The sequence below is a fragment of the Achromobacter sp. MYb9 genome (assembly GCF_002975275.1).
Lineage (GTDB): Bacteria > Pseudomonadota > Gammaproteobacteria > Burkholderiales > Burkholderiaceae_B > Achromobacter.
Genome location: NZ_PCOQ01000016.1, coordinates 1 through 54,789, shown reverse-complemented (window position 1 = coordinate 54,789; position 54,789 = coordinate 1). Strand labels below are relative to the sequence as shown.

At 66.3% G+C, this 54,789-nt stretch carries 56 protein-coding genes, 2 tRNA genes and 1 riboswitch (1 of these 59 only partly in view); of the genes, 15 read left to right on the top strand and 43 right to left on the bottom strand.

All coding sequences use genetic code 11. The annotated features are described in order from the left end of the window. The 6 genes in view from CQ050_RS20895 to CQ050_RS20870 are tightly spaced (at most 20 nt apart) and all read right to left on the bottom strand, a layout consistent with a single transcriptional unit that may run on beyond the window. Positions 1–278 carry the beginning of a 3-oxoacyl-ACP reductase gene (locus CQ050_RS20895; RefSeq protein ID WP_105558746.1) on the bottom strand. 502 nt of this gene lie to the left of the window's left edge, so the window shows 278 of its 780 coding nt (coding positions 1–278); its start codon is at positions 276–278; the stop codon falls past the left edge of the window. Between the two features lies 1 nt (position 279). Further along, positions 280–1,290: an ABC transporter substrate-binding protein gene (locus tag CQ050_RS20890; protein ID WP_105558745.1), complete on the bottom strand. Its 1,011-nt coding sequence runs from the start codon at positions 1,288–1,290 to the stop codon at positions 280–282. Positions 1,291–1,310: 20 nt separating this feature from the next. After that, on the bottom strand, positions 1,311–2,075 hold the full coding sequence (locus tag CQ050_RS20885; protein ID WP_105558744.1) for an ABC transporter permease: 765 nt from the start codon (positions 2,073–2,075) through the stop codon (positions 1,311–1,313). Further along, complete coding sequence (locus CQ050_RS20880; protein WP_105558743.1) at positions 2,072–2,836, bottom strand: ABC transporter ATP-binding protein; 765 nt, start codon at positions 2,834–2,836, stop codon at positions 2,072–2,074. Before CQ050_RS20880 ends, CQ050_RS20885 begins: the two co-directional genes overlap by 4 nt. Next, positions 2,833–4,293, bottom strand: coding sequence for an acyl-CoA reductase (locus CQ050_RS20875; RefSeq protein WP_105558742.1), 1,461 nt, complete (start codon positions 4,291–4,293; stop codon positions 2,833–2,835). Before CQ050_RS20875 ends, CQ050_RS20880 begins: the two co-directional genes overlap by 4 nt. Next, entirely contained in the window at positions 4,290–5,372 is a 1,083-nt protein-coding gene (locus CQ050_RS20870) for a long-chain fatty acid--CoA ligase (protein WP_105558741.1), read from the bottom strand. The genes CQ050_RS20875 and CQ050_RS20870 overlap by 4 nt, the downstream gene beginning before the upstream one ends. Positions 5,373–5,441: 69 nt before the next feature. Beyond that, positions 5,442–5,533, bottom strand: a riboswitch (TPP riboswitch). 162 nt (positions 5,534–5,695) lie between these two features. Between CQ050_RS20870 and CQ050_RS20865 the strand changes: the two genes are divergently transcribed. Continuing rightward, complete coding sequence (locus CQ050_RS20865; protein WP_105558740.1) at positions 5,696–6,001, top strand: type II toxin-antitoxin system RelB/DinJ family antitoxin; 306 nt, start codon at positions 5,696–5,698, stop codon at positions 5,999–6,001. 156 nt (positions 6,002–6,157) lie between these two features. On the opposite strand, the gene CQ050_RS20860 is transcribed toward CQ050_RS20865, so the two are convergent. Further along, positions 6,158–6,233 (bottom strand) — tRNA-Phe (locus tag CQ050_RS20860). 105 nt (positions 6,234–6,338) lie between these two features. Next, positions 6,339–6,414: transfer RNA gene (locus CQ050_RS20855), tRNA-Phe, on the bottom strand. A gap of 307 nt (positions 6,415–6,721) precedes the next feature. On the opposite strand from CQ050_RS20855, the gene hemA reads away from it, so the two are divergent. From hemA to CQ050_RS20830, 5 genes are all read left to right on the top strand, one after another. Next, a complete protein-coding gene (gene hemA, locus CQ050_RS20850) occupies positions 6,722–7,996 on the top strand; it encodes a glutamyl-tRNA reductase (protein WP_006216078.1) in 1,275 nt (424 codons plus the stop codon). 84 nt (positions 7,997–8,080) lie between these two features. Further along, positions 8,081–9,163 (top strand): peptide chain release factor 1, encoded by a 1,083-nt coding sequence (prfA, locus tag CQ050_RS20845; RefSeq protein WP_105558739.1) that lies wholly within the window; start codon positions 8,081–8,083, stop codon positions 9,161–9,163. A 10-nt stretch (positions 9,164–9,173) separates the two neighbouring features. Further along, positions 9,174–10,007, top strand: a complete 834-nt coding sequence (gene prmC, locus CQ050_RS20840; protein WP_105558738.1) for a peptide chain release factor N(5)-glutamine methyltransferase — start codon at positions 9,174–9,176, stop codon at positions 10,005–10,007. 132 nt (positions 10,008–10,139) lie between these two features. Continuing rightward, entirely contained in the window at positions 10,140–10,466 is a 327-nt protein-coding gene (gene grxD / locus CQ050_RS20835) for a Grx4 family monothiol glutaredoxin (RefSeq protein WP_006227137.1), read from the top strand. A gap of 7 nt (positions 10,467–10,473) precedes the next feature. Then, the gene (locus tag CQ050_RS20830; protein WP_105558737.1) at positions 10,474–11,037 is read left to right on the top strand and encodes a UbiX family flavin prenyltransferase; all 564 of its coding nucleotides are present in this window, start codon (positions 10,474–10,476) and stop codon (positions 11,035–11,037) included. A gap of 85 nt (positions 11,038–11,122) precedes the next feature. Here the strand turns inward: CQ050_RS20830 and CQ050_RS20825 are convergent, their stop codons facing one another. Then, a complete protein-coding gene (locus CQ050_RS20825) occupies positions 11,123–12,196 on the bottom strand; it encodes a tetratricopeptide repeat protein (protein WP_105558736.1) in 1,074 nt (357 codons plus the stop codon). Between the two features lie 173 nt (positions 12,197–12,369). On the opposite strand from CQ050_RS20825, the gene CQ050_RS20820 reads away from it, so the two are divergent. Beyond that, a complete protein-coding gene (locus CQ050_RS20820; protein WP_105558735.1) occupies positions 12,370–13,164 on the top strand; it encodes a MetQ/NlpA family ABC transporter substrate-binding protein in 795 nt (264 codons plus the stop codon). Between the two features lie 27 nt (positions 13,165–13,191). On the opposite strand, the gene CQ050_RS20815 is transcribed toward CQ050_RS20820, so the two are convergent. From CQ050_RS20815 to CQ050_RS20800, 4 genes are read right to left on the bottom strand one after another with little or no spacing between them, the layout of a single operon-like run. Next, complete coding sequence (locus CQ050_RS20815; protein WP_105558734.1) at positions 13,192–14,007, bottom strand: SDR family NAD(P)-dependent oxidoreductase; 816 nt, start codon at positions 14,005–14,007, stop codon at positions 13,192–13,194. Continuing rightward, positions 14,004–14,795, bottom strand: coding sequence for a citryl-CoA lyase (locus tag CQ050_RS20810; RefSeq protein ID WP_105558733.1), 792 nt, complete (start codon positions 14,793–14,795; stop codon positions 14,004–14,006). The genes CQ050_RS20815 and CQ050_RS20810 overlap by 4 nt, the downstream gene beginning before the upstream one ends. Continuing rightward, complete coding sequence (locus tag CQ050_RS20805) at positions 14,792–16,330, bottom strand: class I adenylate-forming enzyme family protein (RefSeq protein WP_105558732.1); 1,539 nt, start codon at positions 16,328–16,330, stop codon at positions 14,792–14,794. The genes CQ050_RS20810 and CQ050_RS20805 overlap by 4 nt, the downstream gene beginning before the upstream one ends. 26 nt (positions 16,331–16,356) lie before the next feature. Further along, on the bottom strand, positions 16,357–17,346 hold the full coding sequence (locus CQ050_RS20800) for a tripartite tricarboxylate transporter substrate binding protein (protein WP_105558731.1): 990 nt from the start codon (positions 17,344–17,346) through the stop codon (positions 16,357–16,359). 102 nt (positions 17,347–17,448) lie between these two features. Here CQ050_RS20800 and CQ050_RS20795 point away from each other — a divergent pair, with 102 nt between their 5' ends. After that, the gene (locus tag CQ050_RS20795; protein ID WP_105558730.1) at positions 17,449–18,255 is read left to right on the top strand and encodes an IclR family transcriptional regulator; all 807 of its coding nucleotides are present in this window, start codon (positions 17,449–17,451) and stop codon (positions 18,253–18,255) included. Here the strand turns inward: CQ050_RS20795 and CQ050_RS20790 are convergent. From CQ050_RS20790 to CQ050_RS20775, 4 genes are all read right to left on the bottom strand, one after another. After that, positions 18,203–18,748 carry a DUF934 domain-containing protein gene (locus CQ050_RS20790; RefSeq protein WP_105558729.1) on the bottom strand — a complete coding sequence of 182 codons (546 nt, stop codon included), beginning with the start codon at positions 18,746–18,748 and terminating at the stop codon, positions 18,203–18,205. The genes CQ050_RS20795 and CQ050_RS20790 overlap by 53 nt on opposite strands. Further along, a complete protein-coding gene (locus tag CQ050_RS20785) occupies positions 18,741–20,483 on the bottom strand; it encodes a nitrite/sulfite reductase (RefSeq protein WP_105558728.1) in 1,743 nt (580 codons plus the stop codon). The genes CQ050_RS20790 and CQ050_RS20785 overlap by 8 nt, the downstream gene beginning before the upstream one ends. Before the next feature lie 238 nt (positions 20,484–20,721). Further along, positions 20,722–20,913 (bottom strand): DUF2970 domain-containing protein, encoded by a 192-nt coding sequence (locus CQ050_RS20780; RefSeq protein ID WP_105558727.1) that lies wholly within the window; start codon positions 20,911–20,913, stop codon positions 20,722–20,724. Between the two features lie 75 nt (positions 20,914–20,988). After that, positions 20,989–21,924, bottom strand: coding sequence for a LysR family transcriptional regulator (locus CQ050_RS20775; protein WP_105558726.1), 936 nt, complete (start codon positions 21,922–21,924; stop codon positions 20,989–20,991). A 256-nt stretch (positions 21,925–22,180) separates the two neighbouring features. On the opposite strand from CQ050_RS20775, the gene CQ050_RS20770 reads away from it, so the two are divergent. Further along, a complete protein-coding gene (locus tag CQ050_RS20770; RefSeq protein WP_105558725.1) occupies positions 22,181–23,518 on the top strand; it encodes a DUF3100 domain-containing protein in 1,338 nt (445 codons plus the stop codon). Between the two features lie 110 nt (positions 23,519–23,628). Here CQ050_RS20770 and CQ050_RS20765 read toward each other — a convergent pair whose 3' ends face one another. The 11 genes from CQ050_RS20765 to CQ050_RS20715 form a co-directional block, all read right to left on the bottom strand. Beyond that, positions 23,629–24,216 (bottom strand): hypothetical protein, encoded by a 588-nt coding sequence (locus tag CQ050_RS20765; protein WP_105558724.1) that lies wholly within the window; start codon positions 24,214–24,216, stop codon positions 23,629–23,631. Between the two features lie 256 nt (positions 24,217–24,472). Beyond that, positions 24,473–25,072, bottom strand: a complete 600-nt coding sequence (locus tag CQ050_RS20760) for a glutathione S-transferase (RefSeq protein WP_105558723.1) — start codon at positions 25,070–25,072, stop codon at positions 24,473–24,475. A gap of 26 nt (positions 25,073–25,098) precedes the next feature. Then, positions 25,099–26,805: an FAD-binding protein gene (locus CQ050_RS20755; protein ID WP_105558722.1), complete on the bottom strand. Its 1,707-nt coding sequence runs from the start codon at positions 26,803–26,805 to the stop codon at positions 25,099–25,101. A 5-nt stretch (positions 26,806–26,810) separates the two neighbouring features. Then, positions 26,811–27,539, bottom strand: a complete 729-nt coding sequence (locus CQ050_RS20750) for an SDR family NAD(P)-dependent oxidoreductase (protein ID WP_105558721.1) — start codon at positions 27,537–27,539, stop codon at positions 26,811–26,813. A gap of 9 nt (positions 27,540–27,548) precedes the next feature. Beyond that, on the bottom strand, positions 27,549–28,304 hold the full coding sequence (locus CQ050_RS20745; RefSeq protein WP_105558720.1) for an SDR family NAD(P)-dependent oxidoreductase: 756 nt from the start codon (positions 28,302–28,304) through the stop codon (positions 27,549–27,551). 20 nt (positions 28,305–28,324) lie between these two features. Continuing rightward, a complete protein-coding gene (locus tag CQ050_RS20740) occupies positions 28,325–29,044 on the bottom strand; it encodes an ABC transporter ATP-binding protein (protein WP_105558719.1) in 720 nt (239 codons plus the stop codon). Beyond that, a complete protein-coding gene (locus tag CQ050_RS20735; RefSeq protein WP_105558718.1) occupies positions 29,037–29,801 on the bottom strand; it encodes an ABC transporter ATP-binding protein in 765 nt (254 codons plus the stop codon). The genes CQ050_RS20740 and CQ050_RS20735 overlap by 8 nt, the downstream gene beginning before the upstream one ends. Continuing rightward, positions 29,798–30,802: a branched-chain amino acid ABC transporter permease gene (locus tag CQ050_RS20730; protein WP_105558717.1), complete on the bottom strand. Its 1,005-nt coding sequence runs from the start codon at positions 30,800–30,802 to the stop codon at positions 29,798–29,800. Before CQ050_RS20730 ends, CQ050_RS20735 begins: the two co-directional genes overlap by 4 nt. After that, positions 30,799–31,701, bottom strand: coding sequence for a branched-chain amino acid ABC transporter permease (locus tag CQ050_RS20725; RefSeq protein ID WP_105558716.1), 903 nt, complete (start codon positions 31,699–31,701; stop codon positions 30,799–30,801). Before CQ050_RS20725 ends, CQ050_RS20730 begins: the two co-directional genes overlap by 4 nt. A gap of 67 nt (positions 31,702–31,768) precedes the next feature. Beyond that, entirely contained in the window at positions 31,769–32,983 is a 1,215-nt protein-coding gene (locus CQ050_RS20720) for an ABC transporter substrate-binding protein (protein ID WP_105558715.1), read from the bottom strand. Between the two features lie 81 nt (positions 32,984–33,064). After that, entirely contained in the window at positions 33,065–33,859 is a 795-nt protein-coding gene (locus CQ050_RS20715; RefSeq protein WP_105558714.1) for an SDR family NAD(P)-dependent oxidoreductase, read from the bottom strand. Positions 33,860–34,062: 203 nt separating this feature from the next. On the opposite strand from CQ050_RS20715, the gene CQ050_RS20710 reads away from it, so the two are divergent. Beyond that, a complete protein-coding gene (locus tag CQ050_RS20710; RefSeq protein ID WP_105558713.1) occupies positions 34,063–34,740 on the top strand; it encodes a GntR family transcriptional regulator in 678 nt (225 codons plus the stop codon). A 24-nt stretch (positions 34,741–34,764) separates the two neighbouring features. Here CQ050_RS20710 and CQ050_RS20705 read toward each other — a convergent pair whose 3' ends face one another. Both CQ050_RS20705 and CQ050_RS20700 read right to left on the bottom strand, forming a co-directional pair. Next, positions 34,765–35,415 carry a carbonic anhydrase gene (locus tag CQ050_RS20705; protein ID WP_105558712.1) on the bottom strand — a complete coding sequence of 217 codons (651 nt, stop codon included), beginning with the start codon at positions 35,413–35,415 and terminating at the stop codon, positions 34,765–34,767. A gap of 293 nt (positions 35,416–35,708) precedes the next feature. Beyond that, the gene (locus CQ050_RS20700) at positions 35,709–36,047 is read right to left on the bottom strand and encodes an FxLYD domain-containing protein (RefSeq protein ID WP_105558711.1); all 339 of its coding nucleotides are present in this window, start codon (positions 36,045–36,047) and stop codon (positions 35,709–35,711) included. A 396-nt stretch (positions 36,048–36,443) separates the two neighbouring features. Between CQ050_RS20700 and CQ050_RS20695 the strand changes: the two genes are divergently transcribed. Then, on the top strand, positions 36,444–36,776 hold the full coding sequence (locus CQ050_RS20695) for a PsiF family protein (RefSeq protein WP_105558710.1): 333 nt from the start codon (positions 36,444–36,446) through the stop codon (positions 36,774–36,776). 74 nt (positions 36,777–36,850) lie between these two features. Here the strand turns inward: CQ050_RS20695 and CQ050_RS20690 are convergent, their stop codons facing one another. Genes CQ050_RS20690 through CQ050_RS20665 form a run of 6 tightly spaced genes read right to left on the bottom strand, consistent with a single transcriptional unit; the run spans position 36,851 to position 40,658 of the window. Then, complete coding sequence (locus tag CQ050_RS20690; protein WP_105558709.1) at positions 36,851–37,891, bottom strand: cyclase family protein; 1,041 nt, start codon at positions 37,889–37,891, stop codon at positions 36,851–36,853. Between the two features lie 4 nt (positions 37,892–37,895). Further along, positions 37,896–38,675 (bottom strand): 3-oxoadipate enol-lactonase, encoded by a 780-nt coding sequence (gene pcaD / locus CQ050_RS20685; protein WP_105558708.1) that lies wholly within the window; start codon positions 38,673–38,675, stop codon positions 37,896–37,898. A gap of 52 nt (positions 38,676–38,727) precedes the next feature. Next, positions 38,728–39,024: a YciI family protein gene (locus tag CQ050_RS20680; RefSeq protein WP_006216052.1), complete on the bottom strand. Its 297-nt coding sequence runs from the start codon at positions 39,022–39,024 to the stop codon at positions 38,728–38,730. Positions 39,025–39,036: 12 nt separating this feature from the next. Next, the gene (catC, locus tag CQ050_RS20675) at positions 39,037–39,312 is read right to left on the bottom strand and encodes a muconolactone Delta-isomerase (protein WP_006227165.1); all 276 of its coding nucleotides are present in this window, start codon (positions 39,310–39,312) and stop codon (positions 39,037–39,039) included. Between the two features lie 15 nt (positions 39,313–39,327). Next, a complete protein-coding gene (locus CQ050_RS20670) occupies positions 39,328–39,972 on the bottom strand; it encodes a 3-oxoacid CoA-transferase subunit B (RefSeq protein ID WP_105558707.1) in 645 nt (214 codons plus the stop codon). After that, complete coding sequence (locus tag CQ050_RS20665; protein WP_105558706.1) at positions 39,969–40,658, bottom strand: 3-oxoacid CoA-transferase subunit A; 690 nt, start codon at positions 40,656–40,658, stop codon at positions 39,969–39,971. Before CQ050_RS20665 ends, CQ050_RS20670 begins: the two co-directional genes overlap by 4 nt. Before the next feature lie 194 nt (positions 40,659–40,852). Here CQ050_RS20665 and CQ050_RS20660 point away from each other — a divergent pair, with 194 nt between their 5' ends. Then, positions 40,853–41,635: an IclR family transcriptional regulator gene (locus CQ050_RS20660; protein ID WP_105558705.1), complete on the top strand. Its 783-nt coding sequence runs from the start codon at positions 40,853–40,855 to the stop codon at positions 41,633–41,635. Between the two features lie 53 nt (positions 41,636–41,688). Here CQ050_RS20660 and CQ050_RS20655 read toward each other — a convergent pair whose 3' ends face one another. From CQ050_RS20655 to ppc, 4 genes are all read right to left on the bottom strand, one after another. Beyond that, on the bottom strand, positions 41,689–42,417 hold the full coding sequence (locus tag CQ050_RS20655) for an SDR family NAD(P)-dependent oxidoreductase (RefSeq protein ID WP_105558704.1): 729 nt from the start codon (positions 42,415–42,417) through the stop codon (positions 41,689–41,691). Between the two features lie 79 nt (positions 42,418–42,496). After that, a complete protein-coding gene (locus CQ050_RS20650) occupies positions 42,497–43,837 on the bottom strand; it encodes a short-chain fatty acid transporter (RefSeq protein ID WP_105558703.1) in 1,341 nt (446 codons plus the stop codon). 175 nt (positions 43,838–44,012) lie between these two features. Next, positions 44,013–44,948 (bottom strand): 3-hydroxyacyl-CoA dehydrogenase family protein, encoded by a 936-nt coding sequence (locus CQ050_RS20645; protein ID WP_105558702.1) that lies wholly within the window; start codon positions 44,946–44,948, stop codon positions 44,013–44,015. Between the two features lie 344 nt (positions 44,949–45,292). After that, a complete protein-coding gene (gene ppc, locus CQ050_RS20640; RefSeq protein WP_105558701.1) occupies positions 45,293–48,142 on the bottom strand; it encodes a phosphoenolpyruvate carboxylase in 2,850 nt (949 codons plus the stop codon). Between the two features lie 168 nt (positions 48,143–48,310). Between ppc and queC the strand changes: the two genes are divergently transcribed. Next, on the top strand, positions 48,311–49,021 hold the full coding sequence (gene queC / locus CQ050_RS20635; protein WP_105558700.1) for a 7-cyano-7-deazaguanine synthase QueC: 711 nt from the start codon (positions 48,311–48,313) through the stop codon (positions 49,019–49,021). Between the two features lie 161 nt (positions 49,022–49,182). Then, positions 49,183–50,862: an EAL domain-containing protein gene (locus tag CQ050_RS20630; protein WP_233214200.1), complete on the top strand. Its 1,680-nt coding sequence runs from the start codon at positions 49,183–49,185 to the stop codon at positions 50,860–50,862. Here the strand turns inward: CQ050_RS20630 and CQ050_RS20625 are convergent. Beyond that, positions 50,840–52,021, bottom strand: a complete 1,182-nt coding sequence (locus CQ050_RS20625; RefSeq protein WP_105558698.1) for an MFS transporter — start codon at positions 52,019–52,021, stop codon at positions 50,840–50,842. The genes CQ050_RS20630 and CQ050_RS20625 overlap by 23 nt on opposite strands. Continuing rightward, positions 52,018–52,563: a GNAT family N-acetyltransferase gene (locus tag CQ050_RS20620; RefSeq protein ID WP_105558697.1), complete on the bottom strand. Its 546-nt coding sequence runs from the start codon at positions 52,561–52,563 to the stop codon at positions 52,018–52,020. Before CQ050_RS20620 ends, CQ050_RS20625 begins: the two co-directional genes overlap by 4 nt. A 114-nt stretch (positions 52,564–52,677) precedes the next feature. On the opposite strand from CQ050_RS20620, the gene CQ050_RS20615 reads away from it, so the two are divergent. After that, on the top strand, positions 52,678–53,568 hold the full coding sequence (locus tag CQ050_RS20615; protein WP_105558696.1) for a LysR family transcriptional regulator: 891 nt from the start codon (positions 52,678–52,680) through the stop codon (positions 53,566–53,568). On the opposite strand, the gene CQ050_RS20610 is transcribed toward CQ050_RS20615, so the two are convergent. Continuing rightward, positions 53,516–54,553, bottom strand: coding sequence for a 2-isopropylmalate synthase (locus CQ050_RS20610; RefSeq protein ID WP_105558695.1), 1,038 nt, complete (start codon positions 54,551–54,553; stop codon positions 53,516–53,518). The genes CQ050_RS20615 and CQ050_RS20610 overlap by 53 nt on opposite strands. Positions 54,554–54,789: the final 236 nt, after the last annotated feature.

The following is a 54,789-nucleotide window of genomic DNA, read 5'->3' as shown; positions in this document are numbered from 1 at the left end:
TTGACGACCACATCCAGCCGGCCGGCGTCCTGCACGATGCCGTCGACCATGCCGCGCACCGCTTCCGGTGAACCGACGTCAGCCTGCACGGCCCAGGCGTCGCCGCCGGCGGCCTGGCATTGCGCCACCACGGCCTGGGCCGCGTCGGCATTGCTCAGGTAATTGACGACCACCGTCGCGCCTTCCCGCGCAAAGCCGCGCGCGATCTCGGCGCCAATGCCGCGGCTGGCGCCGGTCACCAGCACCACCTTGCCTGCGAACTTCAGGGCAGCGTTCATGTCAGGCCGCCGGCAGCAGGCTGGCGTCCACGGCGGCCGCCACGTCGATGCGCTGCTGCACCAGGCCCAGCGCTCGGTAGACATCGGCCGCCTTCTGCAGCGAGTCCAGATCGATCGTGCCCAGCGGCCGTCCGCCCGAGGCGATCGACGCGGCATTGCGCAGCTTGATCACTTCCAGGTTGATGGCGCGGTCGGTGCCGTCGATGGCGCGCTTGCCGGCCAGCGTGGCGGCTTCCTCCGGCTGGGCGATCATCCACGCGGCGCTGTCGCGGTATGCCTTCAGGAAGGATCGCAGCAGCGCCTGCTTGGGTTGGAGAATCTGCTCGCGCACCACGAACAGGTCGCTGGACACGTTAAGGGTGTCGGCCACGTTCATCACGTTGACGTCACCCAGGCCGCGCCGGCGTCCCACCAGCAGCCCGGTGTCCGTGGCCGCGGTGGCATCGACCTGGCCTTGCAGCAGGGGGGCGAAATTCAGTACGCCGGTCACCACGATTTCAACGTCCGCTTCGGTCAGGCCCGCCTGGTGCAGCAGCACCAGCAGGTTCTGGCGCGTGCCGCTGGCCAGGCTGTAGACACCGATGCGTTTGCCTTTCAAGTCCGCCGGACGCGTGATGCCGGCCGACTTCAGCGACACCACGTTGAAGACGTTCCGCGGATAGATGTCGTAGATGGCCCGCAGCTTTTCGCCCTTGTCCAAGGCCATGAAGAACGAGCCGGGGTCGGTGAACGCCACGTCGGCCTGGCCGCTGAGGATATTGCGGATGGCGTCGCCGCCACCCGCGCCCGGCAGGTAGACCAGTTCCACGCCCTGCGCCTTGAAGAAGCCCTTGTCGGGTTCGGCCAGGATGTTGGTGATTTCACTGATGGGCTTGCTCCAGCCGGCCAGCGTGATCTTGCCGGAAGCAGCGGTTCGGGCATCTTGCGCGCGCGCGGCCAGCGGCGCCAAAGACGCCGCGGCGAGGCTCGCGGCCGCAGCCAGCAGCGTGCGGCGGGTAGGGGACGGGAGCATGGGAAGAGTCCTGGAAAATGTCATGAATGATCGGCGTAGGGGCGCAGCAGCCGCCGCTCCAGCATCAGCGTGGCCTGATAGCCCAGCAATCCGATGGCAGCGATGGCGGTCAGCGCGGCGAACATGAGGGGCGTGTCCATCATGCCCTGCGCGGCGATGATGACGGCGCCCAGCCCGCGGCTGGCTCCGATGAATTCGCCCACCACGGCGCCTACCAGCGCCAGCACCAGCGCCACGCGCAAGCCGGCCAGAATGCCCGGCAGGCCCGCAGGCAGCTTCAGGCGCAGCAAGGTCTGCCCGCGCGAGGCGCCCAGCATGCGGAATAGCTGCAGGCGATTCGGATCCACCTGCCGCAGACTGGTCAACGTGTTTTCCATCAAGGGAAAGAAGCAGATCAGGGCGGTCATGACGACCGTGGGCGCCATGCCGAATCCGAACCACAGCACGAATAGGGGGGCCAGCGCCAGCTTGGGGACCACCTGGCTGACAATGACGTAGGGTTTGAGCACACGGTCCAGCAGGGCCGACTCGGCCAGCGCCACGCCCATCGCCAGGCCGGCCGCGCCACCCAGCGCCAGGCCCAGCAGCATTTCGGCAAGCGTCGCGCCGATGTGTGGCCACAGGTAGCCGGTGGCAAGGCTGGTCCACAACGTTTTGGCCACGACGGAAGGGGCGGGCAGCACCAGCGCAGAGATGCCCGCTTGCCGCACGGTCGCCTCCCAGGCGCCCACCAGCACCGCAAGCAGGGCCCACGCAAGCAGGCGGGAATTGAAAGCCTGCTTCATGGGCGCGCCCCGTTCATGAATCCGAACACCTGCGCGCAATGCGCGTTGAAGGCGGCGCCATGCCGCATCGACTGCGTGCGCGGCGCGGGCAGGTCGACATGCACGTCGGCCACCATGCGCCCCTGATGCATGACCGCGACGCGGTCGCCCAGGTACACAGCCTCGCCGATGTCATGCGTGACGAACAGCACGGTCGTCTTGCGCAGGCGGCACATTCGGATCAGGTCGTCCTGCAGCTCGCCGCGCGTGATCGCGTCGAGCGCGGCGAAGGGCTCGTCCAATAGCAGCAGGGCCGGGCGAAGGATCAACGCTCGCGCCAGCGCCACCCGGCTTTGCTGGCCGCCAGACAATTGCCGGGGGTAATGCCGCGCGTGATCGGACAGGCCCAGCATCGCCAGCAGTTCGTGCGCATGATCGATGTCGTTCGCGGATGGCCGGCGCTGCAGCGACACGGGCAGCAGCACGTTGTCGATGACGCGGCGCCATTCCAGCAGCGTGGGCGCTTGAAAAACATAGCCCAGCTGTGGGCCAGGCGCGGCAGGCGTGCCGTCCCACAGCCGGACGCGGCCGGACTGCGGCGTCAGCAGGCCCGCGGCCAGCTTGAGCAGCGTCGTTTTGCCGCAGCCGCTGCGGCCGACCAGGCAATGGAATCCGCCCGCCGCAAGCCGCCAGTCGATACCGTCGACGATGGCCGGCCTGCCGGGGTAGGTGTAGACGACCCGTTCGATGTCCAGGAAAGGCGCGGACGGATCGGCGTTCATGGCTCGTAGCGCGCGTACGGTTCGGCCGCGGCTTCGGCGGACGGCTCGATCTCGGCCATGCGAACCAGGTCCAGCAAATTGAAGCGGCCATCGTGGTGCCAGCCGGCTTCTGGCATGCTCATCGCGCCGATGGCGCTGATGCGCGTGACGCCCGCCGCGCCCAGTTGCTCGGCCAGCCGGTACAGCTCTTCCGGCGTGGCGGCAACGCCGGCGGTTTGCAGGAATTCGCGGCGAGCCTCCACCAGCGGCGCCACGTCGTCCAGCGCGTCGATGCCGGCTACCGTGATGCTGCGCTGCAGGGCCGTCGGTGTCAGCGACGCCGCATCGTCGGCGTAGGCCACGCTCCAGGGCGCGGCGGGGTCGCCGATCAGGGCATCCGCGCCGTCCGGCGACAGCGTCCATTCGATCGACTGGCGCCACTTCGCCACGGCGGCCGATTCTTCCAGTTCCAGCGCGCGGCGCGGAAAGCGCCGCTGCAGGTTCGACAGCTCGCCCGCCAGATAGCCGGCGAAGTCGCGCGGCGACACCGGGCCGCCACGCTGCACATAGAACACATGCGGGGAATAACAGCCTTGCTGGTCATAGCGCATCACGTCCCACGCGGCGCGGCGGGCTAGCGCGGGCGCCTTCTGGGCATCCAGCGCCATCGCGCTGACCACGCCGAAACCCAGCTTGTGGCCGTGGGCCAGAAAACGCGTCGTGACGGGCAGGCGGCGTTGAATGGCGTGCAGCGCGTCATTGCCGCCATACGCCACCACCGTGTCGGCCAAGGCGTAGAGCGCCGACGCGTCGTCGCCGCCGGCGCCGCGCCACCACACCACGGCCAGGCAATCGGCCAGCGGCGGATGCGTTTCCGCCAGCAGTCGCGCGAACCAGCCCGCGAACAGCGGTTCGGCGCTGGGCAGCTTGCCGATATTTCCCGCCTTCACCAGCAGGCCGCAGACCAGGCTCCATAGCGCCAGCGCGGGCACATTGCCGGCCCAGCTGTGCGCAAGCAGCTGCGGACCGTAGGCACGCACGGCGCCGCCCTTGGCCGCAGGCTGGAAACCGTCCAGCACCTTGGGGTTGGCAAAATCTTCGGCCACGAAGCGATGCAGCTGCGGGGCGCGAAAGGTCTTGAAAAAACCGGTCAGCCCTAGCCGCACCATCTCGGCGTCGTAGCCGCTGACGATCGGCAGCAGCGCGTCGGCCTGCCGCCGATACGGGTCGTCCGGATCCAGCAGGCGAGCGATGGCGCGGTCGATGACGGCGATGATTTCCGACACCGTCATCGTCTTCAGATGCTGCGCGCTGGCGTGCTTGACGCGCTGTGCCAGCGCCTGCATCTGCGGCGCGGACAACACCGGCACCGCAACGTCGACGCGCTGGCCGCCCTGCTCGAACGGCAAGACTTGCCACTGGACATCGGCCGCGGCCAGTCCCGGCAAGTATCCCGCTTCGACCCGCACGGTCTTCATGGCGTGGCCGACCGGATGAATTCTTCCACCGCCAGCGAACAACCCTTGGCCTGCGCGCCTTCGGCGCGGCCCAGCAGCAAGAAGCCGCCGTCGGCCGGCAGCCCGACGTCTTCCGTCAGGATGGTGTTGACCGAATTGAAGTTGCCCAGGTCGCAGTGCGCCAGGATGCCGCGCTCGCCGGCCGGCACCGTTTGGCCGGTGGCCGGATCCACCAGGCGCGAACGGATCCAGTGCGGGCCCGACTTGACCGACGGCACGACGGCATTGCCGTCATCGTAGAACTGCGTGCTGAGTTCCGTCATGCCGTACATGTTGATGCACAGCGCGCGCGGCACGCCCAGCAGCGCCGACAGTTCCGAATAGAAGGTGTCCAGCGGCAATTCGCGCGACTGGCCCTTGTAGCCGCCGGTATCCAGGATGCGGCTGCCCGGCGGCAGGCGGAATGAACGGCCTTCCTTGCGCAACGCGTCGATCACATGCACGAAGCTGAAGCTGGCGCCCAGCAGCGCATAGGGCTCGCCCCGGCGCTCGGCCTCTTCCAGCCGGCGCCACAGGCCGTCCAGGTCGATGCCCTGCGCCGACATGAAATAGCGGCTGTCTTCCGTGCCGAACGCGGACTTCGCCAGCGCCAGATAATGCGCCAGCGACGAATTGGGCATCTCGATTTCGTCGGGGAACAAGATGCCCATTGGCAAACGCGCCGTGCCCTGCATGACGCGCTGGGCGAAATTGCGGGTCATGGACAGGTCATAGACGTCCAGATGCGGATGAAAGTGGCGCCCGCGCATATCCGCGCGCGTCGTGCCGCTGGTCATGAACACGCGCTCGTCGGGCCGCGGCGCTTCACAACGCAGCTCCATCGCTTTGAAGGCGTCGATGGGCACCGCGGGGATATCGCTCCACGTCTTCACGTTGCGCACGGTCACGCCGCGGCGCTGGCAGAAGCTGCGATAGGGCGCGCTGGCCCCGTACTGATAGGCGAAAAGCCGCAGCGCAAGCTGATCGAACTGTTCGTCGGTGCAGCCGTCCTGGGCAATGAATTCGAGTAGGTCCGCGACCGGCGGGGCGACGTTGTTCATGGGCGTTCGTTGATTCCAGTACAAGGAAGCTCCGAAGCCCGCCTGCACAAGCGGCGCATCGGCGCGGCCTGGCAAGGCGAATGCTCTTCTTACGCCGGCATGAACCGGGTCAAGTTCGCGGGTCTGAATCTCAGCACTGGCGTGCACCCCGGAGCAGGGGAGATTTTACCCTGCAATGGGTTTACGTCCGTCTGGCCCGCAATTTCACGAGTTCGCGCCAAAAGTCCGCGAGGGCTTCGCGAAAGGCGGGCGATGATGGTTTTGTGTAATTCAATTGAATTGCAATCGAACGATCCCAAGTTCATTCCAATAGGAGGCCTGTCATGCCTGCCACTGCCCTGGTTCAAACCCGCATCGACCCGGTCCTGAAAGAACGCGCGACGGTAGTCCTCAACAACATGGGGCTCACCGTGTCGGACGCCGTGCGTATTCTCTTGACCCGCGTGGCCAACGAAGGCGCGCTGCCGTTCAATTTTGCCGTGGACCCCGCCGCGCACGACGCTTGGTTTCGTGCCAAAGTGCAGGAAGCCTTGAGCGACACGCGCCCGGCCGTGCCCAACGAAGAGGCTTCAGCCCATTTTGCCAAACGCCGCGCCGCCGCCCTGCGCAAGGCTGAGGGCAAGGCGTGAGGGTTGAGTGGTCAGCGTTCGCGATGGAAGACCGCGACAGGATTTTCGACTACATCGAATGTAAAGGGACGCGTTGAGGCCTCGACGAGGAGGCGTCGTGTCTACGGCGCTGATTTTCAGCGTTTTGGTGCGTGGGAGTTTGCTGCAAGATGGGGTTGGTGGCCTGGGGCGGAATCGAACCACCGACACAAGGATTTTCAATCCTCTGCTCTACCGACTGAGCTACCAGGCCAATACCTGAACAGGTACGCTTTGCAAAAAGCCCAGCGCGGGGCTGGGCTTTTTTTGGGGTTTGGTATTGGCTGCCTGTTGGCTACCGCAACCCCAATAATTCTTTTGGTGGCCTGGGGCGGAATCGAACCACCGACACAAGGATTTTCAATCCTCTGCTCTACCGACTGAGCTACCAGGCCAACGAAGTCCGCAACTATACACAAATTTCTGGCCGTGCGCCAGCCAGCGCGGAAAAATCCTCCATCCCTTTTGGCAGGCGCACTTGCGCCAAGTGTTGGGTGAATGGCACGGATGGGTGCGGCGCAGGGTCGCGGCAGGGGGGCAGATTGGCCTGGGGATAACCCGCAGGGGTATAATCTTGAACGGTCTGCTGTTACGGGCAGGGGCATGTTGCAGGTTCGCCTTTCGCACTCTTTCGCACCTATTTGCACGTAACGCATTGTTCTTGGTGGCAGTTCTCTTGGTGGCAGTTCTTCACGCTAACTCATGTCGGTAGCTGTCCTTGCCTTCGGTCTGAATCACACGTCCGCGCCGGTTTCGGTCCGCGAACGCGTGTCCATGCCCGTCGATCTGGTCAAGCCCGCGCTGGAAGGCCTGCGTTCGGCGTTTGGCGGCTCGGTCCGCGAAGCCGCCATTCTGTCCACCTGTAACCGCACCGAAATCTACTGCGCCGCTGACGGCCACGTTGCCGATCAACTGCCCGCCTGGCTGGCTGAACACAACCGCCTGGACGCCGGCACGCTGCGCCCGCACCTGTACCGCCATCATCAAGACGACGCCGTCCGTCACGCCTTCCGCGTGGCCAGCGGCCTGGATTCCATGGTGTTGGGCGAAACCCAGATCGTGGGCCAGATGAAGGACGCCGTGCGCGCCGCCGGCGAAGCCGGATCGCTGGGCACCTTGCTGCATCAGATGTTCCAGCGCACCTTCTCGGTCGCCAAGGAAGTGCGGTCGCAAACCGCCATCGGTGCGCAGTCGGTGTCCATGGCCGCCGCCGCCGTCCGCCTGGCCGAACGCGTGTTCGGCAATCTGGACCAGGCCCGCACGCTGTTCATCGGCGCGGGCGAGATGATTGAATTGTGCGCCACGCACTTTGCCGCGCAACGCCCACGCAGCATGGTCGTGGCCAACCGCACCGCCGAACGCGCCGAAATCCTGGCCAATCGCTTTTCGGCCAGCACCATGAAGCTGTCCGACCTGACCGAACGGCTGTCGGAATTCGACGTCATCGTGTCCTGTACGGCAAGCTCCTTGCCCATCCTCGGGCTGGGGATGGTGGAACGGGCCACGCGCCTGCGCCGTCACCGCCCGATGGTCATGATCGACCTGGCCGTGCCGCGCGATATCGAACCCGAAGTCGGCCGCCTGGACGACGTCTACCTGTACTCGGTGGACGACCTGGGCCGCCTGGTGCAGACCGGCACCGACGCGCGCCGCGCCGCCGTCGTGCAGGCCGAAGCCATCATCGAAACTCGCGTCCAGGGCTTCATGCACTGGATGCAATCCCGCGAAGTGGTGCCCGTCATCCGCGACCTGCACCAGGCCGCCGAAGACGTCCGCGCCGCCGAACTGGAACGCGCGCGCCGTTTGCTGGCGCGCGGCGAATCGCCCGAAGCCGTGCTGGAACAGCTGGCGCACGGGCTGACGCAAAAATACCTGCACGGCCCGCTGGCGGCGTTGAACCGCAGCGAAGGCGACGACCGCAAGCAGTTGCTTGCCTGGATGCCGCGCCTGTTCCCCGGCCGCGACTCCCGCCGTTAGCGAATCTGTCCCACGTCCCGCCTCCTGGCGGGCGTTCGTCTTGTGGGCGCCCGCTATTCCTGTCTTTTCTTTGGTCATTCCCCCATGAAATCTTCCATGCGCAGCCGGCTGGAGCATCTGTGTAACCGCCTGACCGAGGTGGACGCGTTGCTGGCCCAACCGGAAACCGCGTCCGATATGGACCGTTTCCGCAAGCTCTCGCGCGAACGCGCCGAGCTGGAACCCGTGGTTGAGGCCTTCACGGCTTTTGCCCGGACCGAGGAAGACCTGGCGACTGCCCAGGAAATGCTGTCCGATCCCGACATGAAGGCCATGGCGGAAGACGAGATCAAATCGGGTCGCGGCAAGCTGGAAGGCCTGGAAAGCGCATTGCAACTGTTGCTGCTGCCGCGCGACCCCAATGACGGCCGCAGCGTGTTCCTGGAAATCCGCGCGGGCACGGGCGGCGACGAAAGCGCCCTGTTCTCGGGCGACCTGCTGCGCATGTACACGCGCTACGCGGAAACGCGCGGCTGGCGCGTCGAACTGATGTCGGAAAGCCCCTCGGAACTGGGTGGCTACAAGGAAGTGATCGCGCGTATCGACGGCGATGGCGCCTATGGCCGCCTGAAGTTCGAATCCGGCGCGCATCGCGTGCAGCGCGTGCCCGCGACCGAAGCGCAGGGCCGGATCCACACGTCGGCCTGCACCGTGGCCATCATGGCGGAAGCCGACGAGATGTCGGAAATCGTCATCAACCCCAGCGACCTGCGCATCGACACGTTCCGCGCCAGCGGCGCCGGCGGCCAGCACATCAACAAGACCGATTCGGCCGTGCGCATCACTCACTTGCCCACGGGCCTGGTGGTGGAATGCCAGGACGACCGTTCGCAGCACCGCAACAAGGACAAGGCCATGCAGGTGCTGGCCGCGCGCCTGAAAGACAAGGAAACCCGCGAACGGCAAAGCAAGGAAGCCGCCGAGCGCAAGAGCCTGATCGGCACGGGTGACCGTTCCGAGCGCATCCGCACCTATAACTTCCCGCAGGGCCGCGTGACGGACCACCGCATCAACCTGACGCTGTACAAGCTGCAGCAGATCATGGAAGGCGATCTGGAAGAGCTGACCGGCGCGCTGATCGCCGAACACCAGGCCGAGCAGCTGGCGGCCCTGGGCGACGACATCTGAGCCGCGCGCCATGACCACGCCCCTGCTCAACAGTCTGCTGGCCGACACCCGGCTGCCGCGCCTGGAAGTGCGCATGCTGCTGGAGCACGTGCTGGGCAAACCGCGCGCGTGGCTGCTGGCGCACGACACCGATCCGCTGGATCCCGCGGTGGCGGCGGCCTACGAGGCATTGCTGGCGAGGCGCCTGGCCGGAGAGCCCATGGCCTATCTGCTGGGCCACCGCGAGTTCATGGGTCACCGGTTCCGCGTGACGCCCGATGTGCTGATCCCGCGTCCGGATACCGAGGTGCTGGTGGAGACCGCGCTGGAATGCGTGGCTGGCGTGGCGGGCCCCGCCGTGCTGGACCTGGGCACGGGCAGCGGAGCCATCGCGATATCGATCGCGCTGGCCCGCCGCGATGCGCGGGTGATGGCCTCGGACGTCAGCGCGGCCGCGCTGGCGGTGGCCGCCGGCAACGCCTGGGACCTGACCGCGTCGGTGCGTTTCGTGGAAGGCAGCTGGTACGGCGCCGTGCCGGCGGGCGAGGGCTTCGACCTGATCGTGTCGAATCCGCCCTATGTGGCCAGCGACGACCCGCACCTGGACCAGGGCGACCTGCGTTTCGAGCCGCGCGGCGCGCTGACCGACGGCGCGGGCGGGCTGGAAGACCTGGGCCGCATCGTGGCGGGGGCCGGCCGGCACCTGAAACCGGGTGGATCGTTGTGGCTGGAGCACGGCTGGGACCAGGCGCAGGCGGTGCGTGGCCTGCTGGCCGAGGCCGGCTTCGAAGAGGTGCGCAGCCGGCAAGACCTGGCCGGAATCGAACGGATTTCGGGCGGGCGCTGGCGGTCCGCCGGACGTTGATCCGCGCGCTCTGTTACAGATTCTGCCCCTGAATTCCCGGCATAGGCCGGCGCCGCATCCGGGTAATCCGGGCGGTTTCGCCGGCTGTACCTATAATTGGCGTATTCCGTTATGCCTGTCCAAGAGACCACCATGAGCGACGTTCAAGAATTCATCCGCGAAACCGTGACCCAGCACCCCGTCGTGCTGTTCATGAAGGGCACCGCCCAATTCCCGCAATGCGGCTTTTCCGGCAAGGCCATCCAGATCCTGAAGGGCTGTGGCGTGAAGAAGCTGGTTACCGTCAATGTGCTGGAAGACGACGAAGTCCGCCAGGGCATCAAGGAATTCTCCAGCTGGCCCACCATCCCGCAGCTGTACGTGGCGGGCGAGTTCATCGGCGGTTCGGACATCATGAACGAGATGAACGAATCCGGTGAACTGAAGACGCTGCTGGAGCAATCCGGCGCCACGGCCTAAGCCGCCCATGCGGCGACTGGTCGTCGGCATCACGGGCGCCACCGGCGCGCTCTACGCGGTGCGCATGCTGCAAGCGCTGCGCGGCGTGGACGATGTCGAGACGCATCTGGTGGTGTCGGCGTCCGGCGTGCTGAACATCAAGCATGAACTGGATGTTGGCCGCCACGACATCTACGCGCTGGCCGACCACGTGCACTCCGTGCGCGACGTGGGCGCCACGCTGGCCAGCGGCGCGTTCCAGACGGCGGGCATGGTGATCGTGCCCTGCTCGATGCGCACGTTGGCGGCCGTGGCCCACGGCCTGTCCGACAACCTCATCACGCGCGCCGCCGACGTCACCCTGAAGGAACGCCGGCGCCTGGTGCTGATGGTGCGGGAAACGCCCTTCAACCTGGCGCACCTGCGCAACATGACCGCCGTGACCGAAATGGGCGGCATCGTGTTTCCGCCGCTGCCCGCCTTCTACCACCGGCCGGCCTCCATCGAAGAGATGGTCGACCACACGGTGGCGCGCGTGCTGGAACTGTTCGACATCGTCGTGCCCGGTCCGCACTGGGAAGGCATGAAGTAGGGATCCCGCAGGATCCCCGTTGCGCTGGCCTATTGCAGCCCGCTCATTGCAGCCCGCTCATTGCCACCGGCTCATTGCCACCGGCTCACTGCACCAGCCCCAGCCCGTTCAGCGCCGCCAGGTTTTCCGGCCATTGGCGCGCGCGGGCGTTCTGCAGTTCGATGCGGGCCCAGGCCATCCAGCCTGCCCATTCGATGCGCTTGTCCCACGCTGTGCCCCATGCCTGCAAGGCCGCCAGGCCGGCGGCCGCATGCTGCTCGGCCGCGTCGAAATCCCCCGACGTCAGCGCCAGCTGCGCCAGCAGCAGCCGGGGTTCGCCCACCCACGGATTGTGCGCGACCGCGGCTTCCAGCAGATGGCGGGCGCTGTCCATTTCCGTCAGCGGATGCATGCGCGTGATGACCTGCCAGTACAGCGCGCTGGCGGCGGCTTCGTCGCGCGGGCTGAGCGTGGCACGGCACTGGTCGAACGCGGGCGGCACGGGGATGCCCGTGTCGGCGGGCATGCGCGGCAGCGGCGCCAGCAGGTGCGAGAGCATCGACAGGATGTTCGACGGCGGCTTCAACGGGCCGGGCCACAGCGACGACGCCCAGTTCGTCTTCAGGTCACGGCGCTGCTGCTGCGGATAGCCGGCGAAGATCTCGTCCTGCCAGCTGTGCCATTGTTCGCCGATGTCGGCGGCGGACACCACGATGAAGGCGGCGACCTGGCGCGGCGTCAGGGTGAAGACCTGGCCGTCGGCGCCTTCCAGCGTCATCCCGTCGTTGCCTGCGCCCTGGCCTTGCAGCACCGCCTGCACGAATTTCGTGCGCGGCATCGCGCAGAACAGGCTGACCCATTCTTCAGCTTCCGTGCCCAGCACGTCGCGCAAGGTAGAGCGCTCGCGTTCGCGGTCGAACAGCGTCAGGTCCACGTATTCATTGCCGTAGACGCTGTGGAACAGGCCCAGCAGGCGCACTTCGCGCGGCTGGTCCCATAGCGTCAGCGTGCGGTACACGCCCAGCAGGTGATGCTTGAAGGTGCCGGCCTTGTGCCAGTCTTCGCCGGCGCTGCGCGCGAACAGCAGGTCAAGCAACGCGGGCAGGTCCGCATCGACGGCGGCATAGTGATCGGCAAGCAGGGCGCGGGCCTGCGGGTGGAGGTCGTTGGACGTGGGCATGGCGTTGGCGTGATGAATGAATGCAGCCGCTATTGTGTCCGCATGGCGCGGGCTTGTCATGGCCGTGCGCCTTATATGGTTTTGGGCATATCAATATGAATATTCATGGCTTCCGGTTTTGAAGCGCCGTCACTAGAATCGCGGGTCATTCTTTCTTTCCGTAGAGCCCCACCATGCGCCTTCGCCATTCCCTGGCCGTTCTTGCCTCGTTGATCAGTATTGCCGCCGGCCCGGCCATGGCGCAGGACGCCGAACTGAAGGTGGGCGTGACCGTCGGTCCGCATGCGCAGATCGGCGAAGTGGTGCAGCAGGTGGCGGCCAAAGACGGCCTGAAAGTAAAGCTGATCGAGTTCAGCGACTTTATCCAGCCGAACGCGGCGCTGGACGCCAAGGAGCTGGACCTGAACATCTACCAGCACAAGCCTTTCCTGGATTCGCAGAACAAGGCGCGCGGCTACAAGCTGGTGCCGGTGGCGACCGCCGTGGTGCAGCAGATGGGCATCTATTCCAAGCGCGTGAAGTCGCTGGATGCGCTGCCGCAGGGCGGCAAGGTGGCGATTCCGAACGACCCGACCAACGGCGCCCGCGCGTTGCTGGTGTTGCAGGCCGCCAAGCTGATCAAGTTGAAGGACGGCGTGACGGTGACGGCGTCGCTGTTCGACGTGGTCGAAAATCCCAAGAACCTGAAGTTCATCGAAATCGAAGCGGCGCAGTTGCCACATTCGCTGTCCGACGTGGACGCGGCCGCCGTGAATTCGGCCTACGCCATCCCGGCCGGCCTGTCGCCCGCCAAGGATGCGCTGGCGCTGGAAAGCAAGGACGCGCCGTTCGCGGCGGTGGTGATCGCCGCGCGCGAAGACAACAAGAACGATCCGCGCATCGCGCGGTTCATCAAGGCGTACCAATCCGATGAAGTGAAGGCGTTCGTGGCCAAGCAGTTCCCCGGCGCCTACTCCACCTCCTGGTAAGCGGCGCCGCGCCTGGCGGCGGGGCCGTCAGGCGTATTTGCCCGTCAATCCGCCGTCCACGAGCAGTTCCGTGCCGGTGATATAGGACGCCTCGTCCGAGGCCAGGAACGCCACCGCTTTCGCGATCTCCCAGGGGGTGCCCATCCGGCCCATCGGCACCTGCTTGTCGCGCGCGGCCAGGGCCGCCTGAAGGTTGTCCGGGTCGAACATCCGCGCCACGTTTTTCGCCACGCGAGGCGTATCGATCAAGCCCGGGATGACGGTGTTCACGCGGATGCCGTCGGCGGCGTATTGCTGGGCCGCCATGCGCGCGAAGTGAATCACGGCGGCCTTGCTGACGCTGTAGGCCAAGTGCGGGTAACCGGTGTACCGGATGCCCGCGATGGACGACACCGTGACGATCGCGCCGCCGCCTTGCGCGCGCATCAAGGGCGCCAGCAGGCGCGTGGCGATGAGCAGGCTGGTCACGTTCACTTGCTGGATGCGGTCCCAGTCTTCCAGCGAGATCTCTTCCGGTCCGCCCACTTTGCCGATGCCGGCGTTGGCTTGCAGGATGTCGATGCGCCCGTAGCGGCGCAGCGCGGCATCCACCGCGGCCTGCATCGCGTCGGGATCGGCCACGTCCGCCTGCACCGGCAAGGCGCTGCCGCCCGCCTGCTCCACTTCATGCGCGGCGTCTTCCGCGGCGGCCAGATGGGCGTCAAGCGCCACGATGGCCGCGCCTTGCCGCGCCAGGGTCACGCAACTGGCTTTGCCGATGCTCCAGCCGGTGGCCGACGCGCCGGCTCCGGCCACCAGGGCGATCTTGCCCGCCAGGCGCGTGTCGGCGGCGGCGGCCGTCATGCGGAGTCCCCGCCGTCTTGTTGATGGGTCTTGCCCTTGCCCACGTACGGGATGGCGTGGTCGATGGTTTCCCAGATATAGCGGCCCGACGGGCTCTGCTGTTCTTCCGCCACGTGCGACACCAGCCCGGCCGCGCGCGAGATCACGGCGAATCCGCGCATCAGGTCGGTCGGCACGCCGATCTCGCTAAGCAGCGCTGCCACTGCGCCCGTGGCGTTGATGGTGATGTGTTTGCCATAGGTCTCGTCCACGGCCGCGGCCAGCAGACGCAGGGCCTTCACCGATGCGCCGTCCAGGTCCGGCTCGGCCTCGGCCAGCGCCAGCAGCTTGATCGAACGCGGGTCGTCGGGCTTGTGCAGGTGGTGCCCGAAGCCGGGCAACGCGCGGCGCTGTTCGCGGAATTCACGCGCGATGGCCAGCGCTTCCGTCCGGCCATCCGCCGCCTGCTTGATGCGGTCCAGCAGCCGCGAGCAGTTCTCCATGGTGCCGACGAACTGGCTGCCCACCGCCATCAGGCCCGAGGCCACCGCGCCTTGCAGGTTTTCCGGCGCGCTCATGTAGATCAGGCGCGTGGCGATGGCGCTGGGCGTCATGCCGTGCTCCATCAGCGTCACCAGCACGGCGTCGACGATGCGCATGTCCACCGGGCGCGCGTCGCGGCCCAGGATTTGCATGATCATGACTTCGGTAAAGGTCTTCTTGCCGATCAGGTCTTCGACCAGGTCGACGTCGCGGTACGACATCCCGGTCAGGTGATGGGCGCAAAGGCGGGTTTCGGGCGTGTTCATGGCGTCTCCTTTTGCGCGGCGTCGCGCACGGCGTTTTTCAGGACCTTGCCGACGCTGGAGCGTGGCAGGCTGTCATGGATATGGAATTGCTTGGGCGTGGCCACCGGGCCCAGCAAGGCGCGCACGTGGGCCTTGAGCGCATCGGCGTCCGCCTGCGCGCCGGGGTGGAACTGCACGGCGGCGTGGACGGCTTCGCCCCACTTGTCGTCCGGCAGCCCGAAGACCGAGCATTCATACACGGCGGGGTGCGAGGACAGCGCGTTCTCGACATCCACGGGATAGACGTTGAAACCGCCGGTGATGATGACGTCGCGCAGGCGGTCCTTCAGGAACAGGTAGCCGCGCGCGTCGATCAGGCCGGTGTCGCCGGTATGCAGCCAGCCGTCGACCAGGGTTTCGGCGGTCTTTTCCGGCAGGCGCCAATAACCCGTCATCGTCAGGTCGCCCTGCACCACGACTTCGCCGATCTCGCCGCGCGGCAGTAGCGCGCCGTCGGGGCCCATGATGGCCACGTCCGACAGCCAGGTCGCGCGGCCGACAGAGGCGCGGTTCTGCGGTGCCTCCAGGTCGGCGGGGCGCAGCACGGTGGCGATCTGGGGCGCCTCGGTCTGCCCGTAGGTGGTGCCCAGTACGGGGCCGAAGAAGTCGCGTGCGCGATCGATCTTTTCGGGTGGCATGGGCGCGCCGCCGTAGATCAGGTTGCGCAGGGCGGGAAAGTCCGCGCGCGACACGCCGTCCTGCGCCATGATCATGTAGATCAGCGTGGGCGGCATGAAGCTCAAGGTGCCGCCGCGCTCGCGAAATGCTGCCGTGATGGTCGCGGGGGTGACGGTGTCCAGCAGCAGGTGCGCGCCGCCGCAGGCCAGCACGGGCAAGAGATAGGTGCCCGTGCCGTGGGTGATGGGGGCCGACACCACGTAGCGGTCGTCGCGGGTCAGCGCCCAGCTGGCGATCTGGTTGATGATGCCGGCGTTCCAGGCGCGGTAGGGCTGCATCACGCCCTTGGGCAGGCCCGTGGTGCCGCCCGTGAATTTGATGGCTTGCGTGGCGTCGCGGGACAGCGCGTGGCGCACCGGCTCCTGGCCGGCGTATTCCCGCAGCAACGCGTCCAGGCGCAGGCCGCCGCCGTCTTCGCTGCCGCCACGCGGCGGGCTTGCCTGGCCGGCTTCCAGGTTGATCCGGGCGCTGTTCGACGGCGGCGCCAAGGGCTCGCCGGCGTGGTCGACGATGACGATGGAAGGTTCGGTGGCATCCAGGATGCGGCCGATCTCGCGCGCGGTGCTGCGATAGTTGAGCGGCACCCAGACCTTGCCGCTGGCCAACACGGCCAGCAGCGCCAGGATATGCCGCGCCGAGTTGCCGGCGCAGATGGCGACCCGGCTCTGCGGCTCGGGATCCAGGCGCTGTAGCGCGGCCGCCAACGCCCGTGTGTCGGCCGCCAGTTGCGCATAGGTGACGGCGCCTTCGGGGCCGTCCAGCGCGACGCGTTCGGGATACTGCTCGGCCGCGCGGAAAAAGAAATCGATCGGGTACACCTGTGCTCCTTGGGTATTGGCGGGCCTTAGTTGGCCTTGAGGTCGGCGCGTTTGACGACGGCGCCCCATTTGCCGATTTCGCTATCGATCTTTTTCGCGAAGGTCTCGGGCGTATTGGGCTGGGCGGGCGCATAGAAGCCGGACTGTTGATAGGAGGCCTGCAGCGCGGGGCTGGCCAGCGCCTGGTTCAGCGCTTCGTTCAGGCGCGCGATGACAGGCGCGGGCGTGCCGGCGGGCGCGACCAGGCCAAACCACGATTCCACGTCGAAGCCGGGCAAGCCGGATTCGGCCAGCGTGGGCACGTCGGGCGTGGACGGCAGCCGCTGGGGCGACGTGACGCCGATGGCGCGCAGCTTGCCGGCCTGCACGTGGGGCAGCGACGATGGCAGGTTGTCGAACATGGAATCCACCTGGCCGCCCAGCAGGTCGGCCACGGCGGGGCCGCTGCCGCGGTACGGCACATGCAGGATGTCGGCGCCCGTTTCCATCTTGAACAGTTCGCACGACAGGTGGATGGACGAGCCGCTGCCAGACGACGCGCACGTCAGCTTGCCGGGGTGCTGCTTGGCGTAGGCGATGTATTCCTGCACGGTCTTGACCGGCACCTTGGGGTTGACGACCAGGATGTTGGGGATGGTCGCCACCAGGCCGATGGGCTTGAAATCCTTGATGAAGTCGTAGTTCAGCTGGCTGTACAACGTGCGGTTGATCGTGTTGGCGATGGACCCCATGTACAGCGTGTAGCCGTCGGGCGTGGCGCGTGACACGATTTCCGCCCCGATGTTGCTGTTGGCGCCGGTCTTGTTTTCGACCACGAACGTCTGGCCCAGCGCTTCCGACAGCGACTTGGCCATCAGGCGGGCGACGATGTCGGTGGCGCCGCCTGCGGCGTAGCCCACGACAAGGGTCACGGGCCGTTCGGGATACGGCTTGGCCGCAAGGGCAGGGGCGCCGAGGGTCAGCGCGCCGCCCAGGGCCGTCGCCAGGGCCGCCAGCCGTCTGGTAAGTGTCTTCATTGTTGTCTCCGTCCTGTTTGTCTAATATTTGGACAGATCTTTGTCTGCCCGATTTCATATTGGGCTTTGATAGGGCGGTCATCAACGCAACGTGTCCAAAATATGAACAAGCCGGATCTGGAAGCATCGGGACCCGTCGTGCTGCGCCGCGGCTTGCGGGTGTTGGGCGTATTGCGCCAGGCGGGGGCTGCGGGCCTGCACGTGGTGGACATTGCGCGGGCGGCGGGCATGCAGCGGTCCACCGCCTATCGCTACCTGGATGTGCTGGTGGAGGAGGGATATGCGCTGCGCGAATCCGAGGCGCCGCGTTGGCGCATCGCGGAACTGGGCGTGATGATGGCGGGCGATCCGCACGCGCAGGCGGTGCGCGGGCTGCGCCCGGTGCTGCGCCAGATCAGCGATGTGACCGGCGATTCCGCGTTCCTCATCTGCCGGGCGGCGAACGATTCGTTATGCCTGCACCGCGAAGTGGGCAACTACCCGGTGCAGGTGCTGGCGGTGACGGTCGGGCACCGTCAACCCCTGGGCGTGGGGGCGGCGGGGCTGGCGCTGCTGGCGGCGTTGCCGCCGGCCGAAGCCGATGAGGTCGTGGCGCAAAACGAGCAGGCGCTGCGCGCCTACGGCGGCATGACCGGCGTGCAGATGCGGCGGTTGGTCGAGAACACGCGGGATCGGGGCTGGTCGGTGGTGGGCAACGCCGCGGTGCCGGGTGTGCTGGGCGTGGGCGTGGCGTTGTGCGACGCGGGCGGCTACCCGCGCCTGGCGGTCAGCGTGTCCAGCCTGATCGACCGGATGCAGGCGCCGCGCCAGCGCAGCATCGCGGAATTGATCCGCGGCCAGCTGGCGCAGGACGAGGTCAGGCGGCTGCCGGGGGCGGCGCCCGGTACGTCTTCTGGTAGTGCACGGTGAAGGTGTTGAACGCGTCCAGCGCCTTCTTCGGGTCGTGCCCGGCCTTGACCAGGAAGCTGTTGAAGCCCACGCGCGCCTGGTAGTGGATGGTGTCGATCATCACGTCGCCCACCGCGCGCAGTTCGCCCGTCCATTGGTACTGGGTGCGCAGCAGTTGGGCCAGCGAATAGCCTCGGCCGTCGGTGTAGTTGGGGAAGTCCACCGCGATGAAGGCGATGCCGGCGGGGTCCAGCGTGCCGTCGGGCTCGGCCAGTTCGCGCAGGTCGGCATCGGGTTCCAGTCGCACGGCGACGGGGTGCCGATGGCGGCGCAAGGTCGCGCGGGAGGCTTTCCAGACAGAAAGGGGCACGATCCAACCGGGTTCGTCGCTGGGCACCTGGCCTTCGGCGGCGACTTCCGGTTCGGGAACGAACGGCCGCGCCGTGTCGGCTTGCAGGCGGCCGTCAAGGATCAGGTGCGGGCCGGGAGCGTCGTGGGCGTACAGGTCAGGCATGGGCGGGCTCGGCGCTTTGTGCGGGTTTGGCGAAGGCGGGATCGGCGTATACGTCCTGCTTGAAGGGGTCGATGCCGACGCGGTCCACCACGTCGATGAAGCGTTCGATTTCGCTGTCGCGCAGGCCCAGATAGGTGCGGATCAGGCGGTCGACCACGCCGGGCACCTGGTCGCGGGCGAACGACGGGCCGATGATGCGGCCCACGGCGGCACCGCCGCCGCGCGTGGATTCCAGGTCGGGCAGGGGCTTGGCGGCGCCGTTCTGGCGGCCCCCCAGCGTGACCTGATACCACTCTTCGCCCGCCTTATCGACGCCCAGGATGCCGATGTGCCCCACATGGTGGTGGCCACAGGAATTGATGCAACCCGAGATGTTCAAGTCCAGTTCGCCGATCTCGAACAGGTAATCCAGGTCGTCGAATTGGCGCTGGATGGCTTCGGCGACAGGGATGGAAACCGCATTGGCCAGGGCGCAGAAGTCCCCGCCCGGACAGGCGATGATGTTGGTCAACAGGCCGATGTTGGGCGTGGCCAGGTTCAGCGCTTCCAGCTTCTGCCAAAGCTCGTGCAACTGCGCGCGGCGCACGTCGGCCAAGATCAGGTTCTGCTCGTGCGAGACGCGCAGTTCGCCGAAGCCATAGGCGTCGGCCAGGTCGGCCACGGCGTCCATCTGGTCGGCGGTGATGTCGCCGGGCGGCACGCCGGTGGGCTTGAGCGAAACGGTGACGGCGGCGTAGCCCGCGACTTTGTGCGCGTGCACGTTGGTGCGCAGCCAGCGCGCAAAGCGCTTGTCGTCGGCGGCAAGCGCGTCGGTGTTGTCGGCGTCGGTGGCGGCGGCAGCGTCGTATTGCGGCCAGACGAAGCGGGCCTTGATGCTGTCGACGAATTCCTGGGTGATGGTGTCGGGGCCGCCCTTGATGAGCTGCCATTGTTCATCGACCTGCTTTGCGTAGACCTCGGGCGTCAGGTCCTTGACCAGGATCTTGATGCGCGCTTTGTACTTGTTGTCGCGGCGGCCGTGCAGGTTGTAGACCCGCAACGCGGCCTGCATGTAGGTCAGCAGGTCTTGCCATTCGACGAAGGGGTTGATCAGTTTGCCGACGATGGGCGTGCGGCCCATGCCACCGCCCACCCAGACGCGGAAGCCCAGCTTGCCGTCGCGTTCAACGGCTTGCAGGCCGATGTCGTGCACGCCGACCGCCGCGCGGTCTTGCACGGCGCCGCTGACGGCGATCTTGAACTTGCGTGGCAGGAAGGCGAATTCCGGGTGCAGCGTGGACCACTGGCGAATGATCTCGCACCAGACGAGCGGGTCGACGAGTTCGTCCGGCGCGACACCGGCGAAGTGGTCGGTCGTGGTGTTGCGGATGCAGTTGCCGCTGGTCTGGATGGCGTGCATCTGGACGGTGGCGAGTTCCGCCAGGATGTCCGGCACGTCTTCCAGGCGGGGCCAGTTGAACTGGATGTTCTGGCGGGTGCTGAAGTGGCCATAGCCGCGGTCCCACTTGCGCGCGATGTGCGCCAGGGTACGCAGTTGGCGCGACGCCAGCATGCCGTAGGGGATGGCCACGCGCAGCATGGGCGCGTGGCGTTGGATGTACAGGCCGTTCTGCAGGCGCAGAACGCGGAATTCATCTTCGGTAAGCTGGCCGTCGAGGAAGCGGCGCGTCTGATCGGCGAACTGCGCCACACGCTGCTCGACAAGCTGCTGGTCGACGGGGTCATACACGTACATGTCTACTGCCCTTGAAGTCTTCTCGGTCTGAGTCCCTTCACGCCCGGCGCCGTGCGGCGGGAAAAGGGGATTCATAACCGTAACAGGCAGCAGACATCAGCGTCTAAGTCATTCTCGTAATATGGAAATAAGGCCCCCACGCTGCGCACGCTTCGCGCGCTTGCTGCCCCCCGAGGGGGCGCTTCCCCCTTGGGGCGGCCCGGCGGGGGAAGGGGCCCCCACGCTGAGTCTGGGGCGCTTACAGCGCCGCATTCACGGCCCAACGCGCCACGAAGACCAGGATAACCACCAGGCACGCGGCCAATAGCAGCCCGGTGGCGATCAGGGGGCCGGGTTTGTTGTGGGCGATGTCGGCCTGATAGCCGCGGCCGCGGCGGACGCCGAAAAAACCCCAGAGCACGGAGCGGACCGTGCGCAGGAAACTAAGCATATGCGCCTCCTGGCGGATAAAGGGGAGTGGGCACTGTAGGCCGTGCCGCCCTTCGCAGACAGAGGCAGATCCGCGTCAACCGACCATATCAGACGAGGGCGCCCCGGGCGCGCCGATGCCCCGGACGATATGGTCCAGCAATTCGCGGGCGGCGGGCGAGATATGACGCCCCGCGCGGCTCAGCACATGCAGGCTGCCCTGGTTCAGGATCGGGTTGGCCAACGGCAGGCTGGCCAGCCGCTGCGCCCGCATGTCCGCGGTGACGGCGATGGGGGGCGTCAGCGCATAGCCGATGCCGGCCGCGGCGAATTGCCATAGCGCCTTGAACGAAGACGTCGTGAGCACATTGCGCAATCGCACCTGCTCGCTGATCTCGGCGGCCTGTATATGTTGGCGCACGCCAAACCCCTCCTGCATGGACGCACCCGGATGGTCGGCCAGATCGGTCAGCAGCAGGGGGCGGTTCAGCCGGGTCAGCGGATGGTCCTGGCGCACGATGGCGCGAATGGGTTCGGGGCGCGAGTAATGGGTGCGCAGGCGGGCATCATTGGGCGGTTGGAACACCAACCCTATATAGGCGCGGTCGTCCACGATGCGCTGCACGATCTCGGAGGTGCGGGCCACGTCGATATCCAGCGTGACCTCGGGGTGGCTGCGCCAGTAGCCGGGCAGCACGCGGTCGAACATCAGTTCAACGAAGCCTTCGCCCAACACCAGGTCGATATGGCCCCGTTCGGCCTTGCGCAGGCTGTCGATCTCGGAAAAGAAGCTCTCCTGGATGTTCTGCTGGCGTTTCACGTAGCGGGCCAGGATATGGCCGGCGTCGGTGGGCACCACGCCGCGCCCGCGGCGCTCGAACAGCGCCATGCCGCAGTCGCGTTCCAGCGCGGCGATGGCGCGGCTGACGGCTGACGGGTCCATGTCCAGCACTTCGGCGGCGCCGCGCACCGATCCGCGGCTCATGACCTGCATGAAATAGTGGGTGCGGCGGGCGTCGAGTTTTTCATCCATGGCGGGGCTCTTCAAAGCGGAGTGCGGCGGGATATCCACAGCGTCGACCTGGGGTTTACCCGTAAAATATCGGATACCTTGCAAAATTTTCCCAGGAAAAGGCTGTCCGTTGCATTTTACGCAACGCTAATGCGCAGGTGGTGTCATGGTTGCCCGCAAGGCCGCCGGGCGAAAATCGCGCCTGCTGCCCGCGCCGCCGTCGTCATGCGCCGGCGCGCCGCTACGAAAACTTATTCACGTTCATCAGGGGAATTCGATGTCTCACGCCAGCGTCAGCCTGGCCGCGCCCTCCATGCCGCTATCCGCCCGCATTCGCATGCTGGCCGCCATTTTGCTGGTGGTCGGTATTTCCGAAGCGATCGGCAGCGTCACCTTCGCGGTGGGCCCGGGCAAGATCGTTCTGCAACCGATGCTTTGGGCGATCTTCATCGGCGCCATCGTGGCCGCGTTCGGCCAGCGCCTGCCGGCAGGTTCGGGCATCGACAAGGCCATGCAGACCCGCATCAGCGGCTATCTGCAATACGCCCTGCTGCCGTTCCTGGCGAAGCTGGGCCTGATGGTCGGTGGATCGCTGCCGCAGGTGCGCGAAGCCGGTTGGGCCCTGGTGTTCCAGGAATTCGGCCACTTCTTCGGCACGATGGTCATCGGCTTGCCGCTGGCCCTGCTGCTGGGCATCAAGCGCGAAGCCATCGGCGCTACCTTCTCGGTGGGCCGCGAGCCCAGCCTGGCCATCATCGGCGAACGCTACGGCATGAATTCGCCGGAAGGCCGCGGCGTGATGGCCGAGTACATCACGGGCACGGTGATCGGCGCGCTGTTCGTCGCGCTGATGGCCGGCTTCATCACCAGCCTGAACATCTTTGATCCGCGTTCGCTCGCCATGGGCGCCGGCGTGGGCTCGGGCAGCATGATGGCGGCCGGCGTGGGCGCCATCGCCTCGCAGCAGACGCCGGAAATGGCGCATCAAGTGGCCGCGCTGGCCGCTGCCGCCAACTTGCTGACGACCGTGGTCGGCGTGTACTTCACGCTGTTCATCTCGCTGCCCACGACCATCTTCCTGTACGGCAAGCTGGAACCCGTGCTGGGCCGCTTCGCGCGCGGCAAGGCCTCGGAAGCCAAGGTCGACGACAGCGTGTCCGAAGACGTGCCGGCGCATGGCGCAAAAATGGGCTTCGGTGACCGCCTGACCGCCTATATGGTTTGCGGCCTGTTCGCGCTGGTGGGCAACCGCCTGGGCTACAACGTGCCGTTCATGGACGCGCTGCCCGGCATGGGCATCATTATCCTGCTGGTGGTCCTGACCGACCTGATCCTGCGCGTGGTGCCCAAGCTGCCGGCCGTTGCCGTGTTGTCGCTGATCGCCATGACGGCGGGCTGCCCCGGCGTGCTGCCGTACTCGGACCAGATCATCGCTGCCGTCGGCAAGGTGAACTTCCTGCCGTTCACCACCGTCATCCTGGCCATGGCCGGTCTGTCGATCCTGAAAGATCTGCCTGCGTTCCGCAAGCTGGGCTGGAAGATCGTGGTTGTGTCCCTGGCCGCCAACGCCGGCACGTTCATGGGCGCGACGATGATCGCGGAATTCTTCCACTGATCGTGCGGGCCTGAACGTCGGCCGACAAAAAAAGAGCCGCCTGGAAACAGGCGGCTTTTTCTTTTGGGGCGCCGCGCCGCGATGGCGGGCGCGGTGGGCGGCAAGGGTGGTCAGCGCGTGTCGGGTGCGAAGCCGGACCGGTAGCGGGCGTTGTCGGTGACGTTCTCGGTGGCGCCGATGTTGGCCACGGCGGGCACGGCGGCGCTGGCGGCCTTCATGGCCACGGCGGCTTGCCATTCCTGCACCTGCGGATTGCCCATCGCGACCCGGTACGGTTGCAGCGGCGTCAGGCCTTCGATGGTGCCCAGGTCGTTGGCGCTGCCGGCGCGTTGCGCCAGCGGATCCGGCTGTGCCGAGAAATCGTCGACGGCGCGACGCATGCGCGCATCGGCGTACTGGTCGCGCAAGGCGTCCACGTGAGTGTGCGGTGCAGGCGGCAGGCGCGGCGCATCGGCGCCCACATGGGCATTCCGGGCGAAGACGCCGAAGGCTGCGGGCGGGTCGGCGTCGCGCAGGCGGGCGACGCGCTGGGCTTCCCAGGCCGTGGCGGCCTGCGCGGCGCGCTGGGCCTGGCGGGCAGCGGCGTTTTGCGCCACCCGTTCGGCTTCCCACGCGGGGCGGGTATCGTCCAGCATCGGGATGCGCGCCGGGTAGGGCGCGGCAACGCGAGGAATGGCGGAGATCGCAGCGACGTTCATGCGGGGCTCCCTGTCGTGGTGGGCCAGAAGTTTGGTCTGTCCAGCGGGTGACAAGTTCACTGTAACAGGACGGGAAGGCCGAAAAAAGCCCCCACGCTTCGCCCGCTGCGCGAGCTTGCTGCCCCCAAGGCAAAAAAAGCCCCAGGCCGAAGCCTGGGGCCGAGCGGCGGCGTCCCGGGGGGCGGCGCCGTACCAGGCGGGCGGCGGGACGGGACTCCGGCGGGATTTCCCGGCCATGCCGCCAGCCCAAAACCGGTCAGGGCTTGGTGGCCTGCATGGACGGGCGTTGGCTGAAGGCTTCGTACCAGGCGGCGGTGGCGGGGTGGCCGTCGCGCCAGTTCAGGTCGGGGAAGCGGAAGTCCAGGTAGCCCAGCGCGCAGCCGATGGTGATGACGCCGATGTCCAGCCGGCCTTGCAGCGACGCGGCGTGTTTTTCGATCAGGGCCAGGCCGTCGCGGACCTTGCTCAACTGGCCGTCGATCCAGCCGTCCCAGCGCAGCGCTTCGGGGCGCAGCGCGGTTTCATAGCGCGCCAGCAAGGCGGCGCCCATCATGCCGTCGGCCATCGATTGCTGAGTCAACACCTGCCAGCGGGTGCCGTCGGCGGGAAATAGCGCGCCGCCGCCCAGTGCGTTCAGGTATTCGCAGATCACGCGGCTGTCGAAGATCGACTGGTCGTCGTCGGTGATGAAGGTTGGCACCTGGCCCAGCGGATTGCTGGGAATGATCGTCTGGTCACGGGCAACAGGGCCAGCGGCGCTGGGCAGCTTTTCGATGCGGTCGGCCAGTCCAAGTTCATGCGCGACGACCATGCATTTACGGACGAACGGCGAAGCAGGCGAGTGGAAGATCTTCATGGGGGGTCCTTGGCGGTAGAGAGGCGTCAGTGTTGTGCATGGGCCAGGTGTTGTCCAGCCACCCAGCCGAACGTCAGGGCGGGGCCCAGCGTGATGCCGGGGGCGGGATAGGCGCCGCCCATTACGGAGTGCATGTCGTTGCCGGCCACATACAGGCCGGGGATGGGCGCGCCCGTGGCGTCCACGGCCTGGGCGTTGGCGTTCGCCGCGATGCCGCAGGCGGTGCCGATGTCGCCGGCGTAGACCTTGACGGCGTAGCAGGGGCCGGCGGCAAGCGGCGCCAGGCAAGGGTTGGGCTGATGGTCTGGGTCGCCCAGATAGCGGTTGTAGGCGGTGCCGCCTTTGCCGAAATCCGGGTCCTGGCCTTGCGCGGCATAGGTGTTGTAGCGCGCGACGGTGGCTTCCAGCGCGTCGGCCGGCACGCCGATCTTCGTGGCCAATGCAGCCAGCGTCGGCGCCTGGATCAGATAGCCGGCGTCGATCAGGTGCTGGCGGGGGCGGCCGCCCGGCAACGCCAGGCCCAGCCCCCAGGTATCGATGAACCGCTGGTCGCAGATAAGAAACGCCGGGATGCTGGGCACGGTCTCGTTGCTGCGTTGCATGCCCTGCACGAACTCGTGATACGACGTGGATTCGTTCACGAAGCGCTTGCCCGCGCTGTTCACGGCAATCAGGCCGGGCTTGGCGCGGTCCCACACCAGATGCGGATAATGCAGGCGCTTGCCATCGGCGGATTCCAGGATGGATATCGGCGCCCAGAACGCGGGGCTGGCGTAGCCGGCGCCCAGGGCGGCGCCCGCCTGCTCCGACAGCCGGATGCCGTCGCCGGTGTTGTCGCGTGGGGACATGGACCAGTCGCCGCTGGGTTGCGGATAGGTGCGGGCGCGGCGCTCGCGGTCCCAGGGAAAGCCGCCGGTCGCCATCACCACGCCCCGCCGCGCGCGGACGTTCAAGGTTTTTCCGTCCCGCTTGACCGATGCGCCCAGCACGCGGCCCGCGGCGTCGCGGTGCAGGACATGCACAGGCGCGTCCAGCCAGTATTCGACCCCACGCGTGATCACGCCATGGAACAGTTGCGCGGCCAATGCGTTGCCCAGCAGCAGCCGGGTGCCACGATGGTAGCCGCGCACGCGGTCCGCCACGAAGCGCAGCACCAGCTTCATGCTGTGGCGCCAGGAGGCCATGGAACGCGTGGCGCGAAGCAAGTGGCGCACATCGGTGATGTTGACCATCATGCCGCCCAGCACGGTGAATTCCTTCAACGGGTCGCGCAACGTGCGGAAGTGGCGGCCCAGTTTGCGGCCGTCGAATTCCACCGGGTCCAGCGACCGGCCGCCCAGCGCCGCGCCCGGCAGATCAGGATAGTAGTCGGGCGACGCGGTGCGCGCGGCTACGTCCAGGAAGCCGCGCGACACCAGGTAGTCCATCATGCGCGGGCCGGCGTCCAGATACGCGCGCTTCATGTCGTCGGACGCCGCGGCGCCGACGGTCTGCGCAAGATAGGTCCAGACCTTGTCGAAGTTGTCGGGGTGGCCGGCGGCGTCGGTCTGGGCGTTCAACGGTATCCAGAGCGCGCCGCCGGAAATCGCCGTCGAACCGCCAATGCGGTGGGTCTTCTCGACCAGCAAAACGTCCAGCCCTTCCGCGTGCGCGGTCAGCGCCGCCGCCATGCCGCCTGCACCGGAGCCGACCACCAGCGCGTCGACTTCCTTGTCCCACTTGATGCTGTCCATGCTGCTTATGCTCCCGACCCGCCCAGCGATTTGCCGCCATCAACGAAGAGGACCTGGCCCGTAATGAAATCCATGTGCGGCGCGGCCAGGAAGGACACGGCATTGGCGATGTCTTGCGGTTGGCCCGCGCGGCCGGTCGGCTGCAACGCCAGTTGCGCGGCCAGGCGTTCCGGCGTCAGGTTGCGCAAGAGCGGCGTGTCGATAAGCCCCGGGGCGATGGCGTTGACGAGTATCCCGCGCCCGGCCAGCTCCATCGCGGCGGCGCGGGTGTAGCCGACCAGCGCGGCCTTCGAGGCCACGTAGTGCGGATGGTTCTTCGCGCCCAGATAGGCGCGCGATGCGATGTTGACGACCTTGGCGCCCGCCGCCATGGTGCGCGCGGCTTCCTGCGTCAGCGTTGCCACCGCCAGCAGGTTGACGTCGAAGGCTCGGCGGTAATCGTCCGAATCGACTTCGAAGAACTTGCGCTCGTCGAATAGGCCGGCGTTGTTGACCAACGCGGCCAAGGGCGGAAGCGAGCGGACCAGCGCGCGCGTGGCGGCTTCGTCGGTCAGGTCCACCACGCGGTGCGTAACCGTCAGCCCCAGTGCTTGCAGCGCTTTGGATTCCTGTTCCGCCAGCGCACCGTTGCGGTCTGCCATCACGACGCTGAAGCCGTCGCGCGCCAGGCGCTCGACGATTGCCAGGCCCATGCCGCTGGCGCCTCCCGTGACCAATGCCGTACCCAGATCCATGATGTCTCCTTATACGGCCAGGTAGCCGCCGTCCACGGGCAGCACCACGCCGTTCACATAGCTGGCCATGTCCGAGGCCAGGAACAGCACGGGGCCGACGATTTCGTCCGCGCGACCGACGCGCGCCAGCGGGGCGCGGTTCATGTACCAATCGGTGCCGTGGGCTTGCGCGCGCTGGCCCGCCGTCATCTCGGTCTCCATCAGGCCGGGCGCCACCGCGTTCACGCGCACGCCATGGGGGCCGAGGTCGCGGGCCAGCACTTCGGTGAACGAGCGCACGCCGCCCTTGGACACCACGTAGCCCGCGGTCGAGATGCCGCAGCCGTAGGCCACGATGGAGCACAGGTTGACGATGACGCCGCGCGTGGCCTTGAGCTGCTCGACAAATGCATGGGTGACGTTGAACGTGCCTTGCAGGTTGACCTGCATGACGCGGTCCCAGATGGCGGGCGTTTGCGGGTCGTCAAACCGCGCGCGCGCCGAGATCCCGGCGTTGTTGACCAGGATGTCCAGATTGCCGTGGCGCGCCGCGCAGTGGGCCGCGAAAGCGCGGACGGCGTCGGCGTCGGTCACGTCCAGCACGGCGTCCGAGGCCCGGCCGCCCGCCTCGCGGATCGCCTGGGCGGTGCCTGCGGCCAGCGCCGCGTCGATATCCGCCACGATGACCGCCGCGCCCTGCCGGGCGAAGCCCTGCGCGATGGTGGCGCCCAGGCCGCGCCCGGCGCCTGTGACGAGAACCCGCTTGTCTTGCATCATCGATGTCATGGTCTGTCCTTCGCGGCGCGTCAGGCGCCCAGATAGGCGCGCTGCACGCCTTCGTCGCTGGCGAGCCGGGCGGATTCGCCTTCCAGGGCGATCTCGCCGTTTTCCAGGATGTAGGCGTAGCTGGACACCGACAGCGCCAGCTTCACGTTCTGTTCCACCAGCAGGATGGTGATGCCCTGTTCGCGGTTCAGCCGCAGCACGATGTCGAAAATCTGCTCGACCACCAGGGGCGAAAGACCCATTGATGGCTCGTCCAGCAAAATCATGCGCGGCCGCGCCATCATGGCGCGGCCCGTGGCCAGCATCTGCTGTTCGCCGCCGGACAGCGTCGCGGCCTTTTGCTCGAACCGTTCCCGCAGGCGCGGGAAGGTGTCGCAGACCATGTCCAGGTCCTGCTTCACCGCTGTGCGATCGCGGCGCAGGTAGGCGCCCATTTCCAGGTTCTCGCGCACGCTCATGTCGCGGAAGATTTCGCGGCCTTCGGGCACCTGCACGATGCCGCGGCCCACCACGGCGTCGGCCGCCAGGCGGTGGATGGCCTCGCCCGCAAAGCGCACGCTGCCCGCCGTAGGCGCGACCAGGCGCGAGACCACGTTGAGCGTGGTGGATTTGCCTGCGCCATTGGCGCCCAGCAGCGCAACGATGGCGCCTTGCGGCACTTTCAGCGACACGTCCTGCAGCGCGCGGATATTGCCGTAGGCGGCCGAGACCGCGTCGATTTCCAAAAGAATGTCAGCCACCTGCGGCTCCCTTGCCCAGATAGGCTTCGATCACGCGGGCGTTGCTGCGCACCTCCGCGGGCGTGCCTTCCGCGATTTTCTCGCCGAAGGACATGACGGTGATGCGGTCGGAAATCGACATCACCAACTGCATCACGTGTTCCACCAGCAGCACCGTGATGCCGTCGCGTTCGCACAGTTCGGTCAGCAGGCGGTCCAGCGTTTCGATCTCGCGGTTGCGCAGGCCTGCGGCCGGCTCGTCCAGCAGCAGCAGCTTGGGCGAGATTGCCAGCGCGCGGGCCAGCTCCAGCATCTTCTGGCGGCCGAAGTCCAGGCTGCACGCCGGCGTGTCCATGAAGTCCGAAAGGCCCACGCGTTCCAGCAGGTGCTCGACGCGCTCGCGCGATTCGGCCGCCGCCGGGCGCAGCAGCTTGCCTGCGCGGTTGGCGCCATGGGCATAGGTGCCCAGCAGCGCGTTTTCACGCACGCTCAACGCGCCGAACAATTCCAGGTTCTGGAACGTGCGGGCGACGCCCAGCGCGGCCATTTCGTGCGGCTTCTTTTTGGTGATGTCCGCGCCATTGAACCGGATGCTGCCGCTGCTGGGGCGGTAGTAGCGCGAAATGCAATTGAAGGTGGTGGATTTGCCGGCGCCATTGGGCCCGATCAACGCGTGGATGCGCCCGCGCTCCACCTGCATGGACAGGCCGTTGATGGCGGTCAGACCGCCAAACTTCACGGTCAGGCCTTGCACGTCCAGATAGGGGTGTTCGCTCATGCCGCGCTCCTTTGGGCGCTCTTGGCGGCGCCTGCGCCAGAACGCGCGGCGGCGGGCAGCGGCGCCGCCGGGGGCGGTGCGCGGCGGCGCGCGTCACGGCCGGCGAACAGGCCTTTGGGCGCGAACATCATGAAGCCCATCAGGATGACTCCGTAAATGATTTCCTGGAACGACAGCGCCTGGCGCAGCAGTTCCGAGATCAACCCGAACGCCAGCGCGCCCGCGATGGCCCCGCGTACCGAACCGATGCCGCCCACCACTACCATCGTGAGGATCAGGATGGTGGTCTGGAAGCCCAGGCTTTCCGGATGGATGAACGACGCGAAGGTGGTGTACATGCCGCCCGCGATGCCGGCGTAGGCCGCCGACAGCGTGAAGGCGGTGCGCTTGATGGCGTTGACGTTCACCCCCATCGCCTGCGCGGCCACATCGCTTTCCCGTACCGCGCGGAAGGCGGATCCCAGCTGCGAGCGCGACAGGGCGATGGTGGCCCACAGCAAGAGCGCGGCGATCAGTACGACGAAGGGATAAGCCTTCAGGTCCGACACCAGTTCGTAGCCGAACAGCGTGGCCGGAGATATCCGGAAACCGTTCGATCCATTGGTGACCGACTGCCAGTTCAAGAACAACCACTGCATGGCTTCGCCGAACGCAAAGGTCGACAGCGCCAGATAGATGTCGCGCATGCGCAGCGCCAGCGCGCCGATCAGATAGCCCAGCGCCGCGGCCAGCATGCCCCCCGCGATGATCGAGATGAAGAACGGCGGATGCCACAGATTGTTGATGAGGCCGGCGGTGTAGATGCCCACGCCGTAGAACGCGGCATGCGACAGCGCGAACTGCCCGGTTTCGCCGATGACCAGATGCAGGCCCAACGCCAGCACGACGAACACCATCAACAGGTTGACGACGTAGATGACATAGCCGCTGGCCACGAAGGGCAGGGCGGCAAGCGCCACGGCCATCAGCGCCAGCAAGGTGCGATCGATCTTGTTGCTCATACTTTCTTCACCTGCAATTTGCCGCCCAGCAAACCTTGCGGACGCAGCAGCAGCACGACCATGATGGCCACGAACGGGGCGACCACGATGGCATTGGTCGAAATGAACAGCCCCACCAGGTTTTCGGCCACGCCGATCACGAAGCCGCCCACCACCGCGCCGGGCAGGCTGGTGATGCCGCCCACGATGGCGGCCGCGTAGGCCAGGATGGCGATGTGGCCGATGTCCGGGGTGATGAGAATCTTGGGCGTGATCAGCAGCGCGGCCACGGCCGAGATCAGTCCCGACAGCGCCCACACCATCATGCGGATGCGCGTCAGGTTCACGCCCGTCAGCCGCGCGGCCTTGGGGTTCATGCCGACGGCGCGCATGGCACGGCCGACGCGGGTGTAGGTGAACATCGCGAACAGCAGCAGCATGACGCCCACCGCCACGGCGAAGATCACCATGTCCAGCTGCGTCAGCACGGCGTCGCCGATGATGACGGCATCGGTCGGGGCCAGCGGCGGCAGCGAGCGCGGTGTGTCGCCCAGCCCGGTCTGCCGCACCAGCCCCTTCAGGGCATAGGCAAGCCCCAGCGTGGCGATGACCATCTGCACGCCCACGCCTTTCGAGGCAATAACGCGTTCCATCACGACACGCTGGAAAAGGCCCGACACAATGGCGACGGCGGCCAGCGTCACGGGGATGACGGCCAGGTACGGCCAGCCCATCACCAGCGTCAGGAACAGGGCGATGTAGCCGCCCACCATGAAGATTTCGCCCTGGGCGAAATTGGGCACGTCGGTGGTCTTGAAAATGATGACGACGGCGACGGCCAGCAGCGCGTACACGCTGCCCGTCACCAGTCCTGACAGCACCCCTTGCTGCAGGAACAACCAGAAATCGGCAAAGCTCATGATGTTCTCCGGCGGCCCGCGCGGTGCTGCGCCACGGCGCGGGCTCGGTCTGTGACAGGCCGCAGGCCTACTTCTGGTATTGCCAGACGCTCTTGAATGCGCCGGGAACAAGCGTCATGGCGGTGCCGTCGAACTTGATGTAGATGGCGGATTCCTGCGCGGCGCGGTCGGTCGGGCCGAACTCGATGGGGCCGGCCATGACGCCCGAGTCGAACTTCATCGTTTCCAACGCCTGCAAGACCTTCTCGCGCGTGGGCTGCGGGCCGGCGGCCTTCAGCGCATTCACCACCGCCATCGCGGGCGGCAGGCCATAGGGCATGTAGGTCTGCGGATGGCCGGGCTTGGCGGCCAGGTCCGGGTAGGACTGCTTGTACATGTCGTACACCCAGGTCAGCTTGGGGCCGCCGGGCACGTCGGACAGCACGTCCTGGATGTAGACGTTCTTGAAGGCGTCCTTGTTGCCCACGTTCTCCACCAGCTGCTTCAGGTCGGCGGTGCCATTCACGGCCAGCACGATGGGCTTGTTCCAGCCCAGTTCTTGGGCCTTCTTGATGATCAGCGCGGCGGGACGAGCATAGGTGGTCAGCAGCAGCACGTCCGGGTTGCCGGCGCGTATCTTCAGCATGGGCGCCGTGACGTCGGTGATATTGGGATTGACCGATTGCACCTGCAGGCCCAGGTCGCCCAGCTGCTTGGCCTGGGCTTGCGCCGCCTCCAGGTTCCAGCCGCCGTAGGCGTCGTCGTGGTTGATGTAGCCGATCTTCTTGGCCTTCAGCTGTTCGGACGCGAACTGCACCATGGAGCCGCCCACGGCGTGCTGCGAAATCGAGAAGGCGCCATAGATGTACTTGGACGGCGGATACAGCGCGCCGTCGCCCGAGGCGTTCAGCATGACCAGCGGCACTTTCTCGCGTTCGATGTACTCGCGCGAGGCGACCACGGCCGCCGAGCACGAGCCGCCGTTCAGCAGGAATACCTTGTCCTGCTCGTTCAGCTTCTTCACGGCGGCGACCAGGTCGTTGGCGTTGCAGCGGTCGTCCTCGATGACGAGTTCAATCTGGCGGCCATGCACGCCGCCTTCCTTGTTGACCTTGGCGTACCACATCTTGGCGGCGTTCAGCACGTCGAAACCATAGGCCATGCCGCTGCCGGACAATGGCGCGAACAGGCCGATCTTGATGGTTTTGTCTGTAATGCCCGGCTCTTGCTGCGCTTGCGCGCCTGTCGAGAAGGCCCACGCGCAAAGCGCCGCGGCGGCCGCGTAGCGACTACGTTGATTCATGTCTTGTCTCCCGTTTTTTTTGAAATACGCGCCTGTGTGTGCGGCGCTTTGCTGCATAGGCCGGCGTGCCGCCGGATTGCCTTACTGCATGCGGTAGCCGCCGTTCACGTCGATGACGCTGCCGGTGATGTAGCCGGCTTCTTCAGATGCCAGGAAGCGCACCGCGGCGGCCACGTCGTCCACCGTGCCGATGCGGCCCAGCGGGATGGCCTGCGCGGCCGCGGCAAGCGCGCCGCTACTGGTGACCGTGCTGCGCAGCATGTCGGTGTCGATCAGGCCCGGCGCGATGCCGTTGACGGTGACGCCCAGGTGCGCGGATTCGCGCGCCATGGCTTTGGTCAGGCCCAGCACGGCCGACTTGGCGGCGATGTACGACGCGCTGGAGCGGTAGCCGCCAAGCTGAGCGGCGACGGACGTGAAGGTGACGATGCGGCCATGCGCCAGCGGCGTGGCTTCGCGGCGGCGCAGATAGGCGCGGCCGCACAGGAACACGCCGCGTGCGTTGACGGCGAAGCTGCGTTCCCAGATGTCCAGCGTGGTGTCCTTGATCAAGGGGCGTTCGCCGTCGGGCTGGAACAGCAGCAATCCGGCGGCGCTAACCAGCACGGCGATCGGGCCGTGCCGGGCTTCGATGGCATCGAACGCGCCTTCGACCGCGGCTTCGTCGCTGACGTCGAACGCGTGGGCCGCATGCGGCGCGCCCAGTTCATCGGCCACGCGTCTGGCACGCGCGGCATCCACATCCGACACCACGACGCGGAATCCCGCGCGCGCCAATTCCTGGCAGATGGTGGCGCCGATGCCGCCGCCGCCGCCGGTTACCAGCGCAAGACGGGAAGCCGCGCCAGGTGCCGCGGGCGTGGATACATTGGACATGCTGTCTCCTGATTGGCGTGCCGTCTGCCTGGGCAGGCTTGGCCGCTGATTTGAATTTTTTGCGATTATGTATACATGGATGGATCGCAGGTATAGGGGCTTACCCGCATCACCCTTTGATTTGGGACATAGACACTAGGGAAAGCACGGAGGTAGGGGCGTGATCTATTCCCGCATGTATTCCTCATGTATACAATGTGGGCATGGACACGCTATCTCAACACGTTACCGATACGCTGCGGGACTGGGTGCTGCACGGCCAATTCAGCCCGGGCGCCCGTCTGGAAGAAATTCCGCTGGCCGAGAAACTGGGGGTGTCGCGCACGCCGGTGCGCGCGGCGCTGGCCACCTTGGGCAACGAAGGCTTGCTGGAGCATCTGCCCAAGCGCGGCTATACGGTGCGCGCCTATGACATCGGCGAGATCGTGGCGGCCTATGAAGTGCGCGCCGCGCTGGAAGGGCTGGCCTGCCGGCAGGCGGCCTTGCGCGGGCTGACCAACGATGCGGTGGCCGTACTGAAAAACTGCCTGGACGAGGGCGATCGGATCCTGGCGAAAGGGGTGCTGCTGGCCGAAGATCACTTGCCGTACCAGAAGGTGAACATCACCTTGCACAACGGCATCCTGGAAGCGGCGGGCAACCCGTGGGTCAAGCGCTTCGCCACGCAGGCGCAGGCCATTCCCTATGCGTCGGATCGCATCATCCTGTGGGAAGACCACGGGATCATCCTGCGTTCGCACGATGACCACCACCGGATCGTCAGCGCGATCATCGCGCGCGACGGGGCCCGCGCCGAAGACCTGATGCGCGAACACGTGTACTACGCGGGGATCATCCTGAAGAACAACTACGAGCGGCTGGCGCAGGCTTATCGTGTGTAAGCGCCGCGCCGGCCGCGGCGGCGTTTAGCCGTTGGTGCCGGTTTCCAGGCAGGGCTCGAATTCACCGGTTTCCGGGTTGCGCAGGAACAGCACGCCGGTGGCCACCCCGAAGTAGGTGCCATGCAGTTCCAGGTCGCCCTTTTCCACGCGGCGGCGGATGGACGGGAACGTCATCAGGTTGTTCAGGCTGTGTTCGACCACGGCCAGTTCCAGGCGCTTGAGCTTGGTCTGGCGGTCGCCGGTGCCGGGGCCCAGGCGTTCGGCCACGGGCTCGATCTGCGACATCCACTTGCCGATGAAGTCACCCTTGGACAGGGGCTTGGCGTCGTCGAAGAACGACCGGATGCCACCGCAAGAGGCGTGGCCCAGCACGACAATGTGCTTGACGTTCAGCCCGTTGACCGCGAACTCGATCGCGGCGCTGGTGCCGTGATAAGACGATTCAGAGTCGGGCTCACAGGGCGGCACCAGGTTGGCCACGTTGCGGACCACGAACATCTCGCCGGGCCCGGCGTCGAAGATCACTTCAGGGGAGACGCGGGAATCGCAGCAGCCGATCAACAGGATTTCGGGGCTTTGGCCCAGTTCGGCCAGTTTCTGATAGCGGCTGCTTTCCGAATGGAAACGGCCGTCCAGGAACGATTGATAGCCTTCGGTGAGTCTTTTTGGGAACATGATCTTCGCTTCCTAGTAACAAGGCCAGGCCTGCTGGCACGCCGACAGACGCAATAAGGGGCTTCGTGTGGAAGCCCCTGTTATCGAGTCGACAAGCCGGATTTTCCCATACTTGTCCCCACAGACACCTGTCTAAACCCTGATTTCAGAAGGGTTTTTTTCTTCGCATGAAGGCAGAGCGAGCGGGTAGCGTGGGGGCCACAGTCACCCCCGCCGCCGGGCCGCCCCAAGGCGGGGGAGCCCCCTCGGGGGGCAGAGAGCGCGCGCAGCGCGCGAAGCGTGGGGGCCCCCCCCTATTGGGCGCGTACGTCCAACACCGTGACTCGGGTGAATTGCAGTGGCGTGATCGCTTTCACCAAGCGGATCTGGCCCGGCGCCATGGGGCCGATGACGTCGTCGTTGACCCGTCCGACTTCGCGTCCTTGCGCGTCATACAACACGAACGTCAGCACGGCGCTGGAAATGGGCCGGCCTGATTGGTTGGCGAGCGATCCCGTAATGGTCGACAGGTTCATGTTCGTGTCGCGCACCGCCTGCACGTTGCCCAGGGTGACGCCGTAAGCCAGGCTTTGGGCGCCGGCGGCGCCGGACAGGCCGGCAAGCAAGACGACAGAGGCAAGGGCGAGTTTCATGGAAGGTCTCCTGGGACGCTGGCGTCGGGGCGCCTGCTTGTCCGCGCCGCCGTCTTCGCCGCCCGCGTATCGCGCGGACAGCTGTATCTCACACCTTTCCGCCACCGTGCACAACGGGTCAAAAGGATGAATGGGTAACAGGTTGCGCGGCTTGTTCCCATATTCGACAGGGGATGGCACAAATGCATCGGAATGTCTCCGGCTTGCGCCTTTCGGCTGTCGAAAAGCTGAATGCCCGGCGCCCGATTTCCTGGCTTTTCTTAACCTTTCCGCGCTTGCGCAGCCTGGCGGTTTGTTCGATGATGGCCGGGCCGGCAACTGGCCGGCAGATCGTGCCGTTCGCTGTCATGCGCGACCCTGCGCCAGGCGGACGCTTAACGCCCAAGGGAGAAACTCATGCTTTCCCGTACTAGCCAGCTGGCCTCGGCCATTGTGTTGTCCGCATGTTTTTTCGGGGCGTATGCGCAGACCCCCGCCGCGCCCGCGCCTGCCAAGACGCCCACGCCGCAACAGCAGCGCATGGCGGACTGCAACAAGTCGGCCACCGGTAAGACGGGCGACGACCGCAAGACCTACATGAGCAGCTGCCTGAAAGGCGAAGCGCCCGCGCCCGCCAAGCAACTGACGCCGCAGCAGCAAAAGATGAAGGACTGCAACGCCACCGCTGGCGAACAGAAACTCACCGGCGATAAGCGCAAGGCCTTCATGAGCACGTGCTTGAAGGGCTGACCGGCGGTCCGTTCTGTCGGCACCAAAAAAAAAGCGCCAGACGCGAAGTCTGGCGCTTTTTGTTTACGGTTGCCCTACACCGTGGCGATTGGCGTGACCGGCGAACCGATCGCGTGCGGCAGCCGCAGCGGAGGGGCCGTCAGCATGAAGTGATGGCGGCCGCTTGCATGCAGGAAGTCCGCCAGGTCCTTCAAATACCACAGCTCGGCAAGCGGCAAGCCCAGCTTGAACAGGCAATGGTGGTGCAGCGGCAGCATGGCGCGCGGGCCGGTCTTTTCGCGGGCGGGGTAGGCTTCGACCGCGTAGTTGTCCGCGCAGATGGCGGCGATGCCGCTGTCCGTGATCCATTGCAGCAATGCGGCGTCGGTGCCGTCCAGCGCGGCGCCGTAGGTGTGCAACACGTCGGGGTCCGGCGTGCCGTTCATGGCCACGACGGCTTCGGCGTAACCGGTGCGCAGCACCAGCATGTCGCCGCTTTCGACCGTGATGCCATCCGTTTGCAGCACATGCATCAGTTCGGCGTGGCCGATCAGCGTGCGGCCGGGGCCGTAATGGCGGAACAGGTCCACCAGCACGCCGCGTCCTTGCATGCCTTTCTGCGCCAGATGTTCCACGCCCAGCTTCAGCGCGGCCGACGGGCCGCCGCTGTTGCAGCCGCAACCCGTGTGGTCGCCGTCGGCCGGCCCCACGACGTCGACGCCGGCCTGGAAGCCGTTGTAGTAGCGCAGCTCGGGCTTGCCGTCGCCGTCGGCGTCGAACAGCGCGCCCACGTGCGCCAGCGCGTCCCACTGGGTGGAGTACTGCATGGACAGCAGCACCTGGTCGTCGCTCAGCACGTCGACGGCATCCGGGTTGACGTTCTTCAGCGGGAAGTTCAGGTACGGCGTGTCCGCAAGCCTGGTAGGGCTGAGCTGCGGCGGATGGCGGCGCGGGTTCAGCACGTTGCCTCCGGGAAGGTCCAGGGGCAACGACAGGCAGAACGTCTTGCCGGCACGGATTTCTTGCGCGCCTTTCAAGACTTGCGCCTCGGTGATGAGGTTCAGGCGGCCAAGTTGGTCGTCGGGTCCGAAGTCGCCCCAGTTGGAGCCTTCGGGCCGGTGTTTCCAGCGCTGCATGCGGTTACTCCGTCAGGAAGTCGACGACCGCGCGGGTGAAGGCTTCCGGTTGCTCCCAGTTGGAGATGTGGGAGGTGTTCAGTTCGACATAACGAGCGCCCGGGATGGCGGCGGCCAGCTCCTTGCCCTGGGCGGGCGTGGCGGCCAGATCGTGCGTGCTGCTGATGACCAGCGTGGGCGCGGTGATCGCCGACACGTGCGCGCGGTAATCGGCGTCGCGCAGCGCTGCGCAGTTGGCCGAGTAACCGGCGTCGGGCGTGCGGCGCAGCATGTCGATGAGCACTTGCGTCAGGCCCGGTTCGCCCGCGCGGTAGTCATCGGTCAACCAGCGTTCGACGAGCGTGGGGGCCATCTTTTCCAGGGTCTGGTCGGCCACGGCGGCGATGCGGGTGCTCCAGCCTTCGGCCGAGCCGATGCGCGCGGCCGTGTTGCACAGGATCAGTTTGGTGACGAGCTGCGGGTGTGCCAGCGCCAGCGCGATGCCGGTGGGGCCGCCCATGGACAGGCCGCAGAAGTGGGCTTGCTTGATGTTCAGGTGCGCCAACAGTTCGGCGACGTCGCCCGCCAATTGCGCGAAGGTGTATTCGCCGTCGGGGATGGAGGACTTGCCGTGGCCGCGCGTGTCGTAGCGCAGCACGCGGAAATGCCTGGTCAGTTCGGGAATCTGGCGTGCCCACATGTCGGAGCAGGTGCCCAGCGAATTGGAGAGCACGAGCACCGGCGCGTCGGCAGGGCCATCGATGACGTAGAACAGCCGTGCCTGGCTGAGTTCGGCGTAAGCCATGTGGGATACCTCGGATGAAAACGCGGCCGCGCAAAAGGCGGCCGCGACAGGATTACAGGTGGCAGGTGCCGTCGACGTAGGCTTTGCGCCAGCGCGTGATGGTCACGCGGTCGAAGAGGTTGGCCTGCGAAAACGGATCGGCGTCGATGAACTGCTGCGCGGCTTCGCGCGTGTCCAGGTCGACGATGTACAGGCCGCCGCCTGCGTCCTTGCCGTCGTCTTGCAGCTTGGCCCCGCACGCCAGCAGCAACTGCTTGTTGGCGTCCAGGTATTCCAGGTGCGCCGCGCGATGCTGTTGGCGCACTTCCTGGTGGTTGGGCTTGTCGAACGTTTCGATGATGTAGGGCATGAAGTGCTCCTGTCAGATCGCCGAGGGATGGCGCGCCAGCGCCGTGACGTTGATGTCCATGTACGGGAACAGCGGCAGCGACGCCAGCAGCGTGTGCAGTTCGTCATTGCTTTCGACGTCGAAAATGCTGACGTTGGCGTAGCGGCCCACCACGCGCCACAGCTCTTTCCACTTGCCGTCGCGTTGCAGTTGTTGGGCCAGGGCCTTTTCGTCCGCCTTCAGCTTGTCGGCGCGTTCGGCCGGCATGTCGACGGGAAGATTGACTTGCATTTGAACCATGAACAGCATGATGGGGGCTCCTGATTAGCGGGAAAACTTCAGCGGCAGGCCGGTCAGGGCCAACAGCTCGTCGGCGGTGACGTCGCCGAACATGTCGATGACGGTCACGCCGTCGGCGCGGATGTCGAACACAGCCACGTCCGTGTACACGCGCGACACGCAGCGCACACCCGTCAACGGGTAGGTGCAGGCTTCGACCAGTTTGCTCTGGCCTTCGCGGGTCTGCAATTCCATCATCACGAAGACGTCCTTGGCGCCGATGGCCAGGTCCATCGCGCCGCCCACGGCGGGGATGGCGTCGGGCGCACCGGTGTGCCAGTTGGCCAGGTCGCCATGCTGCGACACCTGGAAGGCGCCCAGCACGCAGATGTCCAGGTGGCCGCCGCGCATCATGGCGAACGAGTCGGCGTGATGGAAGAACGAGCAACCCGGCAGCTCGGTAACGGGCTGCTTGCCGGCGTTGATCAGGTCGTAGTCTTCCTGGCCCTTGGCGGGCGCGGGGCCCATGCCAAGCATGCCGTTTTCGGTATGCAGGATGACTTCGCGGTCGGCCGGCAGGTGGTTGGCGACGAGCGTGGGCAGGCCGATGCCCAGGTTGACGTAGGCGCCTTCAGGGATGTCCTGCGCGACGCGGGCGGCGATCTGGTCGCGGGTCAGTTTGGTGCTCATTGCTGCTCCTTGGCGGCCGGCGTGGCGTCGATCTGCACGACGCGTTGCACGAAGATGCCGGGGGTGACGACGGTTTCGGGGTCCAGCGTGCCCAGCTCGACCACTTCACGCACTTGCGCCACGGCCACGCGCGCGGCGCTGGCCATGATGGGGCCGAAGTTGCGGGCGGTCTTGCGGTAGACCAGGTTGCCCCAGCGGTCGCCACGTTCGGCCTTGATCAGCGCGTAGTCGGCATGCAGGGGGTATTCCAGCACGTAGTGGCGGCCGTTGATTTCGCGGACTTCCTTGCCGTCGGCCAGCGGGGTGCCGTAGCCGGTGGGCGAGAAGAACGCGCCGATGCCGGCACCGGCGGCGCGGATGCGCTCGGCCAGGTTGCCTTGGGGCACCAGTTCCAGCTCCAGCTTGCCGCTGCGGTACAGGCCGTCGAAAATCTGCGAGTCCGCCTGGCGCGGGAACGAGCAGATGATCTTGCGCACGCGGTTCGCGCCGAGCAGGGCGGCAAGGCCGGTGGTGCCGTTGCCGGCGTTGTTATTGATGATGACCAGGTCTTTCGCGCCCTGTTCGAGCAGGGCGTCGATCAATTCCATGGGCTGGCCGGCAGTGCCGAAGCCGCCGATCATGACGGTGGCGCCGTCGGGTACGTCCGCCAGGGCGGCCGCCGCGCTTGCAACAAGCTTAGAGATCATGATGTTCGCTCATAGGTGGCGTGTCATAATTTGTTCTTCATTAGAACTTTCGTTCTTCTGAAGAACATCGTTTCATGGGGACCGCATAGCGTCAAGGCAAGCTGGCGCAGCGCGATCTTCCATTGTTTTGCGTTGCCTTCAAGGGCAACGGACGGCTCGCCAGTGGCGAGCTTTTTTCTCGTGAGACCAGACGGATGGCGGAGCAAGATACCCAGCAACCCAGCGACAGTTACGTGCAGTCGTTCGCGCGTGGCCTGTCGGTGATCCGGGCTTTCGGCCCGGACCGCTCGCAGATGACGCTGTCCGAAGTGGCCGCGGTGACGGGGCTGACCCGCGCCGGCGCGCGCCGCATCCTGCTGACCCTGGAACACCTGGGCTACGTCACCGCCTTCGACCGCAAATTCGCGCTGACGCCGCGCATCCTGGAGCTGGGCTACGCCTACCTGTCGGGTACGCCGTTGTGGAACCTGGCGCTGCCCTACATGGAAGAAGTGGCCGAACTCACGCGCGAGTCGTGCTCCGTGTCGGTGCTGGAAGGGGCGGATATCGTCTATATCCTGCGCCTGTCCACGCACAAGGTCATGACCATCAACCTGGCCGTGGGCAGCCGCCTTCCGGCATGGGTGACGTCGATGGGGCGCGTGCTGCTGGCCGGCCTGCCGGAAGCGGAGTTGGACCGGGTGCTGGCCATGAGCCAGATCCAGCCCTATACGTCCGATACGGTGACCGACATCGCCGAGCTCAAGCGCGTGCTGGCCGGCGTGCGGGCCGACGGCTATGCCTGCGTGGCGCAGGAACTGGAACCGGGCCTGCAGTCGGTCGCGGTGCCCATCATCGATCGCAGCGGCCGGGTGATCGCCGCGATGAACGTCAGCGGCCATTCCAATCGTTTCTCGCGAGAGGCCATGCTGGAAGCCTTCTTGCCGCCTTTGCGGCACGCCGCCGACCAGATCAACCACGCGCTGCTGCGCCGCTAGGCGAACCTGGCGGCAGGGCAGGAGGCAAGGCTGGGCGGGCATGGCGGCCGGGCTCAGATCGGGGCGACGCCCAACGTGGTGCCGCCGCAGACATACAGCATTTGTCCGGTCACGAAACCATTGTCGGGCGACAGGAAGAACATGGCGGCGCGCGCCACGTCTTCCGGCGTGCCCAGGCGCTTGACGACGATGCTGTTGATGACGCGTTCGGTCTGCGGAGCGCCGGCCGGATTGCTCTTCGTGAAGAGGTCCGTGGCGATGGGGCCGGGGCCGATGGCGTTGACGGTGATGCCGTCGCCGCCCAGCTCCATGGCCAGCGTGCGGGTCAGACCCACCAGGCCAGCCTTGGTGGCGGAATAGACCACGCGGTCCGGCTTGCCCAGCGCCGCGCGCGACGACATGTTCACGATGCGGCCGAAGCCGGCTTCGCGCATGGCGGGCAATGCGGCCTGCACCAGGATCAACGCCGTGCGCAGATGCAGGTTCACCACATAGTCCAGATCCGCCAGCGTGGCCGTATCGGCGGTGCCCGGGCGAGTCGCGCCCGCGTTGTTCACCAGGCCCACGATGTTGTAGGCGGCGGTGACTTCGGCGGCCACTTCCTTGGTGCGCGCTTCATCGGTCAGATCGGCCTGATACGAGACCAGCCCGGCCGGCGGATTCTCGGGCAGGCGGTAGTCGATGTTGACCACCTTGTGGCCCGCATCCAGCAGCATGCGGATGATGGCGGCGCCGATGCCGGCACTGCCGCCGGTGACGAGATACGCAGTCGGTTTGCTCATATCAGTTCCCGTTCAAGACAAAAAACGCGGCTCTCCGCAACGCTCCGGCTTTTCCGCGCAGCGCGTAGCGGGGGACCTATCAGTGCGTGGCGTAGCCCCAGGCCAGCACGGCGGTGATGTGGATCACGCCGACCCACAGCATCATGATGACGGTATAGCCCATCACGTCGCGCAGCTTCAGCTTGGACAAGGCCAGCGCCGGCAGGATCCAGAAGGGCTGCACCAGGTCGTTCCAGGCGTTGCCCAGCATGACGGCCATCGTCGTCTGGTTCAGCGCGCTGCCGATTTCCTTGGCGGCGTCGATCATGAACGGACCCTGGATGACCCAGTGGCCGCCAGCCGACGGCGCGAAGAAGTTGATGAAGAACGAGCTGATCAGGCCCCAGAACGGCAGCGTGGCCGGCGTGGCGAAGTCCACGAACACCTGCGAGATCGACGTCACCAGGCCGGATGCGGCCATGATGGCCATGATGCCGGCGTAGAACGGGTATTGCAGGATGATGCCGGAGATCGTCTTGATGCCTTCGGTCAGCTTGGCCACGTAGGCGGCCGGCGTGCCCAGCAGGATGATGCCCAGGAACAGAATGATGAAGTTGATCAGGTTCAGGTCCAGCGAGCCGCCGTCCATGAAGTGGAACGTGACGTAGGCAATGCCCAGCGCGCCGATCAGCAGGCTCAGGATGCGGCTGTTGTTCAGCTTCGAGGCAATGGTGCCCTTTTCCAGCATGTCTTCGCTGGCGTTGGAGGCATTGGCGTCGCGGTCGATGGCCGGGTCCACTTCAACGATCTTCTCGCCCTTCTTGGGGTGCAGCCAGGCGTTCAGCAGCGGCAGCGTGATGATGATGACCAGGCTGGTGATCAGCATGGGCACCGAGAAGATGGTTTCCGACAGCGGGATGGTGCCCATCTGCTTGGCGGTGGGGTGGCCGGGCGTGGCGACCAGCACCGGGATGCTGGCGGACAGGCCCAGGCCGTACATCGTGAAGCCGCTATAGGCGGCTGCGATGATCAGGGGGTAGTGCACGCCCTTGACCTTCAGCGCCAGCTTCTTGGCGACGATGCCGCCGATGACCAGGCCGAAGCCCCAGTTCAGGTAGCTGCCCACGCCGCCCACCAGCGTCGCGACGATGATGGCGGTGTGCGGCTTGTGCACGTGGCTGACGATGCGGTTCAGCAGGCGATCGGTCAGCGGCGCGGTGGCCAGCACGTAGCCCATGGCCAGGATCACGGCCATCTGGGTCGTGAAGGCCAGGAGGCTCCAGAAGCCCTTGCCCCAGGCGCGGGTGACGTCGCCGATGCTCTGGCCTTCGATGCCCATGGCCAGCAGCACGGTCAGCAAGGTCAGTGCGATCGCGAAAACGAAAGGATCGGGCAGATACTTGCGCATCAGCTCGGTAAAGAATGAAGCGAGTTTATTCATGGTGCCTCCAATAACTCCGTAGGCGGGTTCTCTAGTGTCTTGCCCTGCCTGCGGCCGGATGGCGGCGCGGGCGGGTGCGACGTCTGGTTTTCTTTGTGTGGTCGGGCTCGTGGCCCGTTGGCGCGATGGGCCGTGGCCCCCGCGCCTTATTGGTCTTGAATTCGAGGAGGCGCCGTCAGGCGTCGCCGGCCTTGCTGTTCAGCCACGCGGCCAGTTCGCCCAGCGTGGCGCTTTTTTCGCGCAGCACGCGTTCGCGGCGTTCAGGGCTCCAGGTGTAGAAGCCCTGGCCGCTCTTGGCGCCGATCTGGCCGCTTTCGACCTTGCTCTTTAGCAGCTCGGACGGTTCGGTGCGGTTTTCCAGGTCTTTGTAGAGGTAGCTGGCGATCGCGTAGTGCACGTCGATGCCATTCATGTCGCGCTGTTCCAGCGGGCCGGACAGGGCCAGGCGGATGCCAAGGCTCCACTTGACCACTTCGTCGATGTCTTCAGCGCTGGCAACGCCCTTTTCCAGGAGCGAGATCGCTTCACGGGCCAGCGCGTGCTGGATGCGGTTGGCGATGAAGCCCGGAATGTCCTGGCGCACCAGCACGGGCCGCTTGCCCGCGAAACGCAGCGTGGCCATGACCTGGGCGACGGTGGCTTCCGAGGTGTCGTCGTTGCGCACGACCTCCACCAGCGGAATGACGTCGGCCGGGGTGAAGAAGTGGGTGCCCACGAAGCGGTCGCGGCGCGTGACCGCGCTGGCGATGGCGTTGATGGACAGGCCCGAGGTATTGGTGGCGAACAGCGTGTGCGCGGGGCACAACGCATCCAGCTTGGCGAAGATGCCGCGCTTGAGTTCCAGGTTCTCCGGCACCGCTTCAATGACGAGGTCGCAGCTGGCGGCGGCGTCCAGGCTGGGGTCGAAGCGGATGCGCTGGATGGCCTCTTGAACGCCGCCGGGGGCGTAGACGTTCAATTGGCGATCGATGGTTTTCAACGCGCGCTCAAGGGCGCCTTCCATCGGGTCGATCAGGACGATGTCGAGTCCCTTCGAGGCGAATAGCGCAGCGATGCCGCTGCCCATCGCGCCTGCGCCGATGACGGCGATGTTCTTGAGGGGAGTATCCATGAGGGTTCGCTCGGTGCTGTCTTGCAGGCTGCTGCTGTTCAGTCGGGCACGCAGGCGAATCAGGGTGATCTCTGTCTCTTCCTAGGGTGCCCTTCTGTGCAGCGAGGCCAGAAAAGTCATTTTGTTCTATATGCGAACATTTGTGCGTATATAGAATTTCTGATGAGAATAGTACTAAAAGTCATCGAGGATGGACAAATGGGGATTTTCTGGCGTTCATCTGGTGGACGTTTCAGGGGCGGCAGCCAAGCGCCAGACGTGCCTTGCACCGCCGCCGCGCCGGCATCCTCCGCGACAGACCGCCTTGCCGGCCGTCCGTCGCGGGTTGCTCATGAGGCACGCCGTCAGCCGGAGTTGCGCAACCCCGCCGCGATGCCGTTGATCGTCAGGTGGATCGCGCGTTGCACGCGTTTATCGATCTCGGCGTCCGGGTGTTTCTGCGCCGCGCGATGGCGACGGATCAGATCGATCTGCAGGTAGTTCAGCGGGTCGATGTAGGCGAAGCGTTCGCGCAGGGAATCTTGCAGGGTGGGGTTGTCGGCCAGCAGTTCGCGTTGGGTCAACAGCTTCAGCATGGCCAGCGTGCGGGCGTGTTCGGCGCTGATGGCGCCGAAGATGCGGTCGCGCAGGGCACGTTGCGGCACCAGTTGGGCATAGCGGGCGGCGATGGCCAGGTCCGACTTGGCCAAGACCATTTCCATGTTGGACAACAGCGTGCGGAAGGCCGGCCAGTCGCGAGCCATCTCGCGCAATTGCGCCAGCCGGCCGCGGCGCGAACGCGGGGCGTCCGGGGCGCCGGTTTCCAGGTAGGCCTCGATAGCGGAGCCCATGCCGTACCAGCCCGTCAGCATCAGGCGGCACTGCGCCCACGAAAAGCCCCAGGGAATGGCGCGCAGGTCTTCGATGCGCTGGCCCTTCTTGCGCGACGCGGGGCGCGAACCGATGTTCAGGCCCGCGATCTCGCTGATCGGGGTCGCGGCGAAGAAATATTCCGCGAAGCGGGGCGTGTCATAGACCAGGCCGCGGTACGTGCGCTGCGCCATGTCCGACATGAATGACATGGCGGGGCCGTGGTGCGCCATGTGCGCGTCTTCGGCGCTGGTGGCTTCGGCGCGCGGGGCCAGGCTGGATTCCAGCGTGGCGGCCACCAGCAGTTCAAGGTGCCAGCGGCCAACCTCGGCGTCCTTGTACTTGCTTTGGATCACTTCGCCTTGTTCGGTCAGGCGGATCTGCCCGGCCACGGTGCCCGGGGGTTGTGCCAGGATCGCGTCGAAGCTTGAGCCGCCGCCGCGGCCCACCGAACCGCCGCGGCCGTGGAACAGGCGCAGGCGCACATGGCGGGCCGAGAACACGTCGACCAGGGCGCGTTCGGCTTGGTACAGCGACCAGTTGGACGTCAGGAAGCCGCCGTCCTTGTTGCTGTCCGAATAACCCAGCATGACTTCCTGCGCGCCATTCTGCGCCCGTTGCACGCGCTGGCGCACTTCGGGCAGATCCAGCCACGCGGCCATGATCTCGGCGCCGCGCTGCAAGTCGGGGATGGTCTCGAACAGCGGCACGACCATCAGGCCGTCTTCCGGCGCGATGTCCTGGCCGGCAGGTGCGATCAGACCGGCCTCTTTCTGCAGCACCATCACTTCCAGCAGATCGCTCAGGGTCTCGGTATGCGACACGATGGTCTGGCGCACGGCCTGCTTGCCGTAGCGGGCGCGGCCGGCGGCTGCGGCGCGCAGCACCGCCAGTTCGCGCGTGGTGTCTTCGCTGTAGGCGATCCAGGGCGATGCCAGCGGGCGCGCTTGCGCCAGTTCGGCGCGCAGCAACGCCACGCGCTCGTCTTCGTTCAACGCCAGGTAGTCCAGCGTCTGGCCGTTGTGCTGCGTGCCGGCAAGGGCGAACAATTCAGCCAGCGCGCGTTCATGCACGTCGGAGCTTTGGCGCAGGTCGACCGTGGCCAGGTGGAAACCGAAGACTTCCACGGCCTGCTGCAACCCCGCCAACCGCAACTTGCCAAGGGGCGCGCCATGGTGGGCGGCCAGCGACGCGGCGATCACGGCCAGATCGGCCGACAGTTCTTCAGGCCCGCCGTAGGGCGGCGCCGCTACCGTGCTGCGTCGGGCCAGGTCCTGGCCGGTGAGTCCTTGCGCCGTGGCGGCCAGGCGCGCGTAGACGCCCACCAGCGCGCGGCGGTAGGGCTCGTCCCTGCGATGCGGGGAATCGTCGCCGCTGCTGTCGGCCAGCGCCAGCAGTTCGGGGTTGGCCGAGATCAGCAATGTCGTGATCGACAGTTCCGCGCCCAGCGCGTGGACCTCTTGCAGGTAGTGTTCGAACAGCACCGTGGCCTGGCGCAGCAGCGCGCGTTCCAAGGTGCTGGCATCCACGTTCGGGTTGCCGTCGCGGTCGCCGCCGATCCAGCTGCCCATGCGCAGGAACGGCTCCAGCGGCGGGGGCGGCGCGGCGAAAGGCTTGGCGGGTTCGCGGTTCAGCAGCTTGGACAGGTCCGCATACAGGCGCGGGATGACTTGCAGGAAGGTGCTGCGGTAGTACGACAGCGCATTCTCGATTTCGTCGGCCACCGTCAAGCGCGTGTAGCGCAGCATGCGCGTTTGCCACAGGGTGGCGACGCGGCCAAGCAGGGAGGCATCCAGTTGCGCCAGCTCTTCCGGCGTCAGCGGGCCGTCCCGCTGCGTCAACGCCCAGGCGATTTCGCGATGGACGTCCAGGGTGCTTTTGCGCTGCACTTCGGTGGGGTGGGCGGTCAGTACCGGCATGACGCTGGCTTCGGCCAGCAGGCGGCGGATGCGCGCGGCGCCCACGCCATGCTTGGCCAGCGTCTGCACCGCGTCACGCAAGCTGCCGCGCGCGGCGCTGTCGTCGGCCAGGGCGCGGGCGCGCTGGCGGCGGTTCTGATCGCGGTCTTCGGCGATGTTGGCCAGATGCAGGAAGTAGCTGAACGCGCGCGCGACGGAATTCGGGTCGTTGCCTTGCAGACGCTTGACGCGTTGCTCCAGCAGTTTGCTGTCCGCTTCATTGCCTTCGCGGCGGAATTTCACGGCCGTGCGGCGCAGCGTTTCGATGGTGTCGAAGACGCGCTTGCCTTCGCATTCCTCGATGACCGTTCCTAACAGGCGGCCTAACAGCCGGATATCGTGACGCAGGGGTTCTGCTGAATCGGACTTCGTGCGGATGGCATTCATCGGGCGGGGATCCGTCGGGCGGCTGGAAAAGGGAAGGGAAGAAAACGGGGCGGCTGAAAACTACGGGATGGGAAACGGATCCGATTTTACGCAGGCTTGCTTACGGGAAAGGCGCCGGGGCTGCGTTAAAGTTCGCCTGTTCCCTTCGTCTTTCTAGAAGCCCCCTTTATGCAAAATCATCAACGCCGCGCGCTTGTCCTCTTTTCGGGCGGGCAGGACTCCACGACTTGCCTGGCCTGGGCGCTGGACCGCTATGCCCATGTGGAGACGGTGGCGTTCGATTACGGCCAGCGGCACCGCATCGAACTCGACGCCCGCCTGAACGTGCTGCGCGACATCCGCACGCGTTTTCCGCAATGGGCTGCGCGGCTGGGCGAGGATCACCTTCTGGACCTCAAGGTGCTGGGCCAGGTGGGCGATACCGCGATGACAAGCGACCGGGCCATCGAGATGCAGGCCAATGGCCTGCCCAACACCTTCGTGCCCGGCCGCAATCTGCTTTTCCTGACGCTGGCGGCGGCGCTGGGTTACCGGCGCCAGCTTGACGTGCTGGTCGGCGGCATGTGCGAAACCGATTTCTCGGGCTATCCCGATTGCCGCGACGACACGATCAAGGCACAGCAAGTGGCGCTGGGCCTGGGCCTGGGAAGCCGCGTTACGATCGAAACCCCGCTGATGTGGATCGACAAATCCGAGACCTGGGCACTGGCCCAGACATTGGGCGGCGACGCGCTGGTCGAGACCATCGTCGAGGAAAGCCACACCTGCTATCTGGGCGAGCGCGGCGCGCGCCACGCCTGGGGCTACGGCTGCGGGACGTGCCCGGCGTGCAAGCTGCGCCGCGCCGGCTGGGAAAAATGGACGGCCGCGCAGGCCTGATGGCGCATATTTTCGCGGCGTGCCCGCCAATGATGCGTGTCGCTATGTTTCGCAGATTTTTGAGGTTTATTTTGATATGTTGAATATTTTTCATATAAATATGAGGAATATTCAATAAAAAATGACTTAAAACCGACCTTTTCGTATTCAGGCCCCTTTTTTTGCGACTCTGTTCCAGGTATGGAAATGCGTCTAGACATTTCGATACCGTTCGCTGGAACGGCATTATCAATCAGGGCTTAATCATTATGAATCGGTCGCGGATTATTCTCGTTTTCGATAACGAGTTTGCAAAACGGGGAATTTCGAATTCCCTCGAGCAAATCGGTTTTATTTTGAATCCCGTCTCGCTGCTGGATGGGTCGGCGACGCGCCTGTCCGGCGAGATCCTGGTGCATTTGTGCCTGCCCCGGGACCTGGACATCACCATCGGCCAGTTGCGAGCGAGTTTTCTAAGCTCCACGATCATCGCGATACGCGACATCGAGAGTCCCACGGTTCGGATCAATGCGTTGCTGGCGGGTGCGGACAGCTGTTACGGCGCCAGCATCAGCTATAGCGAAGTGGCGGCCGCCATTCAGTCCGCGCAGCGCAAGCTGACCCTTTCGTATGCGCCCGCCAGCCATGCCGCGCGCCGGCCCGATCCGGCGGCCGGGCTGGTGGCGGCAAGCCCCCCGCCACCGGAAAAAGCGTGGCGGCTGGGGGATAACGAATGGACGCTGCTCTCGCCGGCAGGCGTCGGCATCAGTCTGACGCGGATGGAAAGATCGATCATGAAAGCCATGCTCCGGCACCCCGAGAAAATGGTCGGGCGGGGCGATTTCATGTTGGAGGGCGCGGATATCGCCAGCAACGGGCGTTCGCTGGATCTGATTGTCAGCCGCTTGAAGCGCAAGGGTAATGTCGCGGGCGCTTCCATTCCGATACGAAGCATGCGCGGCAAGGGATATTCGTTCTCGGGCGAGTTGCGCCTGGACGGAGGGCGGGACGACACGCCGGAATCCCCACCCATGCGGCCGCTGCTGCCCAACGCCGACGCGTCCCAGTATCCGCTGCTGGCGGCGATTCAGGACGAGCGGCTGCTATTCCATTATCAACCTATCGTGTCGGCGCAAACGCGCGAGATCGTGGGGGCAGAGGCGCTGCTCAGGCGCAAGGAGGCCAGCGGCGGGGTGACCGACATCGACGGCCTGCTGCGGGATGCGTGCGCGTCAGAGGCCGCGCATGCGCTGGTCGGATGGGGGCTGCGGACCATCTCCGCCGACCAGGCGCGCTGGCGGCAGACCGAAGACGGGGCGGGCATGGCGGTCAACATCAATGTCTCTCCCCAGAGTTTTGCTCGCCGGGACGTGGTGGACGCGATTCTGCTCGGGGTGTTCTCGCACGGCCTTTCGCCCCGGGACCTTCGTCTTGAAATCACCGAAGAGGCCACTTCCCACATCCGCTCGGCCGATATGCGCGCCATTCTCGAGGAGTTCACGAGTTTGGGGGTCCAGGTGTGGCTGGACGACTTCGGCAAGGGCAGCAACAACCTGGAATGGCTGTCGACGCTGCCGCTGGCTGGCCTGAAGCTGGAAAAGAACATCGTCTGGAACGCCGCGCGCAATCCGGATTCCCAGAAGGTGCTGCGGTCCATATGCCAATTGGCGAAGGACCTGGGCATCACGACCGTGGTCAACGGCATCGAAACCGACGCGCACTATCGGGCCGCGCTGGATGCCGGCTGCGAACTGATGCAAGGCTTACTGTTTTCCAAACCGGTCACGAGCGAGGAACTCGCCCGCGCGCTGGCCGAGCAGCGGGCGCGCCGCGCCGCCGTCATGCCCGAGTCCGGGCGATAAAGCGCCACCGCAGCGCAAATGCGGCCGCCAGGATGGCCGCAGCCAATCCCACCGATATCCCCATCGCCGCACGCGCGCTGTAGTGCTCAAGCACAAAGGCATAGGCGACCGGCGCCGTGGCGGTCAGCAGGAAGCTGGGAATCAGTAGCGCGCCGACCAGCGTCCCGTAGCTGCGGAAATCGAACAAGGCTAGTGGCAGCGTGCCGCGGGTGATGGTCATCAGTCCGTTGCAGGCGCCGTAGAGCAACGCGTAAGCGGCTGTGGCGTAAAGATTGCCGTGCGACAGCAGGGCCAGCAAAAAGCACAGGGGAAGCAAGGTGCTGACGGCCAGCGTGAGCGTCAGCGGATGCAGCCGCGACCCCAGCGCGACGTCCGCCACGCGGGCGGCGAATTGGCCTACCCCCCACAGGGCGGCGACGCTGACGGCGGCCGTCGTCGCCAGGCCCAGGCCGGCAAGCAGGGAAATCAGGTGGGCGGCGTTGCCGGCAGCCAGGAAGTTGGTCAGCATCACGATGACCGCATACAGCGTGCCGGCTTGCCGGCGTTCATTGGCCGTGCGGGTCAGGCCAGCGGCGTGCCGGGCGGCGGTGGCGCCGGGGGCGGCGTAGCGTTGACGGGGCAGCGCCAGATACAACGGCACCGTTGCCAAGGCCAGCGCGGCGTAGACCAGCACCGCGCCGCGCCAGCCCAGCCAGCCGGATAGCGCGTGGCCGACGGGCCACATCACGGTGGAGGCCAAACCGCCGAACAGCGTGATTTGCGACATGGGGCGGCGCGCGGTGGGACCGGCGGCGCGGGCCAGCGACGCGAAGGCCGCGTCATACAGGCACAGGCGCATGCCGATGCCCAGCAGCAACCAGGCCAGGAAATACACGGGAACGGCATGCGTGGCGGCCAGCAGCGCGCAACCGGCGGCGGCGGCCATCGCGCCCAACGGCATGACGCGGTGGCCGCCCCAGCGGTCCACCGCCATGCCGGCCAGTGGCGATACCAATGCCATCGTCACGATCGCGGCGGAAAAGCCGCCGTAGACCGTGGCCGAGCTCCAGCCCAGGTCCGCCGTCATCGAGGGGCCCAGCGCGCCAATCAGATAGAACGTCACGCCCCAGCCAATCAGCTGGGTCAGGCCCAGGCAGACAATCGCGCGCGGCGGGATCACGGCCGCTGCGGCGGGGTGGCGTCGCCTGCGCCCAGGGCGCGTTGCATCAGCACCGTATCGCGCCATTCGCCGTGCTTGTGTCCGACCGACCGCAGGGTGCCAACCGGATGAAAGCCCTGGCTGGCGTGTAGCGCCAGGGACGCCGCATTGCGGCTGTCGCCCACGACGGCCAGCATCTGGCGCCAGCCCGCGGCGGTACAGCGTTCGATTAGCGCGGCCAGCAGCTTGCCGCCGATACCTAGCCCGCTGCGGCCCGCCTTCACATAGACGGAGTCCTCCACCGTGTGGCGGTAGGCGGGGCGCGGGCGGTAGGGGGTGACGTAGGCGTAGCCAACGACTTCGCCGTTGATCTCCGCCACCAGATAGGGCATTTCCTTTTCCAGCACTGCGCCGCGGCGCTGGCGCATGTCGGCGATGGAAGGCGGTTCAAGCTCGAAGGAGGCCGTGCCGTGCTCCACGTGGTGGGCGTACAGGGTCTTGATGGCGGGCAGGTCCGCGTCCGCGCTGTCGCGGATCAGAACGGTAGGCTGGGAGGTCGGCATGACAGAGGGGAAGGGTCGACAAGGAAAAACCAGTTGCCAGTGTCGCGCAAGGCAAAGCATTAATAAAGCTTTGGTTTATTATGATTTTCATAAGCAAAACTTTGGATCGAAGCGATGCGTGGCTTGAACCTGGACCATCTGCGCATGTTCGCGCAGGTTGTCGAACTGGGCAGTTTTTCGGCCGCCGCCGAGCGCGGCGGCGTGACCCAGCCCGCCGTCAGCCTGCAAATTCGCCAGTTGGAACGCCGCTTCGGCCTGAAGCTGGTCGAACGCATCGGCCGCCGCGCCGGCCCGACCGCCGCCGGGCTGGAATTGCTGGCCCATATCCGCGTCATCGACACCGCGCTGGCGCAGGCGGAACAAGCCATGTCGGCGCATGCTTCGCAGGTATCCGGGCGGATCCGATTAGGCACGGGCGCCACCGCATGCACCTATCTGCTGCCGCCCGTGCTGGCCGACCTGCGCCAACGCTTTCCCGCGCTGGATATCGTGGCCAGCACCGGCAATACGTCCGACATGCTGCGAGGGCTGGAGAACAACACGCTGGACATGGCGCTGGTCACGCTGCCCGCGCCGGGCCGCATGTTCCAGGCCACCCCTGTGCTGGAAGACGAATTCGTGGCGATCTTTCCCGCCCGCGACCCGGCCGCCATTCCCGCCGCCGCGACGCCGCTTTCATTGGCGAAGCTGCCGCTGGTGCTGTTCGAGCCCGGCGCCCGAACCCGCCGCCTGGTCGACGACTGGTTCGAAGCGGCGGGCGTGGCGGCCAAGCCCGTCATGGAACTGGGCAGCACCGAAGCCATGAAGGAAATCGTGGCTGCCGGCCTGGGTTGCGCGGTGCTGCCGAAACTTGCGGTGTCCGGCGCGGGGCAGCGCGACGCACTCGTCGTGCGTTCGCTGACGCCGCGTCTATCGCGCGACCTGGCCATCGTGCTGCGCCGAGACAAGCCGCTTAGCCGGGGGCTGCGCCATCTGCAAGAGGCGCTGCTGGCGTTGCGTGCGTGAACGCGTAAGGGTGGAACACATCCACGGGCAACTGGTTGCAATCCTCGACGCATTCGCGCACGGCGGCCATGTTGGAGAAGTCCAGGCCGCTGCGCACGCCGTGCAGGTCCAGGTTCATGGCCAGGGTCACCAGATCCACATTGCCGGTGCGTTCACCGTTGCCGAAGAGGCAGCCTTCGACCCGGTCGGCGCCGGCCATCACGGCCAGTTCGGCTGAGGCCACGGCGGTGCCGCGGTCATTGTGCGGATGCACGCTCAGCACGATGCTGTCGCGCCGCGCCAGATGGCGGTGCATCCATTCGATCTGATCGGCATACACGTTGGCTGTCGTGCATTCGACCGTGGAGGGCAGGTTGATGATCATTTTGCGGGCGGGCGTGGGGCCCCAGATGGCGCTGACCGCATCGCAGACCTCCCGCGAGAAATCCAGTTCGGCCAGGCTGAACGTCTCTGGCGAGTATTGGTAAATCCACTCCGTTTCGGGGTGGGCATCGGCCAGTGCCCGGATCTGCCGGGTGCCTGCAAGGGCGATCTCCTTGACCTCGGCGCGCGTCATGCCGAATACGATGCGACGCCATTGCGGCGCGATGGGCGCATACAGATGCACGATGGCGCGCGGCGCGCCGCGCAGCGATTCGAAGGTGCGCTCGATCAGGTCGGGGCGTGACTGCGTCAGCACCTCGATGGTCACGTCTTCCGGTACGCGGCGCTCTTGGATCAGCTTGCGCACGAAGTTGAAGTCCGTCTCCGACGCCGACGGAAATGCCACTTCGATCTCTTTGACGCCCACCGCCACCAGCTGCTCGAACATGCGCAGCTTGCGGGCTCCGTCCATGGGTTCGATCAGCGCTTGATTGCCGTCGCGCATGTCCGTGCTCATCCAGACGGGCGGCGCCAGCAGACGACGCGACGGCCAGGTGCGTTCGGCGTAATCGCGGGTGAAAGGTTGGGTGGGGCGGTATTTGTGTTGGGGTTGTTCAAGCATGGAAACCTCCGGCCGCGAGCAGGCGCCGCGGCATCAGACAGCCATCGCCGCGTGGCGCGGCGACGGCAGAGTAAACGGGGAGGTGGCTTCAGGGCCTGTCAGCGGGCCCCGGGCTGCCGGGCGGCCACGGGGCGCAAGGCCCGGCAACCGCGCGCTAGTCGCAGGGCTAGGAGGGGGGCGACCACGCGGGTCGCTCGCCCACGGCCGGCGGCCGCAAAAGCGGCGCGGGCGGGGTG

Coding starts and splice junctions, on each gene's coding strand:
- CQ050_RS20890 (WP_105558745.1), bottom strand. CDS start 1,290: ATGCTCCCGTCCCCTACCCGCCGCACGCTGCTGGCTGCGGCCGCGAGC.
- CQ050_RS20885 (WP_105558744.1), bottom strand. CDS start 2,075: ATGAAGCAGGCTTTCAATTCCCGCCTGCTTGCGTGGGCCCTGCTTGCG.
- CQ050_RS20880 (WP_105558743.1), bottom strand. CDS start 2,836: ATGAACGCCGATCCGTCCGCGCCTTTCCTGGACATCGAACGGGTCGTC.
- CQ050_RS20875 (WP_105558742.1), bottom strand. CDS start 4,293: ATGAAGACCGTGCGGGTCGAAGCGGGATACTTGCCGGGACTGGCCGCG.
- CQ050_RS20870 (WP_105558741.1), bottom strand. CDS start 5,372: ATGAACAACGTCGCCCCGCCGGTCGCGGACCTACTCGAATTCATTGCC.
- CQ050_RS20865 (WP_105558740.1), top strand. CDS start 5,696: ATGCCTGCCACTGCCCTGGTTCAAACCCGCATCGACCCGGTCCTGAAA.
- hemA (WP_006216078.1), top strand. CDS start 6,722: ATGTCGGTAGCTGTCCTTGCCTTCGGTCTGAATCACACGTCCGCGCCG.
- prfA (WP_105558739.1), top strand. CDS start 8,081: ATGAAATCTTCCATGCGCAGCCGGCTGGAGCATCTGTGTAACCGCCTG.
- prmC (WP_105558738.1), top strand. CDS start 9,174: ATGACCACGCCCCTGCTCAACAGTCTGCTGGCCGACACCCGGCTGCCG.
- grxD (WP_006227137.1), top strand. CDS start 10,140: ATGAGCGACGTTCAAGAATTCATCCGCGAAACCGTGACCCAGCACCCC.
- CQ050_RS20830 (WP_105558737.1), top strand. CDS start 10,474: ATGCGGCGACTGGTCGTCGGCATCACGGGCGCCACCGGCGCGCTCTAC.
- CQ050_RS20825 (WP_105558736.1), bottom strand. CDS start 12,196: ATGCCCACGTCCAACGACCTCCACCCGCAGGCCCGCGCCCTGCTTGCC.
- CQ050_RS20820 (WP_105558735.1), top strand. CDS start 12,370: ATGCGCCTTCGCCATTCCCTGGCCGTTCTTGCCTCGTTGATCAGTATT.
- CQ050_RS20815 (WP_105558734.1), bottom strand. CDS start 14,007: ATGACGGCCGCCGCCGCCGACACGCGCCTGGCGGGCAAGATCGCCCTG.
- CQ050_RS20810 (WP_105558733.1), bottom strand. CDS start 14,795: ATGAACACGCCCGAAACCCGCCTTTGCGCCCATCACCTGACCGGGATG.
- CQ050_RS20800 (WP_105558731.1), bottom strand. CDS start 17,346: ATGAAGACACTTACCAGACGGCTGGCGGCCCTGGCGACGGCCCTGGGC.
- CQ050_RS20795 (WP_105558730.1), top strand. CDS start 17,449: ATGAACAAGCCGGATCTGGAAGCATCGGGACCCGTCGTGCTGCGCCGC.
- CQ050_RS20790 (WP_105558729.1), bottom strand. CDS start 18,748: ATGCCTGACCTGTACGCCCACGACGCTCCCGGCCCGCACCTGATCCTT.
- CQ050_RS20785 (WP_105558728.1), bottom strand. CDS start 20,483: ATGTACGTGTATGACCCCGTCGACCAGCAGCTTGTCGAGCAGCGTGTG.
- CQ050_RS20780 (WP_105558727.1), bottom strand. CDS start 20,913: ATGCTTAGTTTCCTGCGCACGGTCCGCTCCGTGCTCTGGGGTTTTTTC.
- CQ050_RS20775 (WP_105558726.1), bottom strand. CDS start 21,924: ATGGATGAAAAACTCGACGCCCGCCGCACCCACTATTTCATGCAGGTC.
- CQ050_RS20770 (WP_105558725.1), top strand. CDS start 22,181: ATGTCTCACGCCAGCGTCAGCCTGGCCGCGCCCTCCATGCCGCTATCC.
- CQ050_RS20765 (WP_105558724.1), bottom strand. CDS start 24,216: ATGAACGTCGCTGCGATCTCCGCCATTCCTCGCGTTGCCGCGCCCTAC.
- CQ050_RS20760 (WP_105558723.1), bottom strand. CDS start 25,072: ATGAAGATCTTCCACTCGCCTGCTTCGCCGTTCGTCCGTAAATGCATG.
- CQ050_RS20755 (WP_105558722.1), bottom strand. CDS start 26,805: ATGGACAGCATCAAGTGGGACAAGGAAGTCGACGCGCTGGTGGTCGGC.
- CQ050_RS20750 (WP_105558721.1), bottom strand. CDS start 27,539: ATGGATCTGGGTACGGCATTGGTCACGGGAGGCGCCAGCGGCATGGGC.
- CQ050_RS20745 (WP_105558720.1), bottom strand. CDS start 28,304: ATGACATCGATGATGCAAGACAAGCGGGTTCTCGTCACAGGCGCCGGG.
- CQ050_RS20735 (WP_105558718.1), bottom strand. CDS start 29,801: ATGAGCGAACACCCCTATCTGGACGTGCAAGGCCTGACCGTGAAGTTT.
- CQ050_RS20730 (WP_105558717.1), bottom strand. CDS start 30,802: ATGAGCAACAAGATCGATCGCACCTTGCTGGCGCTGATGGCCGTGGCG.
- CQ050_RS20725 (WP_105558716.1), bottom strand. CDS start 31,701: ATGAGCTTTGCCGATTTCTGGTTGTTCCTGCAGCAAGGGGTGCTGTCA.
- CQ050_RS20720 (WP_105558715.1), bottom strand. CDS start 32,983: ATGAATCAACGTAGTCGCTACGCGGCCGCCGCGGCGCTTTGCGCGTGG.
- CQ050_RS20715 (WP_105558714.1), bottom strand. CDS start 33,859: ATGTCCAATGTATCCACGCCCGCGGCACCTGGCGCGGCTTCCCGTCTT.
- CQ050_RS20710 (WP_105558713.1), top strand. CDS start 34,063: ATGGACACGCTATCTCAACACGTTACCGATACGCTGCGGGACTGGGTG.
- CQ050_RS20705 (WP_105558712.1), bottom strand. CDS start 35,415: ATGTTCCCAAAAAGACTCACCGAAGGCTATCAATCGTTCCTGGACGGC.
- CQ050_RS20700 (WP_105558711.1), bottom strand. CDS start 36,047: ATGAAACTCGCCCTTGCCTCTGTCGTCTTGCTTGCCGGCCTGTCCGGC.
- CQ050_RS20695 (WP_105558710.1), top strand. CDS start 36,444: ATGCTTTCCCGTACTAGCCAGCTGGCCTCGGCCATTGTGTTGTCCGCA.
- CQ050_RS20690 (WP_105558709.1), bottom strand. CDS start 37,891: ATGCAGCGCTGGAAACACCGGCCCGAAGGCTCCAACTGGGGCGACTTC.
- pcaD (WP_105558708.1), bottom strand. CDS start 38,675: ATGGCTTACGCCGAACTCAGCCAGGCACGGCTGTTCTACGTCATCGAT.
- CQ050_RS20680 (WP_006216052.1), bottom strand. CDS start 39,024: ATGCCCTACATCATCGAAACGTTCGACAAGCCCAACCACCAGGAAGTG.
- catC (WP_006227165.1), bottom strand. CDS start 39,312: ATGCTGTTCATGGTTCAAATGCAAGTCAATCTTCCCGTCGACATGCCG.
- CQ050_RS20670 (WP_105558707.1), bottom strand. CDS start 39,972: ATGAGCACCAAACTGACCCGCGACCAGATCGCCGCCCGCGTCGCGCAG.
- CQ050_RS20665 (WP_105558706.1), bottom strand. CDS start 40,658: ATGATCTCTAAGCTTGTTGCAAGCGCGGCGGCCGCCCTGGCGGACGTA.
- CQ050_RS20660 (WP_105558705.1), top strand. CDS start 40,853: ATGGCGGAGCAAGATACCCAGCAACCCAGCGACAGTTACGTGCAGTCG.
- CQ050_RS20655 (WP_105558704.1), bottom strand. CDS start 42,417: ATGAGCAAACCGACTGCGTATCTCGTCACCGGCGGCAGTGCCGGCATC.
- CQ050_RS20650 (WP_105558703.1), bottom strand. CDS start 43,837: ATGAATAAACTCGCTTCATTCTTTACCGAGCTGATGCGCAAGTATCTG.
- CQ050_RS20645 (WP_105558702.1), bottom strand. CDS start 44,948: ATGGATACTCCCCTCAAGAACATCGCCGTCATCGGCGCAGGCGCGATG.
- ppc (WP_105558701.1), bottom strand. CDS start 48,142: ATGAATGCCATCCGCACGAAGTCCGATTCAGCAGAACCCCTGCGTCAC.
- queC (WP_105558700.1), top strand. CDS start 48,311: ATGCAAAATCATCAACGCCGCGCGCTTGTCCTCTTTTCGGGCGGGCAG.
- CQ050_RS20620 (WP_105558697.1), bottom strand. CDS start 52,563: ATGCCGACCTCCCAGCCTACCGTTCTGATCCGCGACAGCGCGGACGCG.
- CQ050_RS20615 (WP_105558696.1), top strand. CDS start 52,678: ATGCGTGGCTTGAACCTGGACCATCTGCGCATGTTCGCGCAGGTTGTC.
- CQ050_RS20610 (WP_105558695.1), bottom strand. CDS start 54,553: ATGCTTGAACAACCCCAACACAAATACCGCCCCACCCAACCTTTCACC.